52 protein-coding genes and 3 pseudogenes are annotated in these 53071 nt (G+C 73.3%); 27 read left to right on the top strand and 28 right to left on the bottom strand.

Annotated features, from left to right (window positions below; genetic code table 11):
* Positions 1–117: 117 nt before the first annotated feature.
* Positions 118–3246 (top strand): sacsin N-terminal ATP-binding-like domain-containing protein, encoded by a 3129-nt coding sequence (locus tag ACFW2G_RS24350; protein ID WP_384583579.1) that lies wholly within the window; start codon positions 118–120, stop codon positions 3244–3246.
* Between the two features lie 37 nt (positions 3247–3283).
* Here ACFW2G_RS24350 and ACFW2G_RS24345 read toward each other — a convergent pair whose 3' ends face one another.
* Together ACFW2G_RS24345 and ACFW2G_RS24340 are read right to left on the bottom strand one after the other, a co-directional pair.
* On the bottom strand, positions 3284–4078 hold the full coding sequence (locus tag ACFW2G_RS24345; protein ID WP_037924823.1) for an SGNH/GDSL hydrolase family protein: 795 nt from the start codon (positions 4076–4078) through the stop codon (positions 3284–3286).
* The gene (locus ACFW2G_RS24340; protein ID WP_384447723.1) at positions 4065–4640 is read right to left on the bottom strand and encodes a PadR family transcriptional regulator; all 576 of its coding nucleotides are present in this window, start codon (positions 4638–4640) and stop codon (positions 4065–4067) included. Before ACFW2G_RS24340 ends, ACFW2G_RS24345 begins: the two co-directional genes overlap by 14 nt.
* Before the next feature lie 122 nt (positions 4641–4762).
* Here ACFW2G_RS24340 and ACFW2G_RS24335 point away from each other — a divergent pair, with 122 nt between their 5' ends.
* Positions 4763–5179, top strand: a complete 417-nt coding sequence (locus ACFW2G_RS24335; RefSeq protein WP_384583597.1) for a nuclear transport factor 2 family protein — start codon at positions 4763–4765, stop codon at positions 5177–5179.
* A 15-nt stretch (positions 5180–5194) separates the two neighbouring features.
* On the opposite strand, the gene ACFW2G_RS24330 is transcribed toward ACFW2G_RS24335, so the two are convergent.
* Together ACFW2G_RS24330 and ACFW2G_RS24325 are read right to left on the bottom strand one after the other, a co-directional pair.
* Positions 5195–7657 carry an HAD-IC family P-type ATPase gene (locus ACFW2G_RS24330; protein ID WP_384447729.1) on the bottom strand — a complete coding sequence of 821 codons (2463 nt, stop codon included), beginning with the start codon at positions 7655–7657 and terminating at the stop codon, positions 5195–5197.
* A gap of 106 nt (positions 7658–7763) precedes the next feature.
* On the bottom strand, positions 7764–8099 hold the full coding sequence (locus ACFW2G_RS24325; protein WP_037924816.1) for a DUF2530 domain-containing protein: 336 nt from the start codon (positions 8097–8099) through the stop codon (positions 7764–7766).
* Positions 8100–8274: 175 nt separating this feature from the next.
* On the opposite strand from ACFW2G_RS24325, the gene ACFW2G_RS24320 reads away from it, so the two are divergent.
* Complete coding sequence (locus ACFW2G_RS24320; RefSeq protein WP_384447732.1) at positions 8275–9735, top strand: NCS2 family permease; 1461 nt, start codon at positions 8275–8277, stop codon at positions 9733–9735.
* 13 nt (positions 9736–9748) lie between these two features.
* On the opposite strand, the gene ACFW2G_RS24315 is transcribed toward ACFW2G_RS24320, so the two are convergent.
* The gene (locus ACFW2G_RS24315; protein WP_078556757.1) at positions 9749–9931 is read right to left on the bottom strand and encodes a ribbon-helix-helix protein, CopG family; all 183 of its coding nucleotides are present in this window, start codon (positions 9929–9931) and stop codon (positions 9749–9751) included.
* Positions 9932–10081: 150 nt separating this feature from the next.
* Between ACFW2G_RS24315 and ACFW2G_RS24310 the strand changes: the two genes are divergently transcribed.
* The 3 genes from ACFW2G_RS24310 (at position 10082) to thpR (ending at position 12568) form a co-directional block, all read left to right on the top strand.
* Complete coding sequence (locus tag ACFW2G_RS24310) at positions 10082–10519, top strand: MarR family winged helix-turn-helix transcriptional regulator (RefSeq protein ID WP_030662370.1); 438 nt, start codon at positions 10082–10084, stop codon at positions 10517–10519.
* A gap of 26 nt (positions 10520–10545) precedes the next feature.
* Complete coding sequence (locus ACFW2G_RS24305; RefSeq protein WP_384447736.1) at positions 10546–11907, top strand: MFS transporter; 1362 nt, start codon at positions 10546–10548, stop codon at positions 11905–11907.
* Positions 11908–11995: 88 nt separating this feature from the next.
* Positions 11996–12568 carry an RNA 2',3'-cyclic phosphodiesterase gene (gene thpR / locus ACFW2G_RS24300; protein WP_384583576.1) on the top strand — a complete coding sequence of 191 codons (573 nt, stop codon included), beginning with the start codon at positions 11996–11998 and terminating at the stop codon, positions 12566–12568.
* A gap of 87 nt (positions 12569–12655) precedes the next feature.
* Here the strand turns inward: thpR and ACFW2G_RS24295 are convergent, their stop codons facing one another.
* The 4 genes from ACFW2G_RS24295 to ACFW2G_RS24280 all read right to left on the bottom strand — a co-directional run bounded on the left by ACFW2G_RS24295 (position 12656) and on the right by ACFW2G_RS24280 (position 17441).
* Positions 12656–14164 carry an FG-GAP-like repeat-containing protein gene (locus ACFW2G_RS24295; RefSeq protein ID WP_384583572.1) on the bottom strand — a complete coding sequence of 503 codons (1509 nt, stop codon included), beginning with the start codon at positions 14162–14164 and terminating at the stop codon, positions 12656–12658.
* 95 nt (positions 14165–14259) lie between these two features.
* Positions 14260–15693, bottom strand: coding sequence for an FG-GAP-like repeat-containing protein (locus ACFW2G_RS24290; protein ID WP_384583569.1), 1434 nt, complete (start codon positions 15691–15693; stop codon positions 14260–14262).
* Positions 15694–15946: 253 nt separating this feature from the next.
* Positions 15947–16123, bottom strand: a complete 177-nt coding sequence (locus ACFW2G_RS24285; RefSeq protein WP_384447747.1) for a hypothetical protein — start codon at positions 16121–16123, stop codon at positions 15947–15949.
* Positions 16124–16448: 325 nt separating this feature from the next.
* Positions 16449–17441: a helix-turn-helix domain-containing protein gene (locus ACFW2G_RS24280; protein ID WP_384447750.1), complete on the bottom strand. Its 993-nt coding sequence runs from the start codon at positions 17439–17441 to the stop codon at positions 16449–16451.
* A gap of 139 nt (positions 17442–17580) precedes the next feature.
* Here ACFW2G_RS24280 and ACFW2G_RS24275 point away from each other — a divergent pair, with 139 nt between their 5' ends.
* The 3 genes from ACFW2G_RS24275 (at position 17581) to ACFW2G_RS24265 (ending at position 19590) form a co-directional block, all read left to right on the top strand.
* A complete protein-coding gene (locus tag ACFW2G_RS24275) occupies positions 17581–17886 on the top strand; it encodes a hypothetical protein (RefSeq protein WP_037924805.1) in 306 nt (101 codons plus the stop codon).
* A gap of 193 nt (positions 17887–18079) precedes the next feature.
* The gene (locus ACFW2G_RS24270; protein ID WP_157840289.1) at positions 18080–18223 is read left to right on the top strand and encodes a hypothetical protein; all 144 of its coding nucleotides are present in this window, start codon (positions 18080–18082) and stop codon (positions 18221–18223) included.
* A gap of 377 nt (positions 18224–18600) precedes the next feature.
* Entirely contained in the window at positions 18601–19590 is a 990-nt protein-coding gene (locus ACFW2G_RS24265) for an aldo/keto reductase (RefSeq protein ID WP_384583566.1), read from the top strand.
* A 66-nt stretch (positions 19591–19656) separates the two neighbouring features.
* Here the strand turns inward: ACFW2G_RS24265 and ACFW2G_RS24260 are convergent, their stop codons facing one another.
* A complete protein-coding gene (locus tag ACFW2G_RS24260) occupies positions 19657–20361 on the bottom strand; it encodes a GDSL-type esterase/lipase family protein (RefSeq protein ID WP_384583563.1) in 705 nt (234 codons plus the stop codon).
* Positions 20362–20437: 76 nt separating this feature from the next.
* On the opposite strand from ACFW2G_RS24260, the gene ACFW2G_RS24255 reads away from it, so the two are divergent.
* Positions 20438–21445, top strand: coding sequence for a hypothetical protein (locus ACFW2G_RS24255; RefSeq protein ID WP_037924798.1), 1008 nt, complete (start codon positions 20438–20440; stop codon positions 21443–21445).
* Between the two features lie 80 nt (positions 21446–21525).
* Here ACFW2G_RS24255 and ACFW2G_RS24250 read toward each other — a convergent pair whose 3' ends face one another.
* Positions 21526–22449: a DUF3027 domain-containing protein gene (locus ACFW2G_RS24250; protein ID WP_384447755.1), complete on the bottom strand. Its 924-nt coding sequence runs from the start codon at positions 22447–22449 to the stop codon at positions 21526–21528.
* A gap of 328 nt (positions 22450–22777) precedes the next feature.
* On the opposite strand from ACFW2G_RS24250, the gene ACFW2G_RS24245 reads away from it, so the two are divergent.
* From ACFW2G_RS24245 to ACFW2G_RS24230, 4 genes are all read left to right on the top strand, one after another.
* Positions 22778–24154 carry an MFS transporter gene (locus ACFW2G_RS24245; protein WP_384447758.1) on the top strand — a complete coding sequence of 459 codons (1377 nt, stop codon included), beginning with the start codon at positions 22778–22780 and terminating at the stop codon, positions 24152–24154.
* A gap of 252 nt (positions 24155–24406) precedes the next feature.
* Positions 24407–24895, top strand: a complete 489-nt coding sequence (locus tag ACFW2G_RS24240; RefSeq protein ID WP_037924792.1) for a hypothetical protein — start codon at positions 24407–24409, stop codon at positions 24893–24895.
* A gap of 13 nt (positions 24896–24908) precedes the next feature.
* Complete coding sequence (locus ACFW2G_RS24235) at positions 24909–25679, top strand: futalosine hydrolase (RefSeq protein WP_384447761.1); 771 nt, start codon at positions 24909–24911, stop codon at positions 25677–25679.
* Positions 25648–26517, top strand: coding sequence for a 1,4-dihydroxy-6-naphthoate synthase (locus tag ACFW2G_RS24230; protein WP_384447764.1), 870 nt, complete (start codon positions 25648–25650; stop codon positions 26515–26517). Before ACFW2G_RS24235 ends, ACFW2G_RS24230 begins: the two co-directional genes overlap by 32 nt.
* Positions 26518–26599: 82 nt before the next feature.
* Here ACFW2G_RS24230 and ACFW2G_RS24225 read toward each other — a convergent pair whose 3' ends face one another.
* Positions 26600–26983: a cold-shock protein gene (locus ACFW2G_RS24225; protein ID WP_037924790.1), complete on the bottom strand. Its 384-nt coding sequence runs from the start codon at positions 26981–26983 to the stop codon at positions 26600–26602.
* 178 nt (positions 26984–27161) lie between these two features.
* Here ACFW2G_RS24225 and ACFW2G_RS24220 point away from each other — a divergent pair, with 178 nt between their 5' ends.
* Positions 27162–27440, top strand: coding sequence for a hypothetical protein (locus ACFW2G_RS24220; RefSeq protein ID WP_384447768.1), 279 nt, complete (start codon positions 27162–27164; stop codon positions 27438–27440).
* Here the strand turns inward: ACFW2G_RS24220 and ACFW2G_RS24215 are convergent.
* Both ACFW2G_RS24215 and ACFW2G_RS24210 read right to left on the bottom strand, forming a co-directional pair.
* A complete protein-coding gene (locus tag ACFW2G_RS24215; RefSeq protein ID WP_384583560.1) occupies positions 27437–28063 on the bottom strand; it encodes an HAD family hydrolase in 627 nt (208 codons plus the stop codon). The genes ACFW2G_RS24220 and ACFW2G_RS24215 overlap by 4 nt on opposite strands.
* A gap of 196 nt (positions 28064–28259) precedes the next feature.
* The gene (locus ACFW2G_RS24210; protein ID WP_384447771.1) at positions 28260–29276 is read right to left on the bottom strand and encodes a hypothetical protein; all 1017 of its coding nucleotides are present in this window, start codon (positions 29274–29276) and stop codon (positions 28260–28262) included.
* A 132-nt stretch (positions 29277–29408) separates the two neighbouring features.
* Between ACFW2G_RS24210 and ACFW2G_RS24205 the strand changes: the two genes are divergently transcribed.
* The gene (locus ACFW2G_RS24205; RefSeq protein ID WP_384583557.1) at positions 29409–31844 is read left to right on the top strand and encodes a helicase-associated domain-containing protein; all 2436 of its coding nucleotides are present in this window, start codon (positions 29409–29411) and stop codon (positions 31842–31844) included.
* 115 nt (positions 31845–31959) lie between these two features.
* Positions 31960–32559 (top strand): DUF4291 domain-containing protein, encoded by a 600-nt coding sequence (locus tag ACFW2G_RS24200; protein ID WP_037924777.1) that lies wholly within the window; start codon positions 31960–31962, stop codon positions 32557–32559.
* A 43-nt stretch (positions 32560–32602) separates the two neighbouring features.
* Here ACFW2G_RS24200 and ACFW2G_RS24195 read toward each other — a convergent pair whose 3' ends face one another.
* Complete coding sequence (locus tag ACFW2G_RS24195) at positions 32603–33145, bottom strand: DoxX family membrane protein (protein WP_384447777.1); 543 nt, start codon at positions 33143–33145, stop codon at positions 32603–32605.
* Positions 33146–33386: 241 nt separating this feature from the next.
* On the opposite strand from ACFW2G_RS24195, the gene ACFW2G_RS24190 reads away from it, so the two are divergent.
* Positions 33387–35030: a DNA repair helicase XPB gene (locus ACFW2G_RS24190; protein WP_037924773.1), complete on the top strand. Its 1644-nt coding sequence runs from the start codon at positions 33387–33389 to the stop codon at positions 35028–35030.
* On the opposite strand, the gene ACFW2G_RS24185 is transcribed toward ACFW2G_RS24190, so the two are convergent.
* Positions 34996–35769: a glycosyltransferase 87 family protein gene (locus ACFW2G_RS24185; protein ID WP_384447781.1), complete on the bottom strand. Its 774-nt coding sequence runs from the start codon at positions 35767–35769 to the stop codon at positions 34996–34998. The two genes, ACFW2G_RS24190 and ACFW2G_RS24185, sit on opposite strands and share 35 nt — an antisense overlap.
* A gap of 221 nt (positions 35770–35990) precedes the next feature.
* On the opposite strand from ACFW2G_RS24185, the gene ACFW2G_RS24180 reads away from it, so the two are divergent.
* Positions 35991–37220 carry a serine hydrolase domain-containing protein gene (locus ACFW2G_RS24180; protein WP_384447784.1) on the top strand — a complete coding sequence of 410 codons (1230 nt, stop codon included), beginning with the start codon at positions 35991–35993 and terminating at the stop codon, positions 37218–37220.
* Positions 37221–37269: 49 nt separating this feature from the next.
* Here ACFW2G_RS24180 and ACFW2G_RS24175 read toward each other — a convergent pair whose 3' ends face one another.
* Complete coding sequence (locus ACFW2G_RS24175) at positions 37270–37455, bottom strand: hypothetical protein (protein ID WP_037925395.1); 186 nt, start codon at positions 37453–37455, stop codon at positions 37270–37272.
* Between the two features lie 418 nt (positions 37456–37873).
* On the opposite strand from ACFW2G_RS24175, the gene ACFW2G_RS24170 reads away from it, so the two are divergent.
* Positions 37874–39847, top strand: a complete 1974-nt coding sequence (locus ACFW2G_RS24170) for a HelD family protein (protein WP_384583594.1) — start codon at positions 37874–37876, stop codon at positions 39845–39847.
* A gap of 134 nt (positions 39848–39981) precedes the next feature.
* Here the strand turns inward: ACFW2G_RS24170 and ACFW2G_RS24165 are convergent, their stop codons facing one another.
* On the bottom strand, positions 39982–40689 hold the full coding sequence (locus ACFW2G_RS24165) for a copper homeostasis protein CutC (RefSeq protein WP_037924766.1): 708 nt from the start codon (positions 40687–40689) through the stop codon (positions 39982–39984).
* Between the two features lie 109 nt (positions 40690–40798).
* Here ACFW2G_RS24165 and ACFW2G_RS24160 point away from each other — a divergent pair, with 109 nt between their 5' ends.
* Positions 40799–41473, top strand: coding sequence for a hypothetical protein (locus ACFW2G_RS24160; protein WP_384583554.1), 675 nt, complete (start codon positions 40799–40801; stop codon positions 41471–41473).
* A 72-nt stretch (positions 41474–41545) separates the two neighbouring features.
* Complete coding sequence (locus ACFW2G_RS24155; protein ID WP_384583591.1) at positions 41546–42760, top strand: Cmx/CmrA family chloramphenicol efflux MFS transporter; 1215 nt, start codon at positions 41546–41548, stop codon at positions 42758–42760.
* Between the two features lie 9 nt (positions 42761–42769).
* Here ACFW2G_RS24155 and ACFW2G_RS24150 read toward each other — a convergent pair whose 3' ends face one another.
* The 4 genes and pseudogenes from ACFW2G_RS24150 to ACFW2G_RS24135 form a co-directional block, all read right to left on the bottom strand.
* Positions 42770–43111, bottom strand: coding sequence for a hypothetical protein (locus ACFW2G_RS24150; RefSeq protein WP_384583552.1), 342 nt, complete (start codon positions 43109–43111; stop codon positions 42770–42772).
* Positions 43112–43244: 133 nt separating this feature from the next.
* Positions 43245–44150, bottom strand: coding sequence for a helix-turn-helix domain-containing protein (locus ACFW2G_RS24145; protein WP_384583549.1), 906 nt, complete (start codon positions 44148–44150; stop codon positions 43245–43247).
* A gap of 647 nt (positions 44151–44797) precedes the next feature.
* Positions 44798–45061: pseudogene (locus ACFW2G_RS24140) on the bottom strand (DUF4031 domain-containing protein); the annotation flags it as partial.
* A 7-nt stretch (positions 45062–45068) separates the two neighbouring features.
* Positions 45069–45443, bottom strand: coding sequence for a hypothetical protein (locus tag ACFW2G_RS24135; RefSeq protein ID WP_384583546.1), 375 nt, complete (start codon positions 45441–45443; stop codon positions 45069–45071).
* Between the two features lie 328 nt (positions 45444–45771).
* On the opposite strand from ACFW2G_RS24135, the gene murQ reads away from it, so the two are divergent.
* From murQ to ACFW2G_RS24120, 3 genes are all read left to right on the top strand, one after another.
* Positions 45772–46701 (top strand): N-acetylmuramic acid 6-phosphate etherase, encoded by a 930-nt coding sequence (murQ, locus tag ACFW2G_RS24130; protein WP_384583543.1) that lies wholly within the window; start codon positions 45772–45774, stop codon positions 46699–46701.
* A gap of 30 nt (positions 46702–46731) precedes the next feature.
* Positions 46732–48291 carry a PTS transporter subunit EIIC gene (locus ACFW2G_RS24125; protein ID WP_384583540.1) on the top strand — a complete coding sequence of 520 codons (1560 nt, stop codon included), beginning with the start codon at positions 46732–46734 and terminating at the stop codon, positions 48289–48291.
* 142 nt (positions 48292–48433) lie between these two features.
* Positions 48434–49021 carry a GNAT family N-acetyltransferase gene (locus ACFW2G_RS24120; protein ID WP_384583537.1) on the top strand — a complete coding sequence of 196 codons (588 nt, stop codon included), beginning with the start codon at positions 48434–48436 and terminating at the stop codon, positions 49019–49021.
* A 39-nt stretch (positions 49022–49060) separates the two neighbouring features.
* On the opposite strand, the gene ACFW2G_RS24115 is transcribed toward ACFW2G_RS24120, so the two are convergent.
* From ACFW2G_RS24115 to ACFW2G_RS24100, 4 genes and pseudogenes are all read right to left on the bottom strand, one after another.
* Positions 49061–49426, bottom strand: coding sequence for a PIN domain-containing protein (locus tag ACFW2G_RS24115; RefSeq protein WP_384583534.1), 366 nt, complete (start codon positions 49424–49426; stop codon positions 49061–49063).
* A 176-nt stretch (positions 49427–49602) separates the two neighbouring features.
* A pseudogene (locus ACFW2G_RS24110) lies at positions 49603–49647 on the bottom strand (hypothetical protein); the annotation flags it as partial.
* 38 nt (positions 49648–49685) lie between these two features.
* Positions 49686–49949, bottom strand: a complete 264-nt coding sequence (locus tag ACFW2G_RS24105; protein WP_384447812.1) for a hypothetical protein — start codon at positions 49947–49949, stop codon at positions 49686–49688.
* Positions 49946–50164 carry a hypothetical protein gene (locus ACFW2G_RS24100; protein WP_030854634.1) on the bottom strand — a complete coding sequence of 73 codons (219 nt, stop codon included), beginning with the start codon at positions 50162–50164 and terminating at the stop codon, positions 49946–49948. Before ACFW2G_RS24100 ends, ACFW2G_RS24105 begins: the two co-directional genes overlap by 4 nt.
* A gap of 223 nt (positions 50165–50387) precedes the next feature.
* On the opposite strand from ACFW2G_RS24100, the pseudogene ACFW2G_RS24095 reads away from it, so the two are divergent.
* Positions 50388–50827 (top strand): annotated as a pseudogene (locus tag ACFW2G_RS24095) (DUF5753 domain-containing protein); the annotation flags it as partial.
* The gene (locus ACFW2G_RS24090; protein WP_384447815.1) at positions 50811–51065 is read left to right on the top strand and encodes a DUF397 domain-containing protein; all 255 of its coding nucleotides are present in this window, start codon (positions 50811–50813) and stop codon (positions 51063–51065) included. The pseudogene ACFW2G_RS24095 and the gene ACFW2G_RS24090, both read left to right, overlap by 17 nt.
* On the opposite strand, the gene ACFW2G_RS24085 is transcribed toward ACFW2G_RS24090, so the two are convergent.
* Positions 51052–52452, bottom strand: a complete 1401-nt coding sequence (locus ACFW2G_RS24085; protein WP_384583531.1) for a PQQ-binding-like beta-propeller repeat protein — start codon at positions 52450–52452, stop codon at positions 51052–51054. The genes ACFW2G_RS24090 and ACFW2G_RS24085 overlap by 14 nt on opposite strands.
* Positions 52453–52540: 88 nt before the next feature.
* A complete protein-coding gene (locus ACFW2G_RS24080; protein WP_384681045.1) occupies positions 52541–52855 on the bottom strand; it encodes a S8 family serine peptidase in 315 nt (104 codons plus the stop codon).
* Between the last annotated feature and the right edge of the window lie 216 nt (positions 52856–53071).

The following is a 53071-nucleotide window of genomic DNA, read 5'->3' as shown; positions in this document are numbered from 1 at the left end:
GTGACGTCCCGTCACCGGGGGCTCCCGCGTCCCCGGGTTCGCCCACCTCAGGGGCGAGGCGCGGCCCGCCACGCGATACCTTCAGGAGTTCGTTGGGCGATTCTTGGAGGCAGCGGCGTGAGCGTGCGAGTGACGGCGGCCCAGAGCGGCACGGACCCCTTCGGCACGGCCCGGCTGCGGCGCGGCGTGCTCGACGCCTGGGGAGCGGGCCCGGCCCGGTTTCGCGAGGACGCCAACGCCGAGGAGGACCTCGCGCTCGGCGGCTACCGGGACCGGCTCGTCGTCGAGCTGGCCCAGAACGCCGCCGACGCCGCGGCCCGCGCCGAGGCGCCCGGCCGGTTGCGGCTCACCCTCCACGAGGGCGAGGCCGGACGCGCGCTGCTGGCCGTCGCCAACACCGGCGCCCCGCTGGACGCGACGGGCGTGGAGTCCCTGAGCACCCTGCGCGCCTCCGCCAAGCGGGAGCCCGCCGCGGAGAGCGTGGGCCGTTTCGGCGTCGGCTTCGCAGCCGTTCTCGCCGTCTGCGACGAGCCGGCCGTGCTCGGCCGCCACGGCGGGGTCCGCTGGTCCCTCGCCGAGGCCCGCGAACTGGCCCGCGAGGCCGCCGTCGGCAGCCCCGGCCTCGGCGACGAACTGCGCCGCCGCGACGGTCACGTGCCGCTGCTGCGCCTCCCGCTGCCCGCCGAGGGCACCGCCCCCGAGGGCTACGACACCGTCGTGGTCCTGCCGCTGCGCGACGCCGCCGCGGAGGACCTCGTCGAACGGCTCCTCGCGGGCATCGACGACGCCCTGCTGCTGACCCTGCCCGGACTCTGCGAGGTCGTCGTGGAGACCCGGGCCGGCTCGCGCACCCTCACCCGCCGCGACGAGGGCGCCTACACCGTCGTCGAGGACACCACCGGCTCCGGCACGCGCACCAACCGCTGGCGCACCGTCCGCCACGGCGGCGCCATCGAGAAGGCGCTGCTCGCCGACCGGCCCGTCGAGGAACGGCTGCGGCCCGCCTGGGCGGTGTCGTGGGCGGTGCCCGTCGACGCCGACGGCGCCCCGCTGCGCCCGAGCACCGCACCCGTGGTGCACGCCCCGACGCCCACCGACGAGCCGCTGGGCATCCCGGCACTGCTCATCGCGACCCTGCCGCTGGACACCAGTCGCCGCCACCCCGCACCGGGGCCGCTGACCGACTTCCTCGTGCAGCGTGCCGCCGACGCCTACGCCGAACTCCTCGGCGCCTGGGATCCGGTGGGCACCGGGCTCGTGGACCTGGTGCCCGGCCCGCTCGGCAAGGGCGAGCTGGACGGCGCCCTGCGCGCCGCCGTGCTGGAGCGGCTGCCGCGTACGGCGTTCCTCGCACCGGCCGCGCCGCCCGAGCACGCCGAGGAGCGGGGCGCCCTGCGCCCGTTCGAGGCCGAGGTGGTGGAGGGCGCGGGCGCCGAGACCGTACGGGTCCTCGCGGAGGTCCTGCCGACCCTGCTGCCGGCCGGCCTGGAGCGTCGCGCCGAGCTGCGCACCCTGGGCGTGGGCCGGCTCCCGCTGGGCGATGCCGTCGAGCGGATCGCGGGCATCGAGCGGACCCCCGAGTGGTGGTACCGGCTGTACGACAGCCTCGCCGGGGTGGACCCCGACCGCCTGTCGGGGCTGCCCGTGCCGCTCGCCGACGGCCGTACGACGATCGGGCCGCGGCACGTCCTGCTCCCGTACGCGGACACGCCCGCGGACCTGGCCCGGCTGGGGCTGAAGGTGGCCCACCCGGAGGCGGCGCACCCGCTGTTGGAGAAGCTCGGCTCTCTCCCGGCGACGGCGCGCGCGGTCCTGACGACCCCGCAGGTGCGGGCCGCGGTGGCCGCGTCCCTGGACGCCGGGGAGATCTGGGACGAGGACGCCGACACCCTGGACGCCGACGAGCTCGCCGAGGTGGTCCTCGGGCTGGTCCGCGATGCGGAACTGGCGCCCGGCGACGAGCCGTGGCTCGGCGCGCTGGCCCTGCCGGACGAGGACGGGGAGCTGACTCCCGCCGGTGAACTGCTGCTGCCGGGATCGCCCCTGGCCTCGGTCATCCGCGAGGACGAGGTCCCGTTCGTGGACGCCGAGCTGGCCGAGCGGTGGGGCGAGGCCCCGCTGACCGCCTGCGGGGTGCTGGCCTCCTTCCAGCTGGTGCGCGCCACCGACGTGGTCCTGGACCCGGACGAACTGGAGCCGCGGGAGGGCGACTACGCCGAGCCGGACGACGCGGGGCTGCTGGACGCGGTGGACGTGTGGTGCGAGGACGTGCTGGACCAGTTGCCGGACCTGCCCGTCCCGCCGGTGGCGACCGAGCTGGTGGCCGTGCGCGACCTGGACCTCGTCGACGACGGCTGCTGGCCGCAGGCCCTCGCCATGCTGGCGCAGCCGCCGCTGCGGGACGCGCTGACCCAGCCGGTGCGGATCCTGCTGCCGGACGGGACGACGCAGTCGGTGCGCCCGTACACGGCGTGGTGGCTGCGCGACCACCCGGTGCTGGACGGCCGCCGCCCGGCGGGCCTGCGGGCGGCGGGCGGTGACCCGCTGCTGGAGGGCCTCTACACCTCGGCGGACGCCACCGGTTTCGAGGACGAGCAGGTGCTGCGGGCGCTGGGCGTACGGACGTCCGTGCCGGCGCTGCTGGACGAGCCCGGCGGTGCGGCGGAGCTGCTGGGCCGGCTCGCCGACCCCGACCGGGAGGTGACCGACCGGCAGTTGCACGGCCTGTACAACGCGCTGGCCGATCTCGACCCCGAGCAGGTGACCCTGCCGGACGAGTTGCGGGCGGTGGAGGACGGCGAGGTGGTCGTCGTGGATGCGGCGGACGCGGTGATCGCGGACGCCCCGGACCTGCTGCCGCTGGCGGCGGGGCTGCCCCTGCTGCCGGTGTCCCCGGTACGTGCGGCGGACCTCGCGGAGCTGCTCCAGGTGCGCCGGCTGTCGGAGACGGTCCCGGCGGAGGTGACGACGCCGGGTGAGGAGCACGAGGTGCCGGAGGCGGTGCGGGTGCTGCTCGGCCCGGCGACGCCGGCGACGTATGTCGAGCACGAGGAGCTGGTCGCGGGCGGCACGGAGCTGGACTGGCGGCGCACACCCGACGGCACCCTGCACGCGTCCACCCTGGAGGGCGTGGCGGCGGGCCTGGCCTGGTCCGCGGGCCAGTGGCCGCGCCGCTTCGAGGTGGCCGCGCTTCTGGAGGACCCGTCCCGCACGGCGGAGCTGGCACGGGACCGCTGGTTCGACTGAGGGCCGTCCCGGCATCCCGGCTGGGACGCGGGTCGGGTCACCGCTCGCCGGCGCTCGCGGCGGCCAGGGGCAGCAGGTCGGGGCGCTTGGCGCTCCGGCCGTCGCCGGAGGAGCGGCCGCGCAGTCGGCGGCCCAGCCAGGGGCCCAGGAAGGCGGCCGCCCAGCGCAGCTCGGCCGCGACGGCCGCACCCGGCGCGGGGGCGGCCCGCGGCGGCAGCGGGTGCGCCCAGCTGTCATCGCTGCCGGGCAGGCCGACGGCGTGGGCGAGGGCGGCGGCGATGCGCTCGTGGCCGAGGGAGCTGGCGTGCAGCCGGTCCGTGGTCCACATCCGCGGGTCGGCGACGGCGTCCGGCAGGGCGGTCTCGGCGACGGTGACGCCGTGCCGGGCGGCCGCCTCGCGGATGCGGTCGTTGAGGTCGCCCAGGCGGGGTGCGAGGGGCCGGGCGATCGGCACGATCCGGCCCAGGTCGGGGAAGGTGACGGTGGCCACGTGGGCGCCGGCCGCCGTGAGCGCGGCGAACATCTCCTCGACCTCGCCCGCGACCCGCGCCGCGTCGAACCGGGGCCGCAGGACGTCGTTGACACCCGCGACGACGGTGGCGATGTCGGGCCGCAGGGCCAGCGCGGGGCCGAGCTGTTCGGCGCGGACCTGGCCGGCGAGCCGTCCGCGTACGGCGAGGTTGGCGTAGCGCAGGCCGGGGCGCGCGGCCTCCAGGTGTCCGGCGAAGCGGTCGGCGAAGCCGCGCAGGCCCGTGGTGTCGTCGCCGTCGCCGAGGCCTTCGGTCTGGCTGTCACCCAGGGCGACGTAGCGCCGGTAGTCAGTGCTCGGCACGGCTGGTCCGCCCCTCTCGCTCTCGCAGGATCGCCGCGCTGCGGCGGCACCAGTCGCGGTGGCCCTGTTCGAAGGCGATGCCGCGCAGGCAGGTCAGGTAGCCGCCGATGCGTTCGCCGTGGAGCAGGAACTCCTCCTCGTCCAGGTCGCCGCGCATCCTGCGCAGGACCTTGCCGAGGAGTTCGAGCTTGGCGTCGGCCGCGGACGCCCGTTCCTCCAGTTGTGCGATCACGGGCCGGGTGCCGATCCGGTCGGCGTTCTGCACCTTGACCAGGAGGTCGTCGCGGATGACCGAGGGCTTGGACGAGGCGGCCGCGAATTCCTCCAGTTCGGTCCGGCCGGCGTCGGTGACGCGGAAGAGGCGTTTGTTGGGCCGGGTTTCCTGGACCACCTGCCGGCCCTCGACCAGGCCTTCCTTCTCCAGTCTGGCGAGCTCGGTGTAGAGCTGCTGGGGGGAGGCGTGCCAGAAGTTCGCGACGCCGATGTCGAAGGACTTCGCCAGTTCGTAGCCGCTGAACTCACCGTCGAGCAGCGCCGCCAGTACGGCATGCCGCAGGGCCATCGCGACCGCCCCTTCCTTTTCCTCGCGCTCCCCCGCATGATACTCATGAAACTGAGTAGTCAATTCCTTGAGTAGTGGTAGCCGCATCCGCATCTGGAGGAGCCGTGGAGTCCGTGGAGTCCGTGAGGGAGACCGCCGAACGCTTCCGCGCCGCCGTGGAGAGGCGTGACCTCTCCGCGCTGGAGCACCTGTTCACCGAGGACATCAGGCTGTACAGCCCGGTGAAGTTCCGCCCGTTCGAGGGCAGGCCGATGGTGCTGGGGCTCTTCGGGGTCCTGCTGCGCGTCTTCGAGGACCTGCGCTACGTCGGCCACTTCGACGGCGCGACCGAGACCGGCGCGGACGGCACCGAGGCGCCGGCGTCCGTCCTGCCCTTCCGGGCCACGGTGGACGGCAAGGAGATCCACGGCATCGACATGCTGCACTTCGACGGGGCGGGCCGGATCAAGGAGTTCACGGTGATGGTCCGCCCCCAGTCCGCGGTCCACACCCTGGGCCGGGCCGTCCTGGCCGGCCTCCAGGCGGACGGCCTGGCCTGAGCCCCGTCGCAGCGGTCAGGCCGGGAACCTGCGGTCCACCCAGCGGAAGGTGAACTCGATGAGGACCGCGGCGGCCGCCGCGATCGCCACCGCAGTCCACGGCATCGTGGTGCCGACCAGCTTGAGCTGGAAGAAGTCCTGGAGCCACGGCACGATCAGGACGATCAGGAAGGCCGTACCCATCGCACCCACCAGGGCCGCACGCCACCAGGTGTACGGGCGCGCGATGATCGCGAGGACCCACATCGAGGTCAGGAACAGCGTCAGCGTCGCGGCACTGGTCTCCGCGGGGAGGGCTTCGGCGCCCGTGTAGTGGTGGCGTGCGATCAGGTAGGTGACGAAGGTGGCCGTCGCCGCGATCACGCCGCCGGGGATGGCGTAGCGCATCACCCTTTTCACGAAGTGCGGCTTGGCGCGCTCCTTGTTCGGGGCCAGCGCCAGGAAGAAGGCCGGGATCCCGATGGTGAGGGTGGACAGCAGGGTCAGGTGCCGCGGCAGGAAGGGGTACTCGACCTGCGAGCAGACCACCAGGATGGCCAGCAGCACCGAGTAGACCGTCTTCGTGAGGAAGAGGGTGGCCACGCGCGTGATGTTGCCGATGACCCGGCGGCCCTCGGCGACCACCGACGGCAGTGTGGAGAAGCTGTTGTTGAGGAGGACGATCTGTGCGACCGCGCGGGTGGCCTCCGAGCCGGAGCCCATGGAGACGCCGATGTCGGCGTCCTTGAGGGCGAGCACGTCGTTGACGCCGTCGCCGGTCATGGCGACGGTGTGGCCCCTGGACTGCAGGGCGCCGACCATGTCCCGCTTCTGCTGCGGGGTGACACGTCCGAAGACGGAGTTCCCGTCCAGGACCTCTGCCATCTCGGCCTGCTCCGCAGGAAGCGTGCGGGCGTCGACGGTGTTCTGGGCTCCGGGCAGGCCCAGCTTGCCTGCGACGGCGCCGACGGAGATCGCGTTGTCGCCGGAGATGACCTTCGCCTTGACGTCCTGCTCCTCGAAGTAGCGCAGCGTGTCGGCGGCGTCGGGGCGCAGCCGCTGCTCCAGGACGACCAGCGCGGTCGGCCTGACTCCGGTGGCGACGGCCTCGTCGTCCAGCTCCCGGGCGGAGCGGGCGAGCAGCAGGACCCGCAGGCCCTGTTCGTTGAGGTCGTTGATCTCGTCGAGGGCGGGGTCCCCGGCGGGCAGCAGAACGTCGGGGGCGCCGAGCAGCCAGGTGTTGTTCTCGCCGTCGCCCTCGCTGAAGCTGGCGCCGCTGTACTTGCGGGCGGAGGAGAAGGGCAGGGACTCGGTGCACCGCCACTCGGCGCTGTCGGGGTAGGCGTCGATGATCGCCTGGAGGCTGGCGTTGGGGCGGGGGTCGGACTCACCGAGGGCACCGAGCACCTTCTTGACGTACTCCGGGTCCGCGCCGCCGAGCGGGCGGAGCTCGGTGACGTCCATGCCGCCCTCGGTGAGGGTGCCGGTCTTGTCGAGGCAGACCACGTCGACGCGGGCAAGGCCCTCGATGGCGGGCAGTTCCTGCACGAGGCACTGTTTGCGGCCGAGGCGGATGACGCCGATCGCGAAGGCCACGGAGGTGAGCAGGACGAGCCCCTCGGGGATCATCGGCACGATCCCGCCGACGGTCCGGGCGATGGCGTCGTCGAGGTTGTTCTCCTTGACGACGAGCTGGCTGATGATCAGGCCGATGGAGGTCGGGATCATCATCCAGGTGACGTACTTCAGGATGGTGGAGATGCCGGAGCGCAGCTCGGAGTGGACGAGCGTGAACCGGGAGGCCTCTTCGGCCAACTGGGCGGCGTAGGCCTCGCGGCCGACCTTGGTGGCGGTGAACGCGCCGCCGCCGGCGACCACGAAGGAGCCGGACATGACCTGGTCGCCGGGCTTCTTCAGAACGGGGTCGGCCTCGCCGGTGAGCAGGGACTCGTCGATCTCCAGGCCGTCGGATTCGCCGACGGAGCCGTCGACGACCACCTTGTCGCCGGGGCCGAGTTCGATGACGTCGCCGAGGACGATCTCGGAAGTGGAGATCTCGGCGGTCCGGCCGTCGCGGCGGACGCTGGGCCTGGCCTCGCCGATGACGGCGAGGGAGTCGAGGGTCTTCTTCGCGCGCAGTTCCTGGATGATGCCGATGCCGGTGTTCGCGATGATCACGAAGCCGAAGAGGCTGTCCTGGATCGGCGCGACGAAGAGCATGACCACCCACAGGACGCCGATGATGGCGTTGAACCGGGTGAAGACGTTGCCGCGGACGATGTCGGTGGTGGAGCGCGAGGAGCGGACGGGGACGTCGTTGACGTCCCCGCGGGCCACCCGCTCGGCGACCTCGGCCGTGGTCAGCCCGCCCGGCGTGAAGCGGGGTGCCGGCGGCCGTACGGGGTGTACGGGGTCGAGCTCGGTCCCCGCGTCGATGGCCGTGCCGGGACCACCGGTCGGCTCCGGCCCGTCGTGCTCGATCCTCGCCCCATGCGTCATGGTTTCGACGGTAAGCGGGGTTCGAACGCTCCACCCGCCGAAAAGTCCGAAGATACGACTTGGGGATGACCCGAATCGTCCGCTGGTCGCGGCCGGGCCCGGAGCCCTAGGCTCCCGCGGCCCCGTTCGACCGGCCGGCCTGCGCGGCCCCGGCCGCCCCCGCCGGCCCCGCGGCGTGGGCGGCCTCCGCCGCCTGCGTATCGGCGTGCCGCCGGAGGGCCGCCTCACGGCCACGGACGTACCAGATGCCGATCAGGCCGAGGAAGCCGCCGGCCGCGCACGTCCAGACCCACCACAGCTGACCGCGGTCGGCGAACCATCCGTAGAACGGCAGCTGGACCACGAAGAGGGCGAACCAGAGGATCGTTCCTCCGGTGACCGTCGCGACGACGGGGCCCTCCAGGGGCTCGGGCGCCTCATGCTTCGCAGTCCATTTCGCCATGCGGCCAGTTTAAGCGGGACCCGTCCCGGACCCGTCCGGAACCCGTCCGACCAGGACCTCCGCCCGGCAGGTCAGTGTCTACGCGCGGAGATGGACGGCCCTTCCCTGATGTGTTCATACTGAAACGGTTTGGGCGCGGCCCATTTTCTTCGTATGAACCACCCATGAGGACCGTATGAGCACCCCGGCCCCCGCCCCCGCACCCGCCGCTCCGGAGTCTTCCCCCCGAGGGCCCTCCGGCGGGCTGGACCGCCACTTCAAGATCTCCGAGCGCGGCTCGACCGTGGCCCGTGAGGTCCGCGGCGGTTTCGCGACCTTCTTCGCCATGGCGTACATCATCGTGCTGAACCCGATCATCCTGGGCAGCGCGAAGGACATGTACGGCCACCAGCTGGACAGCGGCCAGCTCGTGACGGCCACCGTCCTGACGGCCGCCTTCACCACCCTCCTCATGGGCGTCGTCGGCAACGTCCCCATCGCCCTCGCCGCGGGCCTCGGCGTGAACACCGTCGTGGCCCTCCAGCTCGCCCCGCGCATGAGCTGGCCCGATGCGATGGGCATGGTGGTGCTGGCCGGCTTCGTGGTGATGCTGCTGGTGGCCACCGGACTGCGCGAGCGCGTCATGAACGCCGTCCCGCTGGGCCTGCGCAAGGGCATCGCCATCGGCATCGGCTTGTTCATCATGCTGATCGGCCTGGTCGACTCGGGCTTCGTCTCCCGCATCCCGGACGCCGCGCACACCACCGTCCCGCTGCAGCTCGGCGGCAACGGCCACCTGCACGGCTGGCCCGTCCTGATCTTCGCGGTCGGCACCCTGCTCACCCTCGCCCTGCTGATCCGCAAGGTCCCCGGCGCGATCCTGATCTCGATCGTGGCCATGACCCTGGTCGCGGTCGTCGTGCAGCTCGCCGCCGACCTGCCGGACTCCGGCTGGGGCCTGACCGTCCCGGCCTGGCCCGGCAACCCGGTCGCCGCGCCCGACTTCGGGCTCGTGGGCCAGGTCAGCCTGTTCGGCGGCTTCGGCAAGGTCGGACTGCTCACCGGCATCCTGTTCGTCTTCACCGTGCTGCTGTCCTGCTTCTTCGACGCCATGGGCACGATCCTGGGCGTCGGCGACGAGGCCAAGCTGATCGACAAGAGCACGGGCGAGTTCCCCGGCATCAACCGGGTCCTGTTCGTCGACGGCCTCGCCGTCGCCTCGGGCGGCGCGAGCTCCTCCTCGGCGACCACCTGCTTCGTGGAGTCCACGGCCGGCGTCGGCGAGGGTGCCCGTACGGGCCTGGCGAACGTCGTGACGGGCGCCCTCTTCGCCGTGGCGCTGTTCTTCACCCCGCTGGCCACCATGGTCCCGTCCCAGGCCGCGACGCCCGCGCTGGTCGCGGTGGGCTTCCTGATCCTGTCGGGATCGATCAAGGACATCGACTGGAGCGACTTCACCATCGCCGTGCCGGCCTTCCTGGCCATGGTGATGATGCCCTTCACCTACTCGATCACCAACGGCATCGGCATCGGGTTCATCGCCTTCAGCGTGCTGCGCCTGGCGACCGGCCGGGGCCGCGAGGTCCCGCTCGCCATGTACGTGGTGTCGGCGGTGTTCGTCTTCTTCTACGCGATGCCCGCGCTCGGCCTCGGCTAGCGCACGGGCGGGCTCACGTCAGCCCGTAGAACTTCTCCGTCTCGTCGACGGCCGTCTTGAAGCGCTCGTCGAAGTCGTCGCGAATGAGCGTCCGGACCACATAGTCCTGGACGCTCATTCCGCGTTTGGCGGCATGGATCCGGAGCCTGTCGAGGAGCTCCCCGTCTATGCGCATGCTCAGCACATGTGTCCCCATGCCGAAAGAGTCGGGGCACAGGGTGCGCGCGCGGGTCGCTTTCGGCCGCCGACTCACCCGTACGAGTGACTTGGCGCATACCTGACACGCACCCGCGCGCGACCGGAAACCCGGTGTTCTTTAGCGAGAGTAATGAGTTACTCTAAATACATGCCTGACCTCTCCCATGGCGACGACGCTGCCGCCGTGAACGACCTCCGCTCCGCCGTCATGCGGCTGGGGCGGCGCCTGAAGCACCAGCGCGTCGACGAGTCGCTGAGCCCGACCGAAATGTCGGTCCTCGGCACCCTCGCCCGCTGCGGCCAGGCCACCCCCGGTGAGCTGGCGCGGCGGGAACACGTCCAGCCACCGTCCATGACGCGCATCGTCGCGTTGCTGGAAGCCAAGGGACTGGTCACGCTGGAACCGCACCCCGACGACCGCCGCCAGAAGGTGGTCCGCCAGACGGAGGAAGCCGAAGCGATGCTCGAAGAGAGCCGCCGCAAGCGCAACGCCTTCCTGGCCGGGCTCGCGGCAGAGCTGACCGAGGACGAATGGGCCAAGCTGCGCGCGGCCGCACCCGTCCTGGAGAAACTCGCGCACCTGTAAGGAACGACGCCAGGAGGCGAACGCTTTTGAGTACGGGAAACGGAGCAGACTCCGCACCCGGCCACATATCCACCCCCACCACCGCCGCGCGCACCGCGGCACCCCCGGGCAGGAACCGGGGGATGTTCAGCTCGCTGAGGATCCGCAACTACCGGCTCTTCGCCACCGGCCAGGTCGTCTCGAACACCGGCACCTGGATGCAGCGCATCGCCCAGGACTGGCTGGTCCTCTCCCTGACCGGTTCCGCCTCCGCCGTCGGCATCACCATCGCCCTGCAGTTCCTGCCGATGCTGGTCCTCGGCCTCTACGGAGGCGTACTCGCCGACCGGCTGCCCAAGCGGCCCCTGCTCCTCGCCACCCAGAGCGCGATGGGCCTGACCGGCATCGCACTCGCCGCACTCACCCTCGCCGGCCACGTCCAGGTCTGGCACGTCTACCTCGCGGCCCTGCTCCTCGGCCTGGTCACCGTCGTGGACAACCCGGCCCGGCAGACCTTCGTCTCCGAGATGGTCGGCACGGACCAGGTCGCCAACGCCGTCAGCCTCAACTCGGCCAACTTCCAGTCCGCGCGACTGGTCGGCCCGGCGATCGCGGGTGTGCTGATCACCGCCGTCGGGTCCGGCTGGGCGTTCCTGCTCAACGGCCTGTCCTTCGCCGCGCCCATCGCCGGCCTGCTCATGATGCGGACGAAGGAGCTGCACCCCGTCGAGCCCCGGCCGCGCGCCAAGGGACAGCTGCGCGAAGGCCTGCGCTACGTCGCCGGCCGACCCGAGCTGGTCTGGCCGATCGTGCTCGTCGGCTTCGTCGGCACCTTCGGGTTCAACTTCCCGATCTGGCTCTCGGCGTTCGTGAGCGACGTCTTCCACGGCGACGCGGGCACCTACGGACTCTTCAACACCCTGATCGCGGCCGGCTCCCTCGCGGGCGCCCTGCTCGCCGCCCGCCGGGGGCAGTCCCGCCTGCGGGTGCCCGTGGCCGCGGCCGCGCTGTTCTCCGTACTGCTCCTCGTGGCCGCCTTCGCGCCCGGCTTCCGGCTCTTCGCCGCGCTGCTCGTGCCCATCGGCGTCTTCGGCCTGACGGTCAACGTCACCGCCAACTCCAGCGTGCAGATGGCCACCGACCCCGAGATGCGGGGCCGGGTCATGGCCCTCTTCATGATGGTCTTCACCGGCGGCACTCCGCTGGGCGCCCCGCTGCTGGGCTGGATCACGGACACCTACGGCGCGCGCGTCGGCATGGCCTCGGGCGCTCTCATCTCCCTGGCCGCGTCGGTGACCATCGCCGTGGTCCTGGCCCGTGTCGGCAACCTCCGGCTGCGGGTCGACCGCCGCGGGGTGGCCTTCGTGCCGGCCGTCACCCGACGCCGCGAACTGGTGACGGTGGCCTGACCCGCCACCGCCCGGGGCTCCGCCCCCGACCCCCGCCGGGCCCGACCGGACCCGCGCGGGGGCGGCGCGCACGGCCTACGCTCACCGCATGAGACTGTTCGCCGCCGTTCTGCCCCCGGACGCGGCCGTCGCCGAGCTCGCCGCCGCCGTGCACGCGCTGCGCGACGACCGGCTGACCTGGACCGCGCCAGCGGGCTGGCACGTCACGCTGGCCTTCATGGGCGAGGTGCGCGACGACGTGCTCCCCGAGCTGCACGCCCGCCTGGAGCGGGCCGCCCACCGTACGGCGCCCTTCGCGCTGCGCCTGCACGGCTGCGGCCACTTCGGCGACCGCGCCCTGTGGACCGGCGCCGCCGGCGAGCTCGACGCCGTGCGCCTGCTTGCCGACCGGGCCGACGCCGCCGCGCGGCGGGCCGGGATCCCGATGGAGCAGCACCGCCGGTACACGCCGCACCTCACCCTCGCCCGCACCCGCGGCCCCCGGCACGGGCACGGCGCCCCCACACCGCTGCGCCCCTACCTGGAGGCCCTCGCGGACTTCGAGGGCACGTCCTGGCAGGTGGACACGCTCAGCCTGGTCCGCAGCAGCCTGCCGGTGAGCGGAGTGCCGGGTGAGCAGCCGCGCTACGAAACCGTACGCGCCTGGCCGCTGGTCGGCTGAGCCGCTGCGCACGGCGCACGCCGTGAGGCGGACCGTCCCCGCGGGGACGGTCCGCCTCACGTGTCTTCACGTCTTCACGCCGGGTGACTACCAGCCCCCGGTGCCGATCTCCTTGCGGGCGCCCAGGCCTCCCGAGCCGGTCCCCGGGTAGAGGAAGAGCTTGCCGGTGGAGTTCTGGACGGCGATCAGGTCGTCGGACATCTGCGAGTTCAGCAGGTCGCCGCCGATCAGGTCGGACATGCCGTTCCAGCCGCCCGAGCCGATCTGGATGCGCGGGCTCAGGTAGCCCTTGTCACCGGGGTACATGAAGAGCTTGCCCGTCGACTTCTCCACGGCGACCAGGTCCTGACGGCCGCTGTTGTTCAGGTCCATGCCGGTCAGGTTGGACATGCCGTTCCAGCCGCCCGAGCCGATCTGCTTGCGGGAGGCGAGCTGGCCGCTCGACGTACCCGGGTAGAGGTAGAGCTTGCCGGTGGACTTCTCCACGGCCGCCAGGTCGGCGATCTTGTCGCCGTTGAGGTTGAGGGCGGTCAGGTTCGACATGCTGTTCCAGCCGCCCGTACCGATCAGCACGCGGCTGCCGCCGGACGCGATCGTCGAGTTGTCGGCGCCCTTGTAGAGCCACAGCTTGCCGGTGGACTCCTCCACCGCGACGATGTCGTCCCTGCCGTCGCCGTTGAAGTCGCCGCCGGTCAGGTTGGACATGCCGTTCCAGCCGCCCGTACCGATCAGGACGCGGCTGCCGCCGGACGCGATGGTGCCGTTGGCGGCGCCCTTGTAGAGCCACAGCTTGCCGGTCGAGGCCTCCACCGCGGCGACGTCGACCACGCCGTCGCCGTTGAGGTCGGCCGCGGCCAGGTCGGTCATGCCGGTCGTACCGGGGGACGGGTCGCCGGGACCGGGGATGCCGGGCTCCGGGGTGGGAGTGCCGCAGTTCTTGCTGGTCAGGACCTTCGACCAGGAGCCGCTGCCGCTGAAGGGGCTGCCATTGAACACCGTGCGCTGGTCGTCCGCCTGGTAGCGCTGCTCGTAGTGCAGGTGGGCGCCGGAGGAGTTGCCGGTGCTGCCGACGACGCCGATCTGCTGGCCGGCCTTGACGGTGGCGCCGTTGGAGATGCTGAAGCCGTTGAGGTGAGCGTAGACCGTCGACCAGCCGCCACCGTGGTTGATGACGACGTACTTGCCGTAGCTGCGGTTGCCCAGGTCGGTCACCTGTGCCACACCGCCGGCGCTCGCCACCACGGGCGAGTTGAGCGTGGACCCGCCGTGCGTCCAGTCGACCGCGTGGGCGGTGGGGCTGTGGTACGAGCGGGAGGCGCCCTGCCAGGTCTCCCCGCACCTGAACGGCATCTGGAAGTCGGGGCGGTTGTCACCGGAAGCCGCCGCCATGGCCATGGGGGCCGGGCCCTCGGGCAGGCCCAGCTCGGCGGCGGTCAGCTCGGGCAGGTCACCGTGCGGGTCCTCCGCACCGCCGTCGGCGTTCGCGCCGCCGGCCGAGAGGGCCACCGCGGCGACGGTGGCGCAGACCAGACCGGTCGCTATCCGGACCCGGCGGGACATGAACCGGGCGAGGGGGGAGGTGGTCTCAACAGACATGGGGGTGCTTCCAAACCGGCACGAGGGTGCCAAGAAAAGGTGTCAGGGAAGGGGAGTTGCGAAAGGTGAGCGGGGAGATGCGCCGCGACGCGGGGCTACCAGCCCCCGGAGCCGATCTCCTTGCGCGCCCCCAGACCCGTGCCGGTGCCCGGGTAGAGGTAGAGCTTTCCGGTGGCCTTCTCGACGGCGACGAGATCGTCGTTCGCGTTCGAGGTGAAGTCGCCGCCGATCAGGTCGTTCATGCCGTTCCAACCGCCGGAGCCGATCTCCTTGCGGGAGTTCAGGCCGCTGCCGTTGCTGGTGTAGAGGTAGAGCTTTCCGGTGGACTGCTCGGCGCCGACGACATCGGTCCTGCCGTCGTTGTCGATGTCCATCCCGACGAGGTCGTGCAGGCCGTTCCAACCGCCGCTGCCGATCATGACGCGGCTGCTGCCGCCGCCGATCGATCCGGCGCCGTTGCCCTTGTAGAGCCACAACTTGCCGGTGGACCTCTCGACGCCCGCGACATCGGCCCTGCCGTCGCCGTTGAAGTCACCGCCCATCAGCTCGGACATGCCGTTCCAGCCGCCCGAGCCGATCTCCTTGCGGGAGTTCAGGCCGCTGCCGGTGCCCGGGTAGAGGTACAGCTTTCCGCTGGCCTCCTCCACCGCGACGATGTCCTCCCGGCCGTCGCCGTTGAAGTCGCCGCCGGTCAGGTTGGACATGCCGTTCCAGCCGCCCGAGCCGATCAGGACGCGGCTGCCGCCGGACGCGATGGTGCCGTTGGAGGCGCCCTTGTAGAGCCACAGCTTGCCGGTCGAGGCCTCGACGCCGACCACGTCGTCCACGGCGTCGCCGTTGATGTCGGCGGCGACGAGGTCGGTCATGCCGGGTGCGGGCGCCGGCGGGGTGGTCACGTCGTCGGCGATGTTCTTGTAGCGGACGGGCTGGTAGGGGCCGTAGCCCGGGTAGTACGGGTAGTCGTAGACGCGGTGGTGGACTCCGCTGGGGGTGAAGTCGAAGCCCCAGTACTGGGTGCGGCCGGAGTTGGCCCACTTCTCGAAGAGGACGACGTGGCCGGCAGAGCCCGCGTCGTCGTCCAGCAGGGCGTCGCCCGCCTTCAGTTCCGCCTTGGTGATCGGCTCGGTCACGCCGCGGGAGGCGAAGGTGTTGGTGGCCGGCTGGAAGTCCAGGTCCCAGGCCATCGAGACAAAGCCCGAGCAGTCCGTGCGGTATCCACCGTGACGGCCGCCGCCGGAGTAGACCAGGCCGATGCCGACCCAGCTCTTGGCCCGGGCTATCACCGAACTGCGGGTGATCTTCGTGGTGGCCTCCGCGGCGAAGGCCGTCGCCCGGGACTCCCCGTCGACCGGCCCCTCGGGGCCCTGGCCGGGGCTGCCGTAGTCGGGGTTGGCGGGCGGCTCGGCGGTGACCGCCGCCGGGGCGGCGACCGCCGCGGTGTCGACGGCGACGACGGCGCCGGCGGCGACGGCCCCGGCGACGAGGGCGGCTACGGCGGCATGGCGGGCGTTCAACCCGTATCGGGACATGGTTGTGCTCCGGTTCTGGTCGGGCGAGGTCTGGGGTGACGGCCGGGAGCGCGGGCTCGACCGGCGGTGGCGCTGCATGATGTGCGGTAAGTGAGGTCGCGGTGCGTGATGTGCGCAGTGCGTGATGTGCGCAGTGCGTGATGTGCGCGGTGCGTGCGACGTGGCGGACGGACGGCTGTCCTGCAGGTACAGCGGTCCCGCGGGGCGACGCGGTGGTGCGGGCGGTGGTGCGGGGCGATCCGGCTACGGGACCTTACGGACGGCTCGTCGCCGCTGTCGGCAGGGCTCCGGCGGGGCCCGCCTGACCGGCCGTGCTGCCCGACACCGCGACCGGGTGGGCCGGGGCGTGGGCGGAGGCCATCGGTGCGACGGAGGTGATGCCGAGGGTGAGGGCGACGACCGCGGTGGCCCGGAGCATTCCCTTGCGCATGGCGTGGTTCGTCCTTTCGGTATGCATGGCTGGTGGCTTGAACCCATCGCCCTCGGACGTCCCGCGGTGGCGTCCGTTGAGGGGCTTCAGGGCCTTCGGTCCTTGCCTCCGGGGCGGCTGCCCCGCTGACAGGCATTAGATTCGCCGCTGCCAGGGCCGGACGGAAGAGAGATCAACTGGCCCGAAAGGGCCTTGGCCGGACCCGTCCACAGTGGCCTGATCCGGTTGCCTCCACGCATGCGAAAGGCCGCCCGGCGGGACCACTTTCGTGAACCCGCCGGGCGGCCTTCGTGTGCGGCGCCTGCCGGAGCGGCGCCTGCGGGCCTCAGGCCCGCGCCGGCAGCCAGCCCTCCTGGACGGCCCGGGCCCCGGCCTCGAAGCGACTGCGGGCGCCGAGCCGTTCCATCAGCTCGTTGGCGATGCGCCGGGCCGTACGCGAGGAGACCCCCAGCCGCTTGGCTATCGCCTCGTCCGTGTGCCCCTCCGCCAACAGGCGTACGGCGGCGGCCTGCTGGGAGGTCAGCCCGTCCGGACCCAGGACCGCCACCTCCGCCAGCGGCTGCGCCGTCGCCCACGTCGACTCGAAGAGCGCGCAGAGGGCGACCAGCATCCCGTGCCCGCTCAGGACGACGGCACCCGCCGCGGAGTCGTCGCTCACCGGGATCAGCGCCGTCCGGCGGTCGACGATGAGCATCCGGGTCGGCAGCGACGCTGCCGTACGGACCTGGCCGCCGAGCTCCGTGAGCCAGTTGGCGTGCTCGACGGAGGGCCGACTGTTGCGCACGCTGTCGAGATAGAGGGTGCGCATGCGGACGCCGCGTTCCAGCAGCGTTCTGTTCAGAGGGCGCGAGGCGGCCAGGGCCGACTCGCTCAGCGTCGCGTCCGGCGAGAACGCCAGCAGCTCCTCCTTCGTCTCCCTGGTCAGCGCGACCAGTCGGTCACGGACCGCGTCGAGCCCGATGAGCTGCTCCACGCCGGGGTGTCGGGCGGCCGGCCGCAGCTCCGAGTACTCGGAGATCAGCCTGGCCGCGGCGGCCCGGGACGCCTCCAGCCGCTGCTGCTGCGCGGCGAGCTCCGCCTGGCCCCGGGCCATCAGGATCTCCATCCCGATGTCCGGGGAGACGGCCCGCAACCGCCCGCTGTCGTCGGCCGACGGCTGGACCAGGGCCAGCTCACTCAGCAGGTCCAGGGCCTCGCGTACGCCGCTCTCGCCGATCCCGACGGCGTCGGCGAGCGCGGCGACACCCGACCCGGGTTCCATGAGCATGGCGCGGTAGACGGCTTCGGCTCTCGCATCGAGGCCCAGTTCGGTCAACATGTGGTTCCCCCCACCCCCGTTGGCACTTCACTGTGAAAGATCATCTCAAAGAAGCGGCGGATGGCCAGATGCGTCCACGGCCGCAACCGGCCTGCCGGATCGGTGTCCGGCACGGGGGCGGCGACGCGACGGTGGAGGCATGTACCTCGTCCATGCCCGTCTGCGGACGGTGCCCCCGGTGGAAGTGCCCGACGATCTGCGCGAGGCTGCCCGCGCCGGCCTGAGGCCGAGGGACCGGGTGGAGCACCTGGCGGTGCACCCGCAGTCCGCGGAGCACTTCACCCTCGGCTTCTACCTCCTCTCGGACTCCCTGGAGGAGGCGGAGCGGCACGCCGAGTCGGTCTGCCGCCGCCTGCTCGGCGCGCGGGCCCTGCCCGCGGCCCGCCTGCTGGACGTCGGCGTCCCGCTGATGCCGGTGTCCCTGATGGAGCGGCGGAGCGGCTGACAGCCGGGGGCGTGGCGACCGCTGTCCTCATCCGTCCACGGACGGTTTGGGCCAGCAGATACCCCTTCTCCCCCCGCTGAGCTGCGGCTTAGCTATGTCTCACCGGAAAGGGACAGCGCCACCGCGGGGTGCGGGACCGACCGGGAAGCCACCGCCGACACGCCTCATGGCAACCGAAGGGACACCGGACATCATGAACGCCACCCGCCTCGTCAAGGCCGCCGCGGTCGTCGCCCTCGCCCTGGTCCTGGGCACCCCGGCGGTGGCTTCCGCCGCCCCGATCGCCGCCGCCAAGCCCCCGGTCGCCGCCCAGAACGGTGACATGAGCTGGCAGTGACCGCCCGGCCACGGCCGGCAGCGCACCCCTCGCGGCACAGCCCCTGCGTCCACGACGCAGGGGCTGCCGCGTTAGGCTCGACGGGTGGACCCCAAGACCCGAAACCGTGTGATGGCCGGTGTGCTCGTGCTGATGTTCCTCGTCGTCGCCGTGGCTGCCGCCACCGGCCAGTAGGCCTGCACCTCCTCGCCCGGCCCCAGCTCGATGGCGCCCGGCACCCGGCGCCGGGGCGAGTCTCCGGCGTACGCAGAATCGGCGAGCGGACCGGTGACCGGCCCTGCGGTCGGCCCGCTGCCCCGGGACGCGCCGACACACGAGGAGCGGCCGAGCGCCCTGCTCTTGCCTGGAGTGGACTCGAAGCAGTTGGCTTGTGCCCCATGAAGTACACGCAGCTCGGACGCACCGGACTCAAGGTCAGCCGACTCGTCCTCGGCACGATGAACTTCGGTCCGCAGACAGACGAACCGACCAGCCACGGCATCCTGGACGCCGCCCTCGCCGCAGGTCTGAATTTCGTGGACACGGCCAATGTGTACGGGTGGGGTGAGAACAAGGGGCGCACCGAGGAGATCATCGGAACCTGGTTCGCCCAAGGCGGCGGCCGCCGCGACAAGACCGTCCTGGCCACCAAGGTCTACGGCTCCATGTCCCGTGAGGGCGAGACCTGGCCCAACGAGGACCGCCTGTCGGCACGGAACATCCGCCGGGCCGTCGAGGCCAGCCTCAAGCGGCTCCAGACCGACCACATCGACCTGTACCAGTTCCACCACATCGACCGCCGGACCCCCTTCGAGGAGATCTGGCAGGCCGTCGACGTGCTGATCCAGCAGGGCAAGATCCTCTACGCCGGCTCCTCCAACTTCCCCGGCTACAAGATCGCCCAGGCCAATGAGACGGCCGCCCGGCGCGGGATGGTCGGCCTGGTCAGCGAGCAGTGCCTCTACAACCTCGCCGAACGGCGGGCCGAGATGGAGGTCGTCCCGGCCGCCCAGGACTACGGCCTCGGGGTCATCCCGTGGTCGCCGCTGCACGGCGGACTGCTGGGCGGGGTCATCAAGAAGGAGGCCAAGGGCGGCCGCCGCGCGTCGGGGCGCTCCGCGGACGCGCTGGCCAACAGTTCGGTACGGGCCCAGGTTCAGGCGTACGAGGACCTGGTCGACAAGCACGGCCTGGATCCCGCCGAGACCGCCCTGGCCTGGCTGCTCACCCGGCCGGGAGTGACGGGCCCCATCGTCGGCCCGCGCACCGCCGAGCAGTTGGACGGTGCTCTGCGCGCGCTGGAACTGGAGCTCGGCGAGGAACTGCTGACCGGCCTGGACGAGATCTTCCCCGGGCCGGGACCGTCCCCGGAGGCCTTCGCCTGGTAGTCGAACAGCCGTCCGCACGGTGGTCGCCGTCCTCTCGGGCGGCGGCCGCCTCCACCCCTTCGGCCGTCAGGACGCCGGCCCGGCGTCGTGCCCGGGGCGGTAGGGCCCGCCGATGCCCCAGGCCTGGTGCAGGACCGCGGCGAACTCCCCCGCGAGCCGGTGCTCGCCGGAGGCGTTGGGGTGGGTGCCGTCGTAGGTGTCCCGGTGGATGTCGTAGGCGGCCGGGCGCGCGGCCAGCAGGATCGGAGAGGTGTCCGTGGTGAGGTCGGCCACGGCCTTCGCGAGGAGCTCGTTGAACCGAACCACCTCGGCCGCGAAGGGGGCGTCCTCCTCTGCGCGGCTGTTCGGGATGACGGGCAGCAGCACCATGCGGACGCCGGGGCGGGCGGAGCGGGCGCCCGCTATGAAGCGGCGGACGTTGTCGGCGGTCTGCCCGGCGTCGGTGTAGAAGCCGAGGTCGATCAGGCCCAGGGAGACCAGCAGGACGTCCGGGCGGTGCGCGGCCACGGTCTCGCCCATGACGGGCGCCATGTGCTGCCAGCCCTCGCCCCAGCCGGCGAGGTGGCGGCGGGCGTGCTCGGGGAAGCCGGGGGCGGCGTACTCGTGGCTGATGGGCGCGTCGGCGGCGGTGTCGTAGACCTCGCAGCGCGGGCCGACGATCCGGTAGGGGCCGCCGAAGGTCGAGTTGAGGTGCTGCCACATCCGGTAGCGCCAGGTGTAGTCGCCGGCGCGTCCGATGGTCATGGAGTCGCCGACGAACATGAAACGCATCCGGTCATCATCGCGGATCGCGCGACAGAAGCCTCTGTGACGCCGGACACGCGCCACGTACTGGCACGCTGGGAGGATGCGCCTGCCCCTGCCGTCCGCCGCCCTCGCCGCCGCAGCACTCGCCGCCGCCCTCGCCGCCGTGCTGCCGGGCACGGCGTCCGCCGCGCAGCCCCCCGGCGCGTCCTCGTTCACCATCTCGGACCCGCGGATCAAGGAGTCGAGCGGGCTGGCGGCCAGCCGCATCCATCCGGGCGTCTACTGGACGCACAACGACAGCGAGGACGGCCCCTACGTCTACGCGGTGGACTCGGCCACCGGCGACACGGTGGCCCGGGTGACCATGGCGGGGATCGGCAGGCCGCGCGACATCGAGGCGATCTCGCTGGGCCCGGACGGCCTGCTCTACGTCGGGGACATCGGCGACAACCGCGGCGGCACCTGGGACCACGTGTGGATCTACCGCTTCCAGGAGCCGAGCCGACTCGGTGATGTCACCGTCAAGGCAACGCAGTTCACGGTGCGGTACGAGGACGGGCCGCGCGACGCCGAGTCCCTGATGGTCCATCCGGTGACGGGCCGCGTCTACATCGCGAGCAAGGACCAGAGCAAGGGCGCGCTGTACGAAGGCCCCGCGAAGCTGTCGACGGGCGGGGCCAACGTCTTCCGGCGGGTCGCGCCCGTCCCGTGGGTGACGGACGGGGCGTTCTCCCCGGACGGGAACCGGCTGACCCTGCGTGGCTACTTCACCGCCCGGACGTACCCGTGGAAGGACGGCCGGCCGGAGGGCGAGGGCGAGCGGGTGAACGCCCCGTGGCAGGGGCAGGCGGAGTCGGTGACCTACACGGTGGACGGCTCGACGCTCATGTTCGGCTCGGAGGGCACCAACAGCAAGGTGATCGCGGTCCCGGTGGCCGCGGCGGCGCCGTCCGGCGGTTCCGCCTCGCCGCAACCGGGATCTCCACCGGACGCGGCGACCTCACCGGGCCCGACGGGCGGCTTCGGCAAGGGCGCCCTGGTCCTCGCGGGCGGCCTGGCCCTGGTCTTCGGTGCGAAGCGCCTCTTCCGGCGCCGCACGCAGGACTGACGGAGCCGACGGGGCTGACGGAGCCGACGGGGCTGACGGGGCGGGACCTCGCGCACCGCGCCGCCGCGGGCCCGCGGGGGTCACGCGTGTCCGAGGTCCGGGTCCGCGGCCTGGGCGTCCGGGGCCGGAACCGAGCCCGTGTCGGCGGCCGGCCGCAGTGCGAACTCGTCCGAGGCCATCGAGTCCAGGACCGGCGGGGCCGGCCGCAGCGGCGCCGGCATGACCGCGGCCTCGGAGTGGCCGCCGCAGCCGTAGGACAGCGACACCAGGCGTCCGTCGGCCGGGCTGAACTCGTTCGCGCAGACGCCGAAGGCCTGGCCGAGCGAACCGCCGACGGCGACGAGGAAGCCGCAGGAGACACAGGACGCCGGGGCGGCCTGCGCCATCGGGGTCTTCGCCCCGAAGGACTCGTCCCAGCGGTCGGCCGCGCCGTGCAGCCCGTAGCGGGAGAGCACGCGCGCCCGGCGCATGCCGAGTTCCTCGGCGACCGCCGTGATGGATCCGCGGGCCGGAACGGTCACACGGTCGGTGACGTCGGCGTCCTCCGCCTCGACGAGTTCGGCCATCTCGGTGGAGACCACGGAGTTCGGCGGCGGGGCGTCCTCGTCCGACCAGCCCGGCTCCAGCCTCAGGTCATCGGCCTCGGTGGGCAGCAGGTCGCCCGGGCCCATGTCGCCGGGGCGCAGCCGGTCGCTCCACGGCACCCACTCGGGGGCCAGCAGGGCGTCGTCGCCGGGGAGCAGCACCGTTTCGTCGAGGGTGACGTTCTTGGCCCGGGAGGCGCGGGCCACGGTGACGGCCCAGCGCCAGCCGCGGTATCCCGGTTCCTTCGACTCGAAGAAGTGGGTGACGACGCGGTCGCCCTCCGCCACGGCGGAGACGTGCGCGCCCACCACACCGGGGAAGGCGGCCTCCTCGGCGGCCGCGCGGGCGAGTTCCACCGCCTCGACGCACAGGCGGTCGGGGGTACGCGGGGTACGGCTTCGCGTCGTCGCAGCACTCACTGGTCTCGTTCTCTCCTACGCCGTCTCACGTGTGCGCCGTCCGTACTGTCGTCCACAACGACCCGGTGGTGCTGTCCGTACGAGGCGCGGGCGGAGCGGACCAGAGGGCCGCGTCGACGTCCGCACCCGATCGGACTCCGGGCACACCCCACTGCGATCCATTCTGCGGGATCACGAAGAGGCGCGCGGCCAGGAGCAACCGCCGGTGGCGCGCTACGCACGCTACCTCCTCTCAAGCCCTGGGCACACATGCAAGGTCCGATTCGCGGACAAGCCGCCGGTTCCGCGACGCGCCGGGAGGCGTCCGCGGGGGCCCGGGTGGGGCACTATGTCGAGTGTGGCACCCGCACGGTCGTCCGACGACGGCTCGGGACCGGCCAGGCGGGCCGGCCGGGCTGTCGGGCGTGCTCTGCACCGTCCGATCACCGGTCCGGCCAAGGGGATCCGGCGGGCCACGCACGCGCACGGAGCGGGCGAGTCGGGCCTGGGCAAGCTGATCGAGCTGCACGCGATCAACGGCGCGGGCGACATGATGATCACGGTGGCACTGGCGTCGACGGTGTTCTTCTCCGTGCCGACGGACGAGGCGCGGGGCCGGGTGGCCCTGTACCTGGCGATCACGATGGCGCCCTTCACGGTGCTGGCCCCGGTGATCGGTCCGCTGCTGGACCGGCTGCCGCACGGCCGCAGGGCCTCGATGGCGGCGGCGATGCTGGCGCGGGCGCTGCTCGCCGTGACCATGTCGGGAGCGGTGGCCACGGGGGGTCTGCAGCTGTATCCGGCGGCACTGGGCGTGCTGGTGGCGTCCAAGTCGTACGGAGTCGTACGCAGTGCCGTGGTCCCGCGGCTGCTCCCACCGAAGTTCTCACTCGTCAAGGCGAACTCCCGGGTCACGCTGGCCGGTCTGCTGGCCACGGGCGCAGCGGCGCCGGTGGCTGCCGGGCTGAACTCGATCGGGCCGCAGTGGCCGCTGTACGGGGCCTGCGTCGTCTTCCTGGTCGGCACCTTCGCCGCGTTCACGCTGCCGCACAAGGTGGACGAGGCGAAGGGCGAGCGCCGCGCCCGGCTGTCGACGCACGAGGCGCACTCGAAGCGGCCGGGGCTGCGGACGGTCAGCCGCAGCGTGCTGTGCGGGCTGCTGGCGAACGCGGCGATGCGCGGACTGTCCGGATTCCTGATCTTCTTCCTGGCGTTCCTGCTGCGCGAGCACCCGCTGGCGGGGCAGAGCGCGGCGGTGTCCCTGGGCATCGTCGGCGTGTCGGCGGGGGTGGGCAACGCCTGCGGGACGGCGGTGGGCGCGTGGCTGCGGGCGCGGGCGCCGGAGGCGATCGTCGCGTCGGTGCTCTGCGTGACGCTGGGGGTGGCGGTGCTGGCGGCCGTCTTCTACAGCGGGCTGTTCGTGGCGGTGCTGGCCGCGACGGCGGGCTTCTGCCAAGCGCTGGCGAAGCTGTCGCTGGACGCGATGATCCAGCGGGACGTGCCGGAGGCGGTGCGGACCTCCGCGTTCGCCCGTTCGGAGACGCTGCTCCAGGTGGCGTGGGTGATGGGCGGGGCGATCGGCATCGCGCTGCCGCTGAACGGCGTACTGGGCATGTCGGTGGCGGCGGCGATCGTCGCGCTGGGCGCGGCCATGGCAGTCCGCGGCGTCATCTCGGCCCCTCGCCACCACTCCCGGCAACGCCCGTCCCGCCCCAGCGTGGCCTGACCCCCCGGCTCCCGCCCGTCGCGGCCGCGCCCGTACGGGCGCGGTGGCGACGACACGCGCACGGTTCCCGGCGGGAGTCACGCCCGCCCCCCGGTGGAACCCTGACGACGGCACGCCCGCCCCGGTGGGGAGCCACAGGGCGCCACGCCCACCCCCGAACGGCCACCCGGCCGGAAGCCGAACGGCGGCGCGCCGCGGGCCTGCGGTACCCCGTGCAGCGGCGCAGCCCAGGGGCCCGATAGCCTTCGGCTCATGACCGCACCGCTTTTCTCGGGTAGGGCCCGCCGCAGCGTCGCGGCCCTCGGAGCCGTGTCCGCCGGCCTCCTCCTTCTCTCCGCCTGCGACAAGCCGACCCCGCTCGCGACCGTGACGGTCGGCAGCGAGTCGGTTTCCGCCGAGGCCACTTGCCACAACGACGGCAAGGAGCTCTCCGTGGACGAGGTCCAGGAGTGCCTCACGAACCTGAAGAACCCCAAGACCATCGAGTACGGCCGCGGCGACACGCTGCGGCTCGGCGTCGAGCCGGCGATCGTCGAGGACGGCAAGCGCTGGTCGGCGGTGCTCGACGGCCAGCCGATCACCGAGCCCTCGTCGAACACCTACCGCAGCTTCCCCGGCGCCGACGTCTTCGCGACGGGCGGCCAGGGCGAGGCCCCGACCTCGAAGAGGCTGGCGTTCCTGCAGATCGACGAGGCCGGCAAGCCGCTTGCCGTCTGGTCCTTCAACCTCAAGCTCAAGTAACCGGGCGACACCGGTGCGCGCGCTCGTCGTGACGGCGGTGGGGGCGGAGTCGGACTCCGTCCTCGCCGGTCTGACCCCTCATCCGGACAGTCCCGGTCCCGAGCCGCGCACGCTCCCCCCGGGGCGTCCCCGGACGCAGTCCGGGGCGGGATACCCCGTCACCCGCCGGGACCTGCCGGGCATCGCCCTCGACGTGCTCGTCGGCGGCGTCGGTCCCGCGGCGGCCGCCGCGGGCACGGCCACGGCGCTGGCCCTCGGCGAGTACGAGCTCGTCGTCAGCGCCGGCATCGGCGGCGGGTTCGCGCCCGCCGCGCCGGTCGGCTCCCTGGTGGTCGCGGACGCGATCGTCGCCGCCGACCTCGGGGCACAGACCCCCGAAGGGTTCCTCGACGTGGCGGCGCTGGGCTTCGGGCACAGCGTGCACCTGCCGCCCGCCGAACTGGCCGCCCGGGCCGCGGAGGCGACCGGGGCCCTGCTGGCGCCCGTACTGACCGTGTCCACCGTGACCGGAACCGCCGACGGGGCGGCCGCTCTCACGGCCCGGCACCCGCTGGCCGGTGCCGAGGCCATGGAGGGCTTCGGGGTGGCGGAAGCGGCCGCCGCGTACGGCCTGCCCGTGCTGGAGATCCGCGCCGTGTCCAACACCGTGGGACCGCGCGACCGTGCCGCCTGGCGGATCGGGGACGCGCTGGCGGCGCTCGCCGAAGGCTTCCGCGTGCTCGGGCCCGTACTCGCGAACTGGGGAGAACGCCATGAGCAACACCACCACCGTGGCCGACGGTGAAGCGCTGAAGATCGCCTATTCGCCCTGCCCGAACGACACGTTCGTCTTCGACGCATGGGCGCACGGCCGGGTACCGGGCGCCCCGGCACTGGACGTCACCTTCGCGGACATCGACATCACCAACGGGATGGCCGAGCGCGGCGAACTGGACGTGCTGAAGGTGTCGTACGCGGTGCTGCCGTGGGTGCTGGAGGAGTACGCGCTGCTGCCCTGCGGCGGTGCGCTCGGGCGCGGCTGCGGACCGCTGGTCCTGACCCGGGAGCCCGGCCTGGACCTGGTGGGGAGGACCGTCGCGGTGCCGAGCGAGCGCTCCACCGCCTACCTGCTGTTCCGGCTGTGGGCGGCGGACGTGCTGCCGGAGGGCGTCGGCGAGGTGGTCGTCCTGCCGTTCCACGAGATCATGCCGGCGGTGCGCGACGGCCGGGTGGACGCCGGACTGGTCATCCACGAGGCCCGGTTCACCTACCAGGACTACGGGCTGCACTGCCTGGCCGACATGGGCGAGCACTGGGAGTCCGCCACCGGCCTGCCGATCCCGCTCGGCGCGATCATCGCGAAGCGCTCGCTGGGGGCGGAGCGGCTGCGCGAGCTGGCCGCATCGGCGCGCGCCTCCGTTCGGATGGCCTGGGACGACCCGCAGGCCTCCCGCCCGTACGTGCGCGCACACGCTCAGGAACTGGACCCGGTCGTCGCCGACCAGCACATCGGGCTGTACGTCAACGAGTTCACGGCGGACCTGGGCGAATCCGGCTACGCGGCGGTGCGCGGGCTGCTGACGAGGGCCGCGGCCGAGGGGCTGGTACCGGCCATCGCGCCGGACGCGCTCGCCTTCCCGTAGCCGGTGCGGGCGCCGTACGCGACGGCGCCCCGCCGCTCGCAGGAAACCCTGTACGAGGGGCGGGGCGCAGGTGCCTACGCGGTCAGACGTCGAGCTGGTCGGCCACCGCGCGCAGCAGACCGGCGATCTTCGTGCCGTGCGCCTTGTCGGGGTAGCGGCCGCGCTCCAGCATCGGGGTGATGTTCTCCAGCAGGGTGGTGAGGTCCTGCACGATCGAGGCGAGCTCGTCGGGCTTGCGGCGCTGGGCGGCCGCTACGGACGGCGCCGGATCCAGCACGGTCACCGAAAGTGCCTGGTCACCGCGTTGTCCGGCGACGACACCGAACTCGACTCGCTGACCGGGCTTGAGGGCATCGACCCCGGCGGGGAGCACCGACGAGTGGACGAAGACGTCGCCGCCGTCGTCACGGGAGAGAAAGCCGAAGCCCTTCTCACTGTTGAACCACTTGACCTTGCCGGTAGGCACGTCCGTCCTCTGTCCTTGTGCTCGTCGGGGGTCCGAAGGGCCGCGAACGGCTCCGGACAACAGCGCAGCGGGTCATGTGTGACCCGCCACCTCAAGGCTAATGGTCGGGGACCGGGTGACAAGACGTTCCCCGGTCCTTCACGGTCGGCTGCTTCGGCCAGGGAACTACCCTGGTGAGGTGACTGTTACTCCTCATGCGGACGAAGCACGGCCCGGCGACGGACTGGTCAGGGCCGGCGGCATCGTGTTCATCGCCGGTGCCGTGGCCACTCTGGCCACGATGGCCCCGCTGTTCCTCGGCACCGACCCGTTCCCGTCGTACGCGTGGGCCGTGTGCATGCTGATGGGCGTCGGCTTCGCGATCTCCGCCGCGGGCGTGCTGCGCTCGGCGGCCGCACAGCGCAACGCGGCGCGCGCCTCCCAGGAGCCCCGGGCCCTGCCCGGCCGCACGCCCTAGACGGGCTGCGCGGCGACGTACCGCGCGAGCCACTGCGGCAGCGCGGTGAGGTCCGCCAGCACCACGTCCGCGCCCGCGGCGCGCAGTTCCGGCTCCGGGCACGGGCCGGTCGGCACCGCCACGGACAGTGCACCGGCCGTCCGGGCACCGCGTACGTCACCGATGTGGTCGCCGACGTAGATCTGCGCCCCGTGCTCGCGCAGCGCACCCGCCTTGGCCTCCGCCCACAGCCAGCCGATCACCGCGTCCGGCTCGATGCCGAGGTGCTCCAGGTGCAGGCGGGCGTTGGGCTCGTGCTTGGCGGTGACGACGATCGCGCGGCCGCCCATCGCCTGGACGGCGGCGACGGCCTCGCGGGCGCCGGGCATGGCCGGGGTCGGCGCGATGGCGTGGTCGGGGTAGATCTCCCGGTAGCGGTCCGCCATGGCCGGGATCTCGGCCTGCGGGAACCAGTACGCCAGCTCCTCGTCCAGCGGCGGGCCCAGGCGGGTGACCGCCGCGTCGGCGTCGATGTACGTCCCCGTCTCGGCCGACAGCGCCCGGTAGGCGGCGTGGATCCCCGGGCGGGAGTCGATCAGGGTCATGTCGAGGTCGAAGCCGACGGTGAGGTTCATACCGCCCATTGTGCCGAGGGCAGCGGACGGTGGTGGACGGTGCGGCGAACCTTCCCGGAACTCGTGTTCAACCTTTTCGACGCGGCGCGGGACTTTGGGCCCGGCTACCGGCGGGACGGGATACGGGACCAGGGCCCCCGACCGGAGGCCGGACACCACGCGACAGCCGGCGGCCTCGACTTCGAGACCTTCGCCCGGCGTCGCCTCAGCGCCGGCGCGCCCGCCACACCAGGTACAGCACGGACGCCAGCGCGGCGCCCCGCAGCAGCCACGGCCACATCCCCTGAACCGCGCCGCCGACCTGGTCGTCGGCGAGGCTCTCGCCCCACGTGCCGTTGGTACGGCCCCATAGCCACACCGCGGCGCCCGCGAGGAACACTCCGGGCGGCCCGAAGACGGCCCACTTGCGTTCGGCGGGCCCCAGCACCCGGGAGGCGTACGGCAGCAGCCAGCCGATGACGAGCAGCAGCCACTGCCCGCTGACGACACCGGCGACGAGGACCGCCGCGGCCAGCAGCAGGAAGGCGTTGGGCCGCGGACGGGCCGGAGCCGTGGCCTCCTCCGGCTGCGCCCCGGCCTCCGCGGCGGCCGCCGCCTTCGCCCGCCGCCGCTCGCGCAGGAACCGTACGAGGGTCCGCGTACGCGAGTCCGGCGGCCCGGGTGCACCCGCTGCCCCCGCCGCCTCCTCCTCGGCGTCCTGCCCCGGCTCCTTCTCGAACGGGCCCGGCATCTCGATGCCGCCCGCGAAGCCCTCGACCTGCGGGCCGCGTCCGTAGCTGCCGGGCGTCATCCGCCACCAGTCGGGCTCGGCGCCGCCGGACGGTCCGAGCTCGTCCAGCCCGGCCAGGTGCGGCGGCACGTTCTGCGCCTCGGGCTCCTGCTCGGGCGCCGGCCGCGGCGGGGGCACCCCGGGCAGGCGCAGTCGGCCGGCGGCCCGCTGGGCGGGCACCGACGGGACCTGCTCGGCGGGGCCTGCGGCGGAAGCCGCGCCCTGCCGGGAGCCGAGGGCGTCCAGGACCTCCTCGGGCGTGCCGATGCGTTCCAGGATGCGGCGTACGGCCGCCGGGGTCTCCGGGTCGTACTTGGCGCGCCGACGGTCGATCTCGTCCCGCAGGCCCGCCACGAGCCTCATCCGGTCACCGGAGGCGAGGTGCCGTCGTTGCGCCAAGTCCCCGACGGCGCTCAGATATTCGTAGACCAGGTGGTCGCTTTCGATCCCCACGCCCAGGCTCCTCCCGTACCGCCTCTCCCGAAGGTAGCGCGTGCACCCGTGGAGCCGCCCCGGGCGCAGCGGATACCGTTGGCCGGATGGGGACCGGCCGACACGACCGGCCGACGCGACCGGGAGGCGACTGTGCCCGAGCCAAGCACTGCTGCGGGAGCTCCGGAGAACGGGACCGGGACGACGTCCCCGCGCTCCCTCGCCGAGGCGCTGCGCGCCCGCGACGACGCCGCGCTCTGTGCCCTGCTGCACTCCCGCCCGGACCTGCTGAACCCGGTCCCGGGCGACGTGACCCAGCTCGCCACGCGCGCCGGGACCCGGGCCTCGGTGGTGCGGGCCCTGGAGCGGCTGGACCGGTTCACCCTGCAGACGGTCGAAGCCCTCGCCGTGGCCCCCGACCCATGCCCGTACCCGGTGCTGGAGGGGCTGCTGACCGGCGGCGAGGACGAGCGGGCCCGTACCGCGCTCCCCCGGGCCCTGGCCACCCTGCGCGACCAGGCCCTGGTGTGGGGCGCCGAGGACCGGCTGCGTCTGGTGCGCACCGCCCGCGAGCTGCTCGCACCATCCGCGCAGCGGCCTTCGCCGACCGGACTGGGGCCGACCGTCGCCGAGGCCACCGCCGGGATGTCGCCGACGCGAGTGCAGGAGATCGTGGCGGCGGCCGGGCTGCCCGCCACGCACGACCCGGTCTCCGCGGTCACGGCGCTGACCGCGCTGTTCACCGACCCGGAACGGATGTCCGCGCTGCTGGACGAGGCCCCGGCCGAGGCGCACCAGGTGCTGGGCCGGCTGGTGTGGGGTCCGCCGTACGGAGAGGTGACCCCGAACCCGGCACCGCCGGTGCGCTGGCTGCGCGACCGGGGTCTGCTGTTGCCCGCGACGGCACGGACCGTGGTCCTGCCGCGGGAGGTGGCACTGCACCTGCGCGGCGGCCTCGCCCACCGGGACACCTCACCGGTGGCTCCGCCGGTGACCGCGCACCGCGAGCACCGGCCGCCGCTCGTGGACGCGAACGCCGCCGGCCAGGCGCTGGCCGCGCTGGCCACCGTCGAGGAGCTGGTGAAGTCCTGGGAGCACACCGGTCCGCCGGTGCTGCGGGCGGGCGGGCTGTCCGTAAGGGACCTGAAGCGGGCCGCGGCAGCCCTGGACACCACCGAGGCGTCCGCGGCGTTCTGGATCGAACTGGCCTACGCGGCCGGGCTGCTGGCCAGCGACGGGGAGGCCGACGAGCGGTACGCGCCCACCCCGGCCTTCGACGACTGGCGCGAACTGCCGCCCGCCGAACGGTGGTCGGCGCTGGCCGCCGCCTGGCTGCCGGCGACCCGTACGGCCGGCCTGGTCGGCGAGCAGGACGCGAAGGCGCGCACCCTGTCGGCGCTCGGCCCCGAACTGGACCGCTCCGCCGCGCCCGAGGTGCGCCGGCGCGTCCTGGAACTCCTCGCGGACCTGCCGGAGGGCGGCTCCCCCGATGCGGAGGCGGTGCTGGCGCGGCTCGCGTGGGAGCGTCCCGTGCGCACGCCGAGCGACCTGCGGGCCCGGCTGGCGGGCTGGGCGCTGACCGAGGCGGAGGTCCTCGGGGTGACCGGCAGGGGCGCCCTGTCGGGGCCCGGCCGGGCCCTGCTGGAAGACCGGGACCCGGCGCCGCTCCTGGCACCGCTGCTGCCGGAGCCGGTCGACCACGTACTGCTGCAGGCGGACCTGACGGCGGTGGCGCCGGGACCGCTGCGCCGCCCGCTCGGGGACACCCTCGCGGTGCTCGCCGACGTGGAGTCCAAGGGCGGGGCGACGGTGTACCGCTTCACTCCGGGATCGGTGCGGCGGGCGCTGGACGCCGGCCATGCCGCCGCCGACCTGCACGCCTTCCTCAAGGAGCACAGCCGTACGCCGGTGCCACAGCCGCTGGCGTACCTGATCGACGACGTGGCCCGCCGGCACGGACACCTGCGGGTCGGCGCGGCCTCCTCGTACGTGCGCTGCGACGACGACGCGATGCTGGGCGAGATCCTGGCGGACAAGCGCTCGGCGGGGCTGGGGCTGCGCCGATTGGCGCCCACGGTGCTGGCCGCGCGGGCCGAACCGACCGCGCTGCTGGAGGGCCTGCGGGCGATGGGGTACGCGCCGGCCGCGGAGTCCGGTACCGGCGACGTGCTGGTGGCACGGGCCGACGCCCACCGCACACCGGCCCGCTCGGCACCCGTACCGGTACCGGACGGTCCGCCGGTGCCGGACGCGACGCTGCTCGGGGCGGCCGTACGGGCGATCCGTGCGGGCGACCTGGCGGCGACGGCGGTCCGCAAGGAGCCGGGGCCGGCCGCCGCCGTGCCGGGCGATCTCCCGCGCACGAGCGCGGCGGAGACGCTGGCGACGGTACAGGCGGCGGCCCTGACGGGGTCGGCGGTGTGGATCGGCTACGTGAACGCGGACGGCGCCGCGAGCCAGCGGGTCATCGCCCCGGTGCGCGTCGAGGGCGGCTTCGTCACGGGCTACGACCACACGGCGGACGAGGTCCGCACCTACGCCCTGCACCGCGTGACCGGCGTGGCGGAACTGGCGGACGAACACCTCTGAGACGAGCCGTGGCGGCGATCGGGGCGCGAGGGTCCGGGAGCGGTGCCCCCGTGACGGTCCCTCACGGTGCGGAAAACGGCTGGCCGGGCCGCCGGGCGCTCGGCACGCTGGGATCATGCAAGCCGTACCGCACCGCCGGATCCGCGCCGCCCACACCGACACCACCCTCACCGTCTACCAGGCCTACGCACCCCGTCTCGGGGTCCCGGCCGCCCGCGACAACCGCTTCCCGCCCGCCTGGAAGCGCGAGCGGATGACGTGGATCAAGCCGTCGTTCCTGTGGATGATGTACCGCTGCGGCTGGGCCACCAAGGCCGACCAGGAAACGGTACTGGCGGTCGAGATCACCCGCGAAGGCTTCGACCGGGCACTGCGCGGGGCCTGCCTGTCGCACTTCGAGGCGGGCGTACACGCCGACCGGGCGTCCTGGCAGGAGTCGCTGCGCGCGGCGCCCGCCCGCGTGCAGTGGGACCCCGAGCGCGACCTGCACCTGAACCCGCTGCCGTACCGCTCGCTCCAGCTGGGCCTGTCGGGTCCGGCGTCGCGGGCGTACGCCGACGCGTGGACGGTCTCCATCCGCGATGTGACCCCGCTGGTCCGGGAGATCCACGGCCTGCTCCGGTCGGGCGCGGAGGGGGCCGAGGACGCGGCCCGCGCCCTGCTGCCGGTGGAGACCCCCTACCCGTCGGGTCCGCTGGAGCACCTGGGCGCGTGAGCGCCCGCCCTGCGGTGCCGTGCGGTGGTGCCGTGCCGTGCCGTCAGTCCCGGATGAGCAGGACGACGAAGCCCGCGACGGCACCCACCAGCAGGGCGAGCAGGGAGTACTGGGGCCGTGATGCGCGCAGTACCGGGAGGTGGTGGTCGACGGCATAGCGGCCGGGCCCGGTGAGCGTGAGGGCGATGACCGAGGCGAAGAGCACCACTTCGAGTTCCACGCCCTTGGGCGGGAAGTAGGCACCGAAGCCGCGGACCTCGAGGATGTTGATGAAGACGCCGGTCAGGGCGGCGCCGGCGAGCGGGGTCAGCAGGCCGAGGGCCAGACCCAGGCCGCCGAGGGTTTCGGAGAGACCGGCGATGACGGCCATGGCGTCCCCGGCGGGATAGCCGGCCGTGGAGAAGCCCTTGCCGGTCGCGGTGAGGCCCGGGCCGCCGAACCAGCCGAAGAGCTTCATCGTGCCGTGGGCGGCCATGGTGAGGCCGACGACGAGACGCAGCAGGAGCAGGCCGACGTCGTGGACGACCGTGGCGGCGGGCGGCGAGGGGTCGAGGAGGCGCGACCGGTCGAACCGCGTGGAGGTCATGAGCGTCCGTTCGTCAGGAGGTTCCGGTCCCCCCGGTCGCCTGAGCGACGGCCACCCTATGACAGCACTTTCGCGATCATCGGGCCGCAACGTCGCGGGGCGGCGTCCTCGACCCGTTCGGCCCCGTCCCCGGCCTGCTGCGCGCGGGACTGGGCGGCTGACCCGCCGGGGCGACGTGTTCCCAGCTCCGGCGCCGTACGGCACACTGGAGGTTTGACCTGAGTGAAACGGGGCGCCGCGCGTGAATGGTCCACTTATCGTCCAGAGCGACAAGACCCTCCTGCTGGAGGTCGACCACGAGCTCGCCGGAGCCGCGCGCCGCGCCATCGCTCCGTTCGCCGAGCTGGAGCGGGCACCCGAGCACATCCACACCTACCGGATCACCCCGCTCGGGCTGTGGAACGCCCGGGCCGCCGGGCACGACGCCGAGCAGGTCGTCGACGCGCTCGTGGAGTACTCCCGCTACCCGGTGCCGCATGCGCTGCTCGTCGACGTCGCCGAGACCATGGCCCGGTACGGCCGCCTCACCCTCTCCAAGCACCCCGTGCACGGCCTGGTGCTGACCAGCACCGACCGGCCGGTGCTGGAGGAGATCCTGCGGTCGAAGAAGATCACCCCGCTGGTCGGGGCGCGGCTCGACCCGGACACCGTGGCCGTGCACCCCTCCGAGCGCGGACAGATCAAGCAGACGCTGCTCAAGCTGGGCTGGCCCGCCGAGGACCTCGCCGGCTACGTCGACGGCGAGGCGCACCCGATCGACCTGGCGGAGGACGGCTGGGCACTGCGCCCGTACCAGCAGCAGGCCGTCGAGGGCTTCTGGCACGGCGGCTCCGGCGTGGTCGTGCTGCCCTGCGGCGCCGGCAAGACGCTCGTCGGCGCGGGCGCGATGGCGAAGGCCAGGGCGACCACGCTGATCCTGGTCACGAACACCGTGTCGGCTCGCCAGTGGAAGCACGAGCTGGTCAGGCGGACGTCGCTGACGGAGGACGAGATCGGCGAGTACTCCGGCACCCGCAAGGAGATCCGGCCGGTCACGATCGCCACGTACCAGGTCCTGACGACGAAGCGGAAGGGCGTCTACCCGCACCTGGAGCTCTTCGACTCCCGGGACTGGGGCCTGATCGTCTACGACGAGGTGCACCTGCTGCCCGCGCCGGTTTTCAAGTTCACCGCCGACCTGCAGGCGCGGCGCCGGCTGGGCCTGACGGCGACGCTGGTGCGCGAGGACGGGCGGGAGTCGGACGTCTTCTCACTGATCGGGCCGAAGCGGTTCGACGCCCCGTGGAAGGAGATCGAGGCGCAGGGCTACATCGCGCCCGCCGACTGCGTGGAGGTCCGGGTCAACCTGACCGAGTCCGAGCGCCTGGCGTACGCGACCGCCGAGACGGAGGAGAAGTACCGCTTCTGCGCGACGACGGCGACGAAGCGGAAGGTCACCGAGGCGCTGGTGCGCAAGCACCGGGGCGAGCAGACCCTCGTCATCGGGCAGTACATCGACCAGCTCGACGAGCTTGGTGAGCACCTGGGCGCGCCCGTCATCAAGGGCGAGACCTCCAACGCGCAGCGCGAGAAGCTCTTCGACGCCTTCCGCGAGGGCGAGATCAGCGTGCTGGTCGTCTCGAAGGTCGCGAACTTCTCCATCGACCTGCCGGAGGCCACGGTCGCCATCCAGGTGTCGGGCACCTTCGGTTCGCGCCAGGAGGAGGCGCAGCGCCTGGGCCGTGTCCTGCGCCCGAAGGCGGACGGCCACGAGGCGCGTTTCTACTCGGTCGTCGCGCGCGACACGATCGACCAGGACTTCGCCGCGCACCGGCAGCGGTTCCTCGCCGAGCAGGGGTACGCCTACCGGATCATGGACGCCGACGAGCTGCTGGCGAACGACTGACCGTCCGGTTGCGGGCGGTGCGGACCCGCGCGACGAGCACGGTGAGCAGCGGGACGCACCAGACCCACAGGCCCGGCCCGTCCAGCACGAGGGCGCGGCCGGTGGCGGCCAGGTGCCGGGACCAGAACGCGGCGGATTCCTCGGGCAGGACCAGCCGTCCGAGCAGGGCGGTGCCGGCCAGGGCGGCCAGTGCCGTCAGTCCGGCCCGCACCCGGCGGGTGGCCAGCAGGTACGGGACGAGGACCGCCGGGGTCAGGGTGATCCCGGCGGCGGTTCCCAGTGCGAAGCCCTTGCCGAGCGCGGCACCGGGGCGGGCCAGGTCCCACAGGACCAGGCAGGCGAGGGCGAGGTTGACCTGACCGGGGAGCGGGGCCTGGAACAGCGGCTCCAGCCACAGACCGGCGATGGTGGCGGCCAGGACGGGCGCGGTCCTGGCCGGCAGTCCCGCGAGCCGGCAGGACAGGGCGATCAGCAGGGCGAGCAGGGCGGCGTTGCCGAGGAGGAGCACGGCTTTCAGTAACCCGGTCGGCAGCCAGGCCGCCGGGGTGAACAGGATCGCCGCGAACGGCGGGTACCCGGCGGGTGGGCGCCATTCGGCGGCGGAGAGGCCCCGGGCCAGGTCGTCGGCCATCGGGACGCGCAGGGCGATGCAGAGCACGCCCAGTACGAGCAGCGAGCCCGTCGCCAGCACACCGGCGAGGGACGACGGCGAGCGGCTGGGAGCGGGGCTCAAGGTCACGCGCGTGACCCTAGTGGATCTACGCGTTCACCCTCAGCTCATTGCAACGCATAAGGGGATTCCGCAGTGCATTCAGCGTCAGATTGATTGCAACGACTGCCAAATATCCCTTATAGAGAAGCCCTCATGACCCTCTCAAGCTTGTTGCCCGATCAGTGAACGCAATGTAGCTTCAAAAGCGTTCAGCATGTTCCGAACGCGAGGCGACGGGGAGATTCATCATGGGCAAGAGCAGGGACGGCTTCCACGGAGCGGGGCTGCGCAAGGTGCGCGACGTGCTGGCACGACACGTCGACTCCGGCAGGATCCCCGGAGTGGTCGCCCTGATCGGACGCGGTGAGGAGACGCACGTCGAGGCGATCGGGACGATGCGCCACGAGGGCGGCGCGCCGATGAGCCGGGACACGATCTTCCGTATGGCGTCGACCTCGAAGCCGGTCACCATGGCGGCCTCGATGGCGCTCCTCGACGACTGCGCGCTGCGGCTCGACGACCCGGTGGACCACTGGCTGCCCGAACTCGCCGGCCGCCGGGTGCTGCGGCGCATCGACGGCCCCGTCGACGACACCGAGCCCGCCCGGCGCCCGATCACCGTGCGGGACCTGCTGACCTCCACCTTCGGCCTCGGCATCGACCTGACGGCACTGGGCTCCCCGATCATGAACGCGATCTTCGAAGGAGGCGTCTTCAGCCAGGGCGCGGTACCGCTGCCCGAACAGGACGAGTGGATGCGCCGCCTCGGCGCACTGCCGCTGATGCGCCAGCCGGGCGAGCACTGGCAGTACCACCTCAGCCACGACGTCCTCGGCGTACTCGTCTCACGCGTCACGGGCAAGCCGTTCGAGGCGTTCCTGCGCGAGCGCGTCCTCGACCCGCTCGGGATGAAGGACACCGGATTCCACGTGCCCGCCGACACGATCGACCGGCTGCCGCCCAGCTACGCCCCCGACCCTCGGACCGGGGAGTTCACCGTCTGGGACGAGGCGGAGGGCGGTCAGTACAGCGCGCCTCCCGCCTTCCAGGCGGGCGGTGGCGGGCTGGTCTCCACCGTGGACGACTACCACGCCTACTTCCGGATGCTGCTGCACCACGGCACGCACGCGGCCGAGCGGATCCTGTCCCGGCCCGCCGTCGAGCTGATGACCACCAACCGGCTCACCCCCGAACAGGAGGCCGCCCGGTCGGCCCTGGCCCGGGGCGCCGTCCACGTGTCCTTCGGCCAGGGGCAGCAGGGCGGCTGGGGCTTCGGAATGGCGGTGCGCACCTACCGCGGCGACTACGCGCCCGTCGGCCAGTTCGGCTGGGACGGCGGGACCGGGACCTCGGTGTACGCCGACCCGGAGAACGGGCTCACGGGCATCCTGCTCACCCAGGTCGGGCTGACCACCGCCGCACCGGCGCAGCTCATCCACGACTTCTGGACCACGGTCTACCAGGCGATCGACGCCTGACACCGGGGCCGGAGGGCGGAGGCAGGGGCCGGGGTTACGCAGGACCGCCTCAGCGGCGTATGACGCCCGCGTCCTCGGCGTACTCGCCCAGCACGACGACGCTCACAGCGGCCGTCGCGAACACCTTCACGGCGTGCAGCATGCTGCCGAGACGGTGGCGGGGCGTGGAGTCGGAGAGGGCGGTGGCGCCGCTCGGGCGGCTGCCCCGCATCGGGGTGAAGGTTGCGGTGCTCATGAATCCATGGTGCTCCGCCGCCACCGGATCCACATCGGCCCCGGGGCCCCATTCCAGGGCTCCCGGCCTCCTCCTCCCGGCGTACACCAGGCCCGGGCGGGTCTCCCGGAAGTCTGACACTCCCGGGTACGACACCCGTTCGGAGGTTCCGGCCGCGGCGGGCTTCCGGCCCGGTCAATGCGTTCGCGCGGGCGCGCCGCGCTGGCTAGAATCTCCGCTCTTGCCGCCTCCCACCGCCTCATCGGGGAGAGCCGCCTGCCGGCCGGAAACCGGGGGCATCTGTTCCGTACCAGCAGCTGGAGGCACTCCCGTGTCCGCGTACGCCCCCGAGACCAACCCCGACGACGCGGCCCCGCCCGCCGACCCGCTCGGCCGCGAACGGGCCCACCTCACCGCCTCGCGTTCCGCCCTGCGCGCCATGCGCGAGGACGTCGAGGCCCTCGACATCCGCGACGTCACCGCGAACTGGGTCAACGCGATCGTGCTCCAGGCCCAGATCGACGACCGCATCAAGGCCCTCGCCGACCTCGCCCACACCCCGCTCTTCTTCGGCCGCCTCGACTACCTCCACGCCCCCGGCGCCGACCTCGCCGAGGGCGCGGAGGGCGAGCAGTTCTACATCGGCCGCCGCCACGTCCACGACGCCGACGGCGACCCGATGGTCATCGACTGGCGCGCGCCCGTCTCCCAGCCGTTCTACCGGGCCTCCAAGAAGGACCCGCAGGACATCGGCCTGCGTCGCCGCTTCGGCTACACCGGCGGCGAGCTGACCGCGTACGAGGACGAGCACCTGTCCGACCCGGCCGAGGCGGCAGCCGTCAGCAAGCTGCTCCAGCAGGAGATCGAGCGCCCGCGCGTCGGCCCGATGCGGGACATCGTCGCCACGATCCAGCCCGAACAGGACGAGATCGTCCGCTCCGGCCTGTCCGGCTCCGTCTGCGTGCAGGGAGGCCCCGGCACCGGGAAGACGGCCGTCGGCCTGCACCGGGTGGCGTACCTGCTGTACGCGCACCGCGAGCGCCTCGCCCGCACCGGCACCCTCGTCATCGGGCCGAACCGTTCCTTCCTGCACTACATCGAGCAGGTCCTCCCGGCTCTGGGCGAGTTGGAGGTCAAGCAGGCCACCGTCGACGACCTGGTCGCCCGCGAGGGGCTGGAGGTCCGCGGCACCGATCCCGCCGAGACCGCCGTCGTCAAGGGCGACGCCCGCATGGCGGAGGTGCTGCGCCGCGCGGTGCGCTCGCACGTCGGCCGCCCGACCGAGCCCCTCGTAGTGGTCCGCGGCTCACGCCGCTGGCGGGTGCCGGCGTACGAGCTGGAGGAGATGGTCGAGGAACTGCAGAACCGCGACATCCGCTACGGCGCCGCCCGCGAGGCCCTCCCGCAGCGCATCGCGCACGCCGTCCTGGTGCGCATGGAGCAGGCGGGCGAGGCTCCGGACGACCGCGTCCAGGACGCGGTCGCCCGCAGCGCGGCCGTGAAGGCCGCCGTCAAGGAGGTCTGGCCGGCCGTCGAACCGGCGAAGCTGGTCCTGCGGCTGCTCTGCGACCCGGACTTCCTCGCCGAGCACGCGCAGGACGTCCTGACCGCGGACGAACAGAAGCTCCTGCTGTGGCCGAAGCCGTTCCGGAGCGTGAAGTCGGCGAAGTGGTCGGCGGCCGACCTGGTCCTCATCGACGAGGCGGCCGACCTGGTGGAACGCACCCATTCGCTGGGCCACGTCGTCCTCGACGAGGCGCAGGACCTCTCCCCCATGCAGTACCGGGCGGTGGGCCGGCGCTGCACGACCGGCTCGGCGACGGTCCTGGGCGACCTCGCGCAGGGCACCACGCCGTGGGCCACCCGCAGCTGGGACGAGGCCCTGACCCACCTGGGCAAGCCGCAGGCGGTGCTGGAGGAACTGACCGCCGGCTTCCGCGTGCCGCGCGAGGTGATCGCTTACGCCTCCCGCCTCCTGCCGTCGATCTCCCCGGGCCTGGCCCCGGTCTCCTCGGTCCGCGAGACCCCCGGCTCGCTCCGGGTGACCGCGGCGGACGACCTGACGGCGGCGGTGGTGGAAGCCTGTCGCGAGTCGCTGACCCACGAGGGCTCCATCGGCCTGATCGCGGCGGACGCCCGGATCCCCGCCCTGGCCGATGCCCTGCTCGCGGCAGACCTGCCGTACCTGTCCCCCGGCGAGGAGACGACCGCTCAGTCCCGCCTGACACTGGTCCCGGCGTCACTGGCGAAGGGCCTGGAGTACGACTACGTGGTCCTCGACGAGCCCGCGGCGATCGTCGACGGCGAACCGGACGAGCGGACCGGCCTGCGCCGCCTGTACGTCTGCCTCACCCGGGCCGTCTCGGGCTTGACGGCCCTCCACGCCTCACCCCTCCCGGCGGCCCTTGCCTGACCGCCGGCCCGGGGCGCACGGGACGGGGCGCACGGGACGGGGCGCCGCCTCGGACCGCGCGCCGCAAGGGACGGCGAGGCCTCCTCGCCGCGGCCCGGGCCGCGGACCTGTGCCCCGCACCTGCGCCCCGCGTTTCAGGCGCCGGCGGGCCCGGATTCGTCCAGTACGGCCCGCCACTCGGCGACGGCCGCCGCCGAGACGGGGCCGCCCCAGCCGTCGGGACGTGCGGCACCGCCGATGTGGAAGGCGTCGATCCCGCCCGCCCGCAGCACCGGCAGGTGCGCGAGCGTGAGCCCGCCGCCGACCAGGATCCGCGGCCCGTACCCCGGCTCGCCGCCCCGCGCCGCCTCCGCGAGCAGCACCGGCAGCCCCTCGCCGACCCCGGCCGCGGCCCCCGCGGTCAGGTAGGTGTCCAGGCCCGGCAGGTCGGCCAGCGCCTTGCGCAGCTGGTCCCGGTCCGCCGCGCGGTCGATCGCCCGGTGGAAGGTCCACGCGCAGCCGCCCAGCTCCGCGACGACCGCCTCGACGGCGGCCAGGTCGGGGCTACCGTCCGCGTCCAGGAAGCCGAGCACGAACTCCCGCGCCCCCTCGGCCCGCAGCTGCCGCGCCGTCGCCGCCAGGACGGAGACGTCCCCCGCGGCGAAGCCGTCGGCCTTCCGGATCATCACGCGCAGTGGGATGTCCACCGCTGCCCGGATCGCCGCGAACGCCTCGCGCGCCGGGGTGAGGCCGTCGGCGGCCATGTCGGTGACCAGCTCAAGGCGGTCCGCCCCACCTGCCTGGGCCGCGACCGCGTCCTCCACGTCGAGGGCGATCACCTCCAGGAGCGCACGGTTGCTCATTCGATCCCATCCTTCGGAAGAACGCTCAAATAGGTCTAGTCCAATATCCAGGGTACGGGTCTCCGGCCGCGCTCCACCAGCGCAATCACGCCACCCCCACAATGTGCGCATGGACACAGGCATTCCGAGCACCGACACCACGGCCCTCCGCGCCCGCTGGCGGGCCACCGTCGCCCAGGCCGGCGCCCCTGCCGACCTCGATCCGACCCCCTACGCCGACCGCCTGCTCAGCGCGTGGGCGGAGCCGCAGCGCCGCTATCACACCACTGCGCACCTGGCCGCCGTACTCGCGCACATCGACATACTGGCGCCGCACGCCGCCGACCTCGCGGCCGTCCGGCTCGCCGCCTGGTTCCACGACGCCGTCTACCGCCCGGACCGCTCCGAGAACGAAGAGCGCAGCGCCGCCCTCGCCGAGCGCGCCCTCCCCGAGCTCGGCATCGACGCCGCGCGCACCGCCGAGGTGGCCCGCCTGGTCCGGCTCACCGTCACCCACGATCCCGCCCCCGGCGACACCGACGGCGAGGTGCTCTGCGACGCCGACCTGGCCGTCCTGGCCGGCAGCCCGCAGGCGTACGCCGCCTACGCCGCCGCCGTCCGCCACGAGTACGGCTTCGTCCCCGACGACGCCTTCCGCACCGGCCGGGCCGACGTCCTGCGCCAGCTCCTGGACCTGCCCCGGCTCTTCCGCACGCCCCACGGCGCGGCGCACTGGGAGGCGCCGGCCCGCGCGAACCTGGCCGCCGAGCTGGCCACCCTGACCGCCGGGGGTTCACACGACTGACACACCGGGGGAATGTGATCCCGTTCGCACGGGTTGGTGACAGTCACGCCCGCAGATGCCGCCCGCCCCCGCATGCCCGTCGCCGTCTACGTCCTGAGACTGTCCGTCTTCGCGCTCGGCACCAGCGAATTCATGCTCTCCGGTCTGCTGCCGCCGATTGCCGACGACATGGGCGTGAGCATCCCGCAGGCGGGTCTGCTCATATCCGCCTTCGCCATCGGCATGGTCGTCGGCGCGCCCCTGCTGGCCGTGGCCACCCTGCGCCTGCCCCGCCGCACCACCCTCATCGCCCTCATCAGCCTCTTCGGCCTCGGGCAGGTCGCAGGCGCGCTGGCCCCGTCCTACCAGCTCCTCTTCGCCTCCCGCGTGGTCGCGGCCCTCGCCTGCGCCGGCTTCTGGGCCGTCGGCGCGGCTGTCGCCATCGCCATGGTCGACAGGGACCAGCGGGCCCGCGCGATGGCCGTAATGATCGGCGGCCTGTCCATCGCCAACGTCCTCGGCGTCCCGGCCGGCGCCTTCCTCGGCGAGCACCTCGGCTGGCGCTCCGCGTTCTGGTCGGTCGGCGCGGCCTCAGCCGTCGCCCTCGCCGGCATCCTGGCGCTGGTCCCCCGCATCCCGCCGCCCACCGAGAAGCCCCGGCTCCGCCGCGAGCTGCGCATCTACGGCGACCGCCAGGTGTGGCTCGCCGTCGGCATCACCGCACTGGCCGCGGGCGGCGTCTTCTGCGCCTTCAGCTATCTGTCGCCGCTGCTCACGGACGTGGCCGGGCTGGACTCGAAGTGGGTCCCATGGATCCTCGCCCTGTTCGGGACCGGTGCGCTGGTCGGCACCACCATCGGCGGCCGGGTCGCCGATGCGCACTTGTTCGGCGTGATGATCTGGGGCATCACCGCGTCCACCGCCTTCCTGACGCTGCTCACCCTGCTGGCGTCGGCCGCGGTGGCCGCGATCGCGCTGTCCTTCCTGCTCGGCGTGTCGGCCTTCTTCACCGCCCCGGCGCTCAACGCCCGCATGTTCAACGTGGCCGGCGCCGCCCCGCCCCTGGCCGGGGCGACCACCACGGCCGCCTTCAACCTGGGCAACACCGGCGGCCCGTGGCTCGGCGGCACCGTCATCGACGCCGGCCTGGGCTTCTCCGCGACCGCCTGGGCGGGCGCCGCCATGACCGTGACCGCCATCGCCCTCACCGTCCTCGCCCTGCGCGTGGACCGCCGTACGCCGCCGCAAGCGACCCGCGTGGTCGCCGGGAGCGCCGCCGCCCCCGTCGAGGCCCCCGCCCACACCTGACGCAGGCCGCTACCCGTCGCCGAAGATCGCATCGGCCGAGGGCGCGGTCACCGCACGCCGCAGCCAGCGCCCCAGGGTCGCGACGTCACCGCAGCCGACGATGCGCTCGCGGGCCGCCCCCGAAACCTGCAGGCCCCGTTCCCCGAGAACGGCCAGCACGTCCTCGGCCGCACGCCGTGCCTCACCCTCGGCGCGGAGTTCCTCGGAAAGGGCCGACGTGTAGAAGGAGAGGTCCACGGCCACCAGTTTCCTCCAGAGTGCTGCGGCTGGGTGCTTACCCATGCCTTGCGCGATGAATTCGATGATCGGGTTGGCGAGGGCTGCGGGGGTGTCCCGCAGGACGTTGGTCACCGCTTTGAGTATGGCCCCGATGTCGGGATGCGTGGCGTGGGTGATCGCGGACAGGGTGGCCAGCGCCAGGTTCCGGGTTCCGGGGCCGAACCTAGGGCGCGGTGCGTGCGGAACGGGACGATTCGGCGGCGGTTCACCCGGAGGGGTGAGCCCCGGGCGGTGCGGTCCGGCAGTCACGGCAGCGGCCGGGTTCGGCCGCGCGGAAGGCGTGGTCGCAGGCGTCGCAGTTCTGCAGGGGGTGTCTGACGACCAGGGGCGCGACCGGGGCGCGGAACGGCGGCACGGGCGGGAGCTGGGCGGCGAGCCGGTGGGCCAGGAGGGCGGCCGGGCGGTACAGGGGCTCTGACGGCAGGTCGGCCGTCAGGGGGTGGTGCACGGCGCTGGGCGGCAGGTCGCGCTCCAGCCAGGCCGCCACTCCGGGCGCGAGGTGCTCGACGTCCGTGGTGGAGAGCAACAGCCGGGGATCACCGCGGCGCAGTCCGGCCAGGACCTCGACGGCGGACCGGAGGAGAGCGGGAGCCCGGTACGCGGGCTGCGGCACGGCGGGGAGGGCGCGGCGCGGCGGCTCGCCCTCCTGGCGGGCGGGGCGCCGGGCCCGCGGCTTCGGCTCCGGCTTCGGCCCGTCCGCGGCAGCGGCGGCGGACCGGCCCGGCTGGTTGCAGGAGACCGTGCGGGTGACGACGCGGCCGTTGCCGGTGCGTTCGCAGGTGCGGCGCAGATAGCCGTGGGCCTCCAGTTCGCGCAGGGCCGCGGCGATCCGGGTCTTGCCCTCGGGGAACCGGGCCGCGAGGGTCCTGATGTCGATGGGCGCACCGCCGGGCAGGGACTGGATGTGCACGGCCAGGCCGATGGCCAGCAGCGACAGCTCGGCATGCTGCGCGAGGTGGTTGCCGATCACTGTGAAGCGGCTGGTGTGGCGGGAGTTGTCGTGGATGACGCCGCCGGATCGGGTGTTCGCGCGGGTGCCCCGGGAAGGGTGGTTTTCCCGGCCGTTGCGGGACTGCGCGTGCGGGCGCGCGCTAATGTTCTGGGTATCCATCGGGAAGGCTGTCTTCCTCGGTGGTCAGGCCCCCGCACTGGGATTCGCACTCCCGGCGGGGGCCGACGCATGTCAGCGGTGATGTGCTCTGTCGCGCTGAGCGTAGATCAGGCAACCCGCCCCAAAGCCAGCCGAGTTGGCCTTTTTCACTCAAGCGAGTGAGAGTGCGCCACGGGCGGGAGGACCGGGGATCGGTGGGGCACAGCGGGGTCCGGTGGGGCTTGGTGGGGTCCTTTCCCCGTGTTCCTTGGATTCCGGGACCGTCCCCGCCACCGGCGTCCCGGCGCACGGGCTCCGGTTCCGGTCACCGCCCGCCCCGGACCCCGGATTCCGGGACGGGAAGCTCGGCTCGCGCCCCGGCCGGGCGCTCGCGGACGTGCGTGGGGCGATCCTCCCCGGGCCGACCCGACGCGGTGGCCCTCGGGCGGCTCGACGACGCGATCACCGGAGCGGTGCGCGGGGGCGACATCTCCCGAGGTGGGGCCGGCCTGCGGATCGACGGCGACGGGCTCGGCTCACCGGCGACCGCCACCGGGCGCCGCGCCGTCACCGGCACTCCCGCCCCGGCCCGGCGCCGCGCGTCCGCCGTCGGCCGCCGCGCTCCCCCGGTCGGCCCGGTCGGCCCGGTCGGCCTGCGCGGGCCGGGCAGCCGGGCGGCCCTTCGGACGGCGCAGACCGGCCGCGGTGAGGCGGCGGACGAGTTCCTTGCTGCCGATCTCGACGGCTCCCGCCCCGACCGCGTCGGCGTAGCGGTGCGAGGGCACGTCGTAGTGGTCCCGCTCGAAGGCCCGCGGCGGGCAGCCGATACCCGCCGCGAAGGCGTGCAACTCCTCGTAGGAGACGTCGCTGACCAGGTGGGACCACATGCGGCCGTGGCCCGGCCAGGTCGGCGGGTCGATGTAGACGGTCACCGGCGGCTCACCTGAGGCCGAGGACGGGACCGAGGCCGCCGACCGCGGCCACCCTCACACCCGCCTCCGAGCACACCCAGTACGGGTCGGGTCCCAGCTCCGGCTCCACGTCCAGGGCGTGCGGATCGCCGTGGGTGCAGACCGGGCACAGCGGCCAGCGCCCGTACTTCTCCAGCAGCGAGTCCTGTACGTCCTGGGCGACGAGCCCCGGAAGGTAGTCGGCCCCCTCCGGCCACTGCTCCACCCACCAACGGCGGTGCGTGACCGAGTCCTCGACGAGGGAGACGACATCGGCATCGGCGACCTCACCTGCGGCGAGATCGGCGAGCACGAGTGCGCGGGCGACGTGCAGCGCCTGTTCCAGGGGGGTCGTATGGTCCATGCAGCCATTGTGGACCTGCCGGGTGCCGGCGAAGAAGGGCCTCCTGCCGTGGGCCCAATGGCGGATTGACCGCCACCCCGCCGGAAAATAGCTTTCGAGCGTGACGAGGGAGCCGAGAGGGACCTCCGCCGGGCCCCAGGCCCCGGGCCGCGAAGCCCCGGCCGTGCGGGCGCGCACCCGGCGGGCAGCCGGCTCCCGCGCGGGGCCCGCGTCCGCGCCGCCGCCGTGTCCCACCCCGGTGCCCGCGCCCGAAACCGCCGCCCGCGCGCCCGGCGCCCCCGCACGGGCCGTCCCCACCGAACCGCCGAACCGCCCGGAGGCCACCGCCATGACCGCACACTCCGAGGTCCGTGCCCAGCTGGAGACACTGACCACCGAGGCCTTCCGTCCCGAACTCGCCGAAATCGACCGGCTGTCCACCCTCGACATCGCCCGCACCATGAACGCCGAGGACGCGACCGTCCCGGCCGCCGTCGCCGCACAGCTGCCGCGGATCGCCGCGGCCATCGACGCGATCGCCGAGCGGATGGCCCGCGGCGGCCGTCTCGTCTACGCCGGCGCCGGCACGGCCGGCCGGATGGGCGTCCTGGACGCCAGCGAGTGCCCGCCCACCTTCAACACCGACCCGGCCGACGTCGTCGGCCTGATCGCGGGCGGCCCCTCCGCCATGGTCAAGGCGGTCGAGGGCGCCGAGGACTCCCCGCAGCTGGCCGCCGACGACCTGGCCGGACTGCGCATCGGCCCCGACGACACCGTCATCGGCATCTCCGCCTCCGGCCGCACCCCGTACGCGATCGGCGCCGTCGAGGCCGCCCGCGCCCGCGGCGCGCTCACCGTCGGCCTCTCCTGCAACGCCGGCTCCGCGCTCGCCGCCGCAGCCGACCACGGCATCGAAGTGGTCGTCGGCCCCGAGCTGCTCACCGGCTCCACCCGGCTCAAGGCGGGCACCGCGCAGAAACTCGTCCTCAACCTCATCTCGACCATCACCATGATCCGGCTGGGCAAGACCTACGGGAACCTCATGGTCGACATGCGCTCCTCCAACGAGAAGCTGCGCGCCCGCGCCCACCGCATCGTGGCCCTGGCCACCGGCGCGTCCGACGAGACGATCGAGGCCGCGCTCGCCGCCACCGGCGGCGAGGTCAAGAACGCCGTCCTCGTCGTCCTCGGCGAGGTCGACGGCCCCGCCGCCGCCGAACTCCTCGCCGCCTCCCACGGCCACCTCCGCGCGGCGCTCGCCCGTACCCGGACCCGCTGACCCCACCCCCTACGGCAAGGCGACCACCACATGCCCACTGAGCCCACCGAGCCCACCGAGCCCGCCGACAAGAACCGCGCCACGGCAGCCGCGATCCTGCCCCTCGTCGGCGGCCCGGACAACGTCACCTCGATCGCGCACTGCATGACCCGCCTGCGCATCGCGTTGCGCGACCGCTCCCTCGTCCGGGACGAGGCCCTCCGGGCCCTCCCGGCGGTCCTCGGGGTGGTCGAGGACGACACCTACCAGATCGTCCTCGGCCCGGGAGCCGTCGCCCGCGTCACCCCGGAGTTCGAGGCCCTGGTCGAGCAGGGCTCCTCGGCGGCGCCCCCGGCCCCGGCCGATCCCCACCCGGTCACCGCGGGCGAGCTGGCCGCCCGGGGAGCGGCCCTGAAGGAGGCCAGGAAGGCGCGCAACGCCACCCCCGGCAAGCTGATGCTCCGCCGGATCGCGAACATCTTCGTGCCGCTGATCCCGGCCCTCATCGGCTGCGGAATCATCGCCGGACTCAACGGCCTCCTCATGAACCTGGGTTGGCTGCCCGGCGTGGTCCCCGCGCTCGCCGCCCTGGCGTCCGGCTTCATGTCGCTGATCGCGGTGTTCGTCGGATACAACACCGCCAAGGAGTTCGGCGGCACCCCGATCCTGGGCGGCGCGGTCGCCGCCGTCATCGTCTTCCCCGGCGTTGCGAAGATCACCGCCTTCGGCACGGAGCTCAGGCCCGGCCAGGGCGGCGTCCTGGGCGCGCTCGCCGCCGCCCTGCTCGCCGTGTACGTCGAGAAGCGCTGTCGGCGGCTGGTTCCCGAGACCCTGGACGTCCTGGTCACCCCCACCCTCACCGTCCTCGTCGCCGGCCTGGCCACCCTCTTCGGCCTGATGTTCCTCGCCGGTGAGGCATCCGCCGCCATCGGCACCTTCGCCGACCGGCTGCTCTCGGCCGGCGGCGCGTTCGCGGGGCTGGTGCTGGGCGGGCTGTTCCTCCCGCTCGTGATGCTCGGCCTGCACCAGGCCCTGATCCCGATCCACACCACGCTCATCGAGCAGTCCGGCCACACCGTCCTACTGCCGATCCTCGCCATGGCGGGTGCGGGCCAGGTCGGCGCGGCCCTCGCGGTCCACTGCCGGCTCCCCCGCAACGGCTCGCTGCGCGCCACCATCAGGTCGGCCCTCCCCGCGGGCTTCCTGGGCGTCGGCGAACCGCTGATCTACGGTGTCTCCCTGCCGCTCGGGCGACCTTTCGTCACCGCCTGCGTCGGCGGCGCGGCCGGCGGCGCCTTCGTCGGCCTCTTCAGCCAGCTGGGCATCGCCTTCGGGTCCACCGCCATCGGCCCCTCCGGCTGGGCGCTCTTCCCGCTGCTGGACGGTTCCGCGAACCCGGTCGTCACGGTCGCGATCTACGCGGGCGGCCTGCTGACCGGCTACGTCGTGGGCTTCGCCGCCACCTACTTCTTCGGCTTCACCGGCCGGATGCTGGCCGACCTGAACACCGACCCGGACCCGACCCCGGCCTCCCCGGCCCCGACCGGCCCGGCCACCCCCGCCGACCCCTCCGCCCCGGCGACGGCCCCCGCCCTGGCCAAGCCCCAGTAGTGCGGCGACCGCCGAGACCTGCCGCGTCGCGGTCACCACACCGGCCACCGGCGGGCGGAGCGCGCCCCGGCCGCCCCGCCCCTCTTCGCAGCCGCGTTCTGCTACGGCTGCGTTTCCGGGAGGCAGCGGGGATGATCGGACGATGATCGACTCCATACCTCCCGTGGTCCCCGCCGGGCGCCTGCGCGACCTCGCCCAGCCGGAGCTCGCCCTGCCCGGCGGGATGCTGCTGCGCCCCTGGACCCCGCACGACGCCCCCACGCTCGTCGCGGCCCACGACGACCCGGACATCCGGCACTGGAACCGCCCGAGCCGGCTGGACCTGGCCGGGGCCGAGGCCCGGATCGCCCTGTGGCACGAGCGCTGGCAGGCGGAGAAGGCTGGGACCTGGGCGATCGCCCCCGAAGGCGGCCGGGCCGTCGGCCTGATCGGCCTGGCCGACATCGACCTGGCGGGCGGCAGCGGCGAGATCCTCTACTGGCTGCTGCCCGCCGGGCGGGGCTCCGGCGCCACGGTGCGGGCCGCCGACCGGCTGGCCCGCTGGGCCTTCGAGGACCTCGGCCTGCACCGCGTGCGCATCACCCACTCCGTGGCCAACCCGGCCTCCTGCGCCGTCGCGACGAAGGCCGGTTTCCTCCTGGAAGGCACCCTGCGCGGCGCCCTCCTCCACGCGGACGGCTGGCACGACCAGCACCTCCACGCCCGCCTGAGCACGGACACCGCCCCGTAGCACCCGTCGCCCGGGGCCGCGCCCGGCCCCGGCCCCGGGCTACGGGACGGGCCCCTGTTCCACCACCCACTCCACGGGCTGGCCCGTCACCTTGGCGATGCCGTCGTAGTCGGCGTCGTGGCGGAGGACCACCACCCCATGGCGCTCTGCTGTCGCAGCGATCAACAGGTCGGCGAGCGACGCACGCAGGCGATCACCACTCTGGGCGAGAAGACCCTGCACCTCGATGGCACGTTCGCCGATCTCGTCGGTGAGCGGAAGCCAGTCGAAGCCTCGGCGTACGGATCGGCCGCGTGCGTGATCCTTCGCGTTGCGCGCGCTGCACTGGTGCGCGTCACGAGAAGGCCCCGCTCCAGAAGCGGTATCAGCCGGTCCCGGACCGCCGGCAGATGCATCCGGGCCCACGCGCCCTCGTCGACCAGGTACTTGGTCACGGCCACGCACCCCGCATCACGTCCGGGTCGCGCAGGTCGTCGAAGACGCCTTCATCCATCAGCTCCACGAAGCGCCGCCGCCGGGCAGCGGCCACGAACTCGGCCAACGCCCCCGTTGATCGTCGCTCGCTTCGTCGTCGTGCCCAGGATCTCCGCCGCTTCAGCAAGGAGTGCGTCATCCAGGTCCACCATGGCGCGCGACATGGGAGCCTCCAGGCATACGAGTCTGATCAATCTGTAGGCCGTCCCACCGCCGGGCGGGCCGGGTCGTCAGCCGACCGGTCGGCGTGCGGCCCCCGGTCGGCCGCTCCGAGCAGCCCGCGCCCGTCCCGCGGCGCAGGCTCCGGCGGCCCGCCCTTCCACCCGGCGTCGGTGAAGTCCTTCTCCAGCCAGCACAGCTTCCAGGCCAACTCGAACTCCCAGCTCACCGCCACCTCGAAGAAGCCCTCCAGGGCGGCTTCGCACCACTCCCGATCCCGGTCGCGCTCGCTCACGGATGGGCCCGCTCGTGGAGCACGGCGGCCAGCCGGAGCGCGGTGTCCAGGTTGCAGCGGCCCAGGTCGACCAGCGGGAGCCCGTACGTACCGGCCGCCGAGACACGTTCCACGCCCAGGGAGGGAAAGACGACACCGACCCCGTCGAGGGCCTCCTTCAGTTCCCGCACGGCCTCCTCGGCCGCCTGGATCCGTTCCGTGGGCGTGAGCACCATGTACTGCGCCTTTCTACGCTGAGTGGTCTCGTTCTGCACACAGCGTGGCGACGGGCTGGCTAGCCTTTCAAGGCAGCACCGAGAACAACCCCACCTGTTGGCCCGGGAGTTGCCATGGCAGGCAAGAACCTCGATCCCTCCTCCTCACCCCGCGCCCTGCTCGGCGCCGAACTGCGCGTGGCGCGCGAGCGGGCCGGGATGAGTCAGGCCGAGTCGGGCGAAGTCCGTCATCGACGAGCTCGTCGAAAACCGCCTTGCGCGTGCCGCGCTGCTGCGTGATCCAACCACCCCGCTGTTGTGGTGCGTCCTCGACGAGACAGTTCTCTCCGACGAGTCGGAGAGAACAAGGCGGTGCTTGGCGAGGCCTTGCGGCACGTTGCGGGCCTGATCCGGTCGCACAGGATCATCGTGCAGGTGCTCCCGTTCAGCGCTGGCCCGCACGCCGCCATGGAGGGCTCTCTGAAGCTGATGTCCTTCGAGGAAGCGCCCGCTCTCGCCTACGTTCAAGGCATCGGCATGGGCCAGTTGTTCGATGATCCAGCCACGGTCACGCACCATGCCCTGACCTACGATCTACTCACGGCCAGCGCGCTGTCACCACGCAAGTCACTGGCCCTGATCGAGTCGGTGGCGGAGGATTACGAACATGATCAGTACGCCTGAGTACGACCTTTCGGCGGCCACCTGGCACAAGTCGAGCTACAGCGGCGGAAGCGGTGGCGACTGCCTGGAGATGGCCACCTGGCGGAAGTCCACCCACAGCGCCGGGGACGGCGGCAACTGCGTCGAGGTCGCCGACGGGCAGCACGACCTCGTGCCCGTCCGGGACTCGAAGGTGCCGGACGGCCCTCACCTCACCTTCAACGGCCCCGCCTGGAAGGCGTTCATCACCAGCCTGTGACCCGCTTCAGGGCCACGTACGACGGCAGTTCGCCCCCCGGGTCCAGGTTCACGAAGGTGTAGCCCTCGACGCCCGTCGGGTAGATCTCGAACCGGCGGCCCAGCGGGACGTCCCGCAGGATCGTGGGCCGGGCCCCGGTCCGGCCCGTGGCGCCGTCCAGGTGCCACAGGTGGGTCCGCGCGGCGGTCGACGTCACCACGTCGACCCCGCCCGGGGCGCGGCCCTGCGCAAGGCCGAGGACCGTCGCCCCGTCGAGCCCGGCGTGCCACACGCGGCTGCCGTCCAGCAGGGAGTACGCCGAAACCCCCGGGACCCGGCCCTTCACCGGGAGCACCAGCAGTCCGCCGCTGACCAGCGGGCCCGGTTCCGCGAGGAGGTCCTCCCCGGGGCCCACCACGGGCACGGCACCGCGCTCGCGCCCGGCGTCGTCGAACAGCCGTACCGCGTCCCCCGCGCGCAGCGCGATCGGGTGCGCCGACAGCAGCCGCAGCTCCGCCGCCGGGCCGGCCCGCAGCGGGGTCTGCCAGGCCGGGGTGCCGGTCCGGGCGTCCAGGGACGTCAGCCGTGCCGTGCCGGCGGCCGGGCAGTCCTCGACGTACAGGACCCGGTCGGCGGCACCGTCGAGCGCGCGGGCCCGGCAGCCCGCCGGTACCGGTGTCCGCCAGCGTTCCCCGCCGCCGCGCAGGTCCAGGCCGAGGAGGGCGCCGTCCGCCACGACGACGGCCGTGGTGTCCACGACCGCCACGGGCGGTGCGTCCCCGCCGGCGGGCGGGGCCGCCGGAAGGTCCTTGGACCACAGCTCTTCCTGCTGCCGCAGGTCCACGGCCGAGACCCGGGTGCCGCAGCCGCCCGGGGTCCGCGCGGCCGCGACGAGTCCGACGTCGTGCGCGGTGGTCCGGCTCAGGGCACAGAAGACCGTGCCCTCCGGGGCCGCGCGCCCGCCGGCCCGGCGGCCCTCGCCGTTGAAGAGGACCAGTCGGTCCGTGCGGGCGCGTACGAACCCCGCCGAGGGGAGCTCCCAGGCGCCGACGGGGCGCGCCGACTCCGGGTTCTCCGACTGCCACCAGGTCCATGCGTACGCCTGCGGTCCGCGCATCCACACGTACCCCTGCCAGGCCGGCCACAGCGCGGCCAACGCAACGGCCGCCGCCAGCCAGCGGACCGCCGCGCCCCGGGAGCCGCCGCGCCCGCGCGCCAGCAGCACGTACCCGAGGACCCCCAGGGCCGGGGTGACGAGGAGCAGCAGACCGCGGCCGCGGGACCAGTCGACAAAGGCCAGATGCCCCAGCAGGAGCAGGTACAGGACGGTCACGGCGGCGACGGCCGTGCCGGCGACGAACAGGGCGCGCGGCATCCGACGCGCGCCCTGGCGTGTGCTGTTGTTCATGATCCCCCCGGCCGCGAGCCTAACCGGCCGCGCCGCCGGGGGGCAGTCAGCGGGTCCCGGTCAGCGCGGACCGGTCAGTGCTGACCGGTCACAGGCCGCCGGTGAAGAGCAGCTTGTCGGGGCCGTTGTCACTGAGGTTCTGGATGACGTCCTCGGTGGCCTCGTTCCTCAGGAAGTTCGCCACCTCGGCCGGGCGGGCGTTGGGGTGCGCCGCCTTGTAGAGGGCGGCCACGCCGGTGACGTGCGGCGCCGACCGCCACCGGGAGGACGGCGAGCAGGGCGGCGGTGGCGAGGCGGGCGAGCAGGCGCATGAAACGGACTCCCTTGCGGGGTGTGGGGTGGAAGCGGCATGGGTGAGCCGCGCCCGCGGCGTCGAACACCTCCGCGGGAGCGGCCACTCCATGCATCGGGCGGTGGTCCGGCGCGGCTTGAACCGCTGCCCCCACCCGGCCGATCGGCCCGCCGGACCGTCACCACGGCGCGTGGACCGGTTGCAGAAAGGATTGACCGCTGCTGCCGCCGGGTCCTCGGTCGAGGCCGGTGCGTCCGACGGCCGGACCGCCGAGATCACCCGTACGGTCCGCCGCCACCCCAGGGGGCGCACGGCCGGTGCGCCGGC

The sequence above is a fragment of the Streptomyces sp. NPDC058880 genome (assembly GCF_042742535.1).
In the GTDB taxonomy this organism is placed as follows: domain Bacteria; phylum Actinomycetota; class Actinomycetes; order Streptomycetales; family Streptomycetaceae; genus Streptomyces.
The sequence above is the reverse complement of the archived record's forward strand: the minus strand, read 5'-3'. Positions and strand labels throughout refer to the sequence as shown.

Excerpts from the sequence above, each read along its gene's own strand:
- ACFW2G_RS24090 (WP_384447815.1), top strand. The coding sequence starts at position 50,811 with ATGATCAGTACGCCTGAGTACGACCTTTCGGCGGCCACCTGGCACAAG.
- ACFW2G_RS24255 (WP_037924798.1), top strand. The coding sequence starts at position 20,438 with ATGCGCCTGCCCCTGCCGTCCGCCGCCCTCGCCGCCGCAGCACTCGCC.
- ACFW2G_RS24315 (WP_078556757.1), bottom strand. The coding sequence starts at position 9,931 with ATGGGGACACATGTGCTGAGCATGCGCATAGACGGGGAGCTCCTCGAC.
- ACFW2G_RS24180 (WP_384447784.1), top strand. The coding sequence starts at position 35,991 with ATGGGCAAGAGCAGGGACGGCTTCCACGGAGCGGGGCTGCGCAAGGTG.
- ACFW2G_RS24200 (WP_037924777.1), top strand. The coding sequence starts at position 31,960 with ATGCAAGCCGTACCGCACCGCCGGATCCGCGCCGCCCACACCGACACC.
- ACFW2G_RS24265 (WP_384583566.1), top strand. The coding sequence starts at position 18,601 with ATGAAGTACACGCAGCTCGGACGCACCGGACTCAAGGTCAGCCGACTC.
- ACFW2G_RS24245 (WP_384447758.1), top strand. The coding sequence starts at position 22,778 with ATGTCGAGTGTGGCACCCGCACGGTCGTCCGACGACGGCTCGGGACCG.
- ACFW2G_RS24135 (WP_384583546.1), bottom strand. The coding sequence starts at position 45,443 with ATGGACCATACGACCCCCCTGGAACAGGCGCTGCACGTCGCCCGCGCA.
- ACFW2G_RS24270 (WP_157840289.1), top strand. The coding sequence starts at position 18,080 with ATGAACGCCACCCGCCTCGTCAAGGCCGCCGCGGTCGTCGCCCTCGCC.
- ACFW2G_RS24330 (WP_384447729.1), bottom strand. The coding sequence starts at position 7,657 with ATGACGCATGGGGCGAGGATCGAGCACGACGGGCCGGAGCCGACCGGT.
- ACFW2G_RS24165 (WP_037924766.1), bottom strand. The coding sequence starts at position 40,689 with ATGAGCAACCGTGCGCTCCTGGAGGTGATCGCCCTCGACGTGGAGGAC.
- ACFW2G_RS24080 (WP_384681045.1), bottom strand. The coding sequence starts at position 52,855 with ATGGAGTGGCCGCTCCCGCGGAGGTGTTCGACGCCGCGGGCGCGGCTC.
- ACFW2G_RS24260 (WP_384583563.1), bottom strand. The coding sequence starts at position 20,361 with ATGCGTTTCATGTTCGTCGGCGACTCCATGACCATCGGACGCGCCGGC.
- ACFW2G_RS24230 (WP_384447764.1), top strand. The coding sequence starts at position 25,648 with ATGAGCAACACCACCACCGTGGCCGACGGTGAAGCGCTGAAGATCGCC.
- ACFW2G_RS24295 (WP_384583572.1), bottom strand. The coding sequence starts at position 14,164 with ATGTCTGTTGAGACCACCTCCCCCCTCGCCCGGTTCATGTCCCGCCGG.
- ACFW2G_RS24170 (WP_384583594.1), top strand. The coding sequence starts at position 37,874 with ATGCGCGAGGACGTCGAGGCCCTCGACATCCGCGACGTCACCGCGAAC.
- ACFW2G_RS24125 (WP_384583540.1), top strand. The coding sequence starts at position 46,732 with ATGCCCACTGAGCCCACCGAGCCCACCGAGCCCGCCGACAAGAACCGC.
- ACFW2G_RS24285 (WP_384447747.1), bottom strand. The coding sequence starts at position 16,123 with ATGCGCAAGGGAATGCTCCGGGCCACCGCGGTCGTCGCCCTCACCCTC.
- ACFW2G_RS24120 (WP_384583537.1), top strand. The coding sequence starts at position 48,434 with ATGATCGACTCCATACCTCCCGTGGTCCCCGCCGGGCGCCTGCGCGAC.
- ACFW2G_RS24215 (WP_384583560.1), bottom strand. The coding sequence starts at position 28,063 with ATGGGCGGTATGAACCTCACCGTCGGCTTCGACCTCGACATGACCCTG.
- ACFW2G_RS24275 (WP_037924805.1), top strand. The coding sequence starts at position 17,581 with ATGTACCTCGTCCATGCCCGTCTGCGGACGGTGCCCCCGGTGGAAGTG.
- ACFW2G_RS24085 (WP_384583531.1), bottom strand. The coding sequence starts at position 52,452 with ATGAACAACAGCACACGCCAGGGCGCGCGTCGGATGCCGCGCGCCCTG.
- ACFW2G_RS24100 (WP_030854634.1), bottom strand. The coding sequence starts at position 50,164 with ATGGTGCTCACGCCCACGGAACGGATCCAGGCGGCCGAGGAGGCCGTG.
- ACFW2G_RS24175 (WP_037925395.1), bottom strand. The coding sequence starts at position 37,455 with ATGAGCACCGCAACCTTCACCCCGATGCGGGGCAGCCGCCCGAGCGGC.
- ACFW2G_RS24145 (WP_384583549.1), bottom strand. The coding sequence starts at position 44,150 with ATGGATACCCAGAACATTAGCGCGCGCCCGCACGCGCAGTCCCGCAAC.
- ACFW2G_RS24280 (WP_384447750.1), bottom strand. The coding sequence starts at position 17,441 with ATGTTGACCGAACTGGGCCTCGATGCGAGAGCCGAAGCCGTCTACCGC.
- murQ (WP_384583543.1), top strand. The coding sequence starts at position 45,772 with ATGACCGCACACTCCGAGGTCCGTGCCCAGCTGGAGACACTGACCACC.
- ACFW2G_RS24195 (WP_384447777.1), bottom strand. The coding sequence starts at position 33,145 with ATGACCTCCACGCGGTTCGACCGGTCGCGCCTCCTCGACCCCTCGCCG.
- ACFW2G_RS24155 (WP_384583591.1), top strand. The coding sequence starts at position 41,546 with ATGCCCGTCGCCGTCTACGTCCTGAGACTGTCCGTCTTCGCGCTCGGC.
- ACFW2G_RS24310 (WP_030662370.1), top strand. The coding sequence starts at position 10,082 with ATGCCTGACCTCTCCCATGGCGACGACGCTGCCGCCGTGAACGACCTC.
- ACFW2G_RS24290 (WP_384583569.1), bottom strand. The coding sequence starts at position 15,693 with ATGTCCCGATACGGGTTGAACGCCCGCCATGCCGCCGTAGCCGCCCTC.
- thpR (WP_384583576.1), top strand. The coding sequence starts at position 11,996 with ATGAGACTGTTCGCCGCCGTTCTGCCCCCGGACGCGGCCGTCGCCGAG.
- ACFW2G_RS24340 (WP_384447723.1), bottom strand. The coding sequence starts at position 4,640 with ATGGCCCTGCGGCATGCCGTACTGGCGGCGCTGCTCGACGGTGAGTTC.
- ACFW2G_RS24160 (WP_384583554.1), top strand. The coding sequence starts at position 40,799 with ATGGACACAGGCATTCCGAGCACCGACACCACGGCCCTCCGCGCCCGC.
- ACFW2G_RS24320 (WP_384447732.1), top strand. The coding sequence starts at position 8,275 with ATGAGCACCCCGGCCCCCGCCCCCGCACCCGCCGCTCCGGAGTCTTCC.
- ACFW2G_RS24325 (WP_037924816.1), bottom strand. The coding sequence starts at position 8,099 with ATGGCGAAATGGACTGCGAAGCATGAGGCGCCCGAGCCCCTGGAGGGC.
- ACFW2G_RS24240 (WP_037924792.1), top strand. The coding sequence starts at position 24,407 with ATGACCGCACCGCTTTTCTCGGGTAGGGCCCGCCGCAGCGTCGCGGCC.